56 protein-coding genes (1 of these 56 only partly in view) are annotated in these 55,546 nt (G+C 73.3%); 32 read left to right on the plus strand and 24 right to left on the minus strand.

The window, feature by feature from the left end:
* Positions 1 to 115 precede the first annotated feature (115 nt).
* Both ACFWIA_RS11495 and ACFWIA_RS11500 read right to left on the minus strand, forming a co-directional pair.
* The gene (locus ACFWIA_RS11495) at positions 116 to 352 is read right to left on the minus strand and encodes a hypothetical protein (RefSeq protein WP_387002756.1); all 237 of its coding nucleotides are present in this window, start codon (positions 350 to 352) and stop codon (positions 116 to 118) included.
* Positions 353 to 361: 9 nt separating this feature from the next.
* A complete protein-coding gene (locus ACFWIA_RS11500) occupies positions 362 to 1,618 on the minus strand; it encodes an anion permease (RefSeq protein ID WP_387002758.1) in 1,257 nt (418 codons plus the stop codon).
* A gap of 392 nt (positions 1,619 to 2,010) precedes the next feature.
* Between ACFWIA_RS11500 and ACFWIA_RS11505 the strand changes: the two genes are divergently transcribed.
* A complete protein-coding gene (locus ACFWIA_RS11505; protein ID WP_387002760.1) occupies positions 2,011 to 3,141 on the plus strand; it encodes an alpha/beta hydrolase family protein in 1,131 nt (376 codons plus the stop codon).
* Between the two features lie 306 nt (positions 3,142 to 3,447).
* Entirely contained in the window at positions 3,448 to 4,938 is a 1,491-nt protein-coding gene (locus ACFWIA_RS11510; RefSeq protein ID WP_387002762.1) for a hypothetical protein, read from the plus strand.
* Positions 4,939 to 4,957: 19 nt separating this feature from the next.
* Here ACFWIA_RS11510 and ACFWIA_RS11515 read toward each other — a convergent pair whose 3' ends face one another.
* A complete protein-coding gene (locus ACFWIA_RS11515; RefSeq protein WP_387002764.1) occupies positions 4,958 to 5,371 on the minus strand; it encodes a VOC family protein in 414 nt (137 codons plus the stop codon).
* 325 nt (positions 5,372 to 5,696) lie between these two features.
* Here ACFWIA_RS11515 and abc-f point away from each other — a divergent pair, with 325 nt between their 5' ends.
* From abc-f to ACFWIA_RS11530, 3 genes are all read left to right on the plus strand, one after another.
* Positions 5,697 to 7,295: a ribosomal protection-like ABC-F family protein gene (gene abc-f / locus ACFWIA_RS11520; protein ID WP_387002766.1), complete on the plus strand. Its 1,599-nt coding sequence runs from the start codon at positions 5,697 to 5,699 to the stop codon at positions 7,293 to 7,295.
* Between the two features lie 441 nt (positions 7,296 to 7,736).
* Positions 7,737 to 7,958, plus strand: a complete 222-nt coding sequence (locus ACFWIA_RS11525; RefSeq protein ID WP_018533414.1) for a helix-turn-helix domain-containing protein — start codon at positions 7,737 to 7,739, stop codon at positions 7,956 to 7,958.
* A 194-nt stretch (positions 7,959 to 8,152) separates the two neighbouring features.
* A complete protein-coding gene (locus ACFWIA_RS11530; protein WP_387002769.1) occupies positions 8,153 to 8,962 on the plus strand; it encodes an enoyl-CoA hydratase/isomerase family protein in 810 nt (269 codons plus the stop codon).
* 39 nt (positions 8,963 to 9,001) lie between these two features.
* On the opposite strand, the gene ACFWIA_RS11535 is transcribed toward ACFWIA_RS11530, so the two are convergent.
* Entirely contained in the window at positions 9,002 to 9,820 is an 819-nt protein-coding gene (locus ACFWIA_RS11535; protein WP_387002770.1) for a nucleopolyhedrovirus P10 family protein, read from the minus strand.
* Between the two features lie 91 nt (positions 9,821 to 9,911).
* Between ACFWIA_RS11535 and ACFWIA_RS11540 the strand changes: the two genes are divergently transcribed.
* From ACFWIA_RS11540 to amaP, 5 genes are all read left to right on the plus strand, one after another.
* Complete coding sequence (locus ACFWIA_RS11540; RefSeq protein WP_387002772.1) at positions 9,912 to 10,406, plus strand: Asp23/Gls24 family envelope stress response protein; 495 nt, start codon at positions 9,912 to 9,914, stop codon at positions 10,404 to 10,406.
* A 74-nt stretch (positions 10,407 to 10,480) separates the two neighbouring features.
* Positions 10,481 to 10,666, plus strand: a complete 186-nt coding sequence (locus tag ACFWIA_RS11545) for a hypothetical protein (protein WP_387002774.1) — start codon at positions 10,481 to 10,483, stop codon at positions 10,664 to 10,666.
* A 3-nt stretch (positions 10,667 to 10,669) separates the two neighbouring features.
* The gene (locus ACFWIA_RS11550; RefSeq protein ID WP_387002776.1) at positions 10,670 to 11,011 is read left to right on the plus strand and encodes an iron-sulfur cluster assembly protein; all 342 of its coding nucleotides are present in this window, start codon (positions 10,670 to 10,672) and stop codon (positions 11,009 to 11,011) included.
* Complete coding sequence (locus ACFWIA_RS11555; RefSeq protein ID WP_387002778.1) at positions 11,008 to 11,673, plus strand: DUF6286 domain-containing protein; 666 nt, start codon at positions 11,008 to 11,010, stop codon at positions 11,671 to 11,673. The genes ACFWIA_RS11550 and ACFWIA_RS11555 overlap by 4 nt, the downstream gene beginning before the upstream one ends.
* Positions 11,670 to 12,257: an alkaline shock response membrane anchor protein AmaP gene (gene amaP / locus ACFWIA_RS11560; RefSeq protein WP_387002780.1), complete on the plus strand. Its 588-nt coding sequence runs from the start codon at positions 11,670 to 11,672 to the stop codon at positions 12,255 to 12,257. Before ACFWIA_RS11555 ends, amaP begins: the two co-directional genes overlap by 4 nt.
* A gap of 24 nt (positions 12,258 to 12,281) precedes the next feature.
* On the opposite strand, the gene ACFWIA_RS11565 is transcribed toward amaP, so the two are convergent.
* From ACFWIA_RS11565 to ACFWIA_RS11585, 5 genes are all read right to left on the minus strand, one after another.
* Positions 12,282 to 13,034: an SDR family oxidoreductase gene (locus ACFWIA_RS11565; RefSeq protein ID WP_387002782.1), complete on the minus strand. Its 753-nt coding sequence runs from the start codon at positions 13,032 to 13,034 to the stop codon at positions 12,282 to 12,284.
* A 77-nt stretch (positions 13,035 to 13,111) separates the two neighbouring features.
* Complete coding sequence (locus tag ACFWIA_RS11570) at positions 13,112 to 13,915, minus strand: SURF1 family protein (protein WP_387002783.1); 804 nt, start codon at positions 13,913 to 13,915, stop codon at positions 13,112 to 13,114.
* A gap of 57 nt (positions 13,916 to 13,972) precedes the next feature.
* Complete coding sequence (locus tag ACFWIA_RS11575) at positions 13,973 to 14,206, minus strand: hypothetical protein (RefSeq protein WP_387002785.1); 234 nt, start codon at positions 14,204 to 14,206, stop codon at positions 13,973 to 13,975.
* A gap of 99 nt (positions 14,207 to 14,305) precedes the next feature.
* A complete protein-coding gene (locus tag ACFWIA_RS11580; protein ID WP_387002787.1) occupies positions 14,306 to 15,370 on the minus strand; it encodes a DEDDh family exonuclease in 1,065 nt (354 codons plus the stop codon).
* A gap of 154 nt (positions 15,371 to 15,524) precedes the next feature.
* Complete coding sequence (locus tag ACFWIA_RS11585; protein ID WP_387002789.1) at positions 15,525 to 18,113, minus strand: MXAN_6230/SCO0854 family RING domain-containing protein; 2,589 nt, start codon at positions 18,111 to 18,113, stop codon at positions 15,525 to 15,527.
* A gap of 343 nt (positions 18,114 to 18,456) precedes the next feature.
* On the opposite strand from ACFWIA_RS11585, the gene ACFWIA_RS11590 reads away from it, so the two are divergent.
* The 5 genes from ACFWIA_RS11590 (at position 18,457) to ACFWIA_RS11610 (ending at position 22,058) form a co-directional block, all read left to right on the plus strand.
* Entirely contained in the window at positions 18,457 to 18,801 is a 345-nt protein-coding gene (locus ACFWIA_RS11590) for a hypothetical protein (protein ID WP_387002791.1), read from the plus strand.
* A gap of 80 nt (positions 18,802 to 18,881) precedes the next feature.
* A complete protein-coding gene (locus tag ACFWIA_RS11595) occupies positions 18,882 to 19,208 on the plus strand; it encodes an antibiotic biosynthesis monooxygenase family protein (RefSeq protein ID WP_387002792.1) in 327 nt (108 codons plus the stop codon).
* 63 nt (positions 19,209 to 19,271) lie between these two features.
* Positions 19,272 to 20,006, plus strand: a complete 735-nt coding sequence (locus ACFWIA_RS11600) for a VIT family protein (RefSeq protein WP_387002794.1) — start codon at positions 19,272 to 19,274, stop codon at positions 20,004 to 20,006.
* A 234-nt stretch (positions 20,007 to 20,240) separates the two neighbouring features.
* Positions 20,241 to 20,963 (plus strand): lysoplasmalogenase, encoded by a 723-nt coding sequence (locus ACFWIA_RS11605; RefSeq protein WP_387002796.1) that lies wholly within the window; start codon positions 20,241 to 20,243, stop codon positions 20,961 to 20,963.
* A 51-nt stretch (positions 20,964 to 21,014) separates the two neighbouring features.
* Positions 21,015 to 22,058: a zinc-binding dehydrogenase gene (locus tag ACFWIA_RS11610; protein ID WP_387002798.1), complete on the plus strand. Its 1,044-nt coding sequence runs from the start codon at positions 21,015 to 21,017 to the stop codon at positions 22,056 to 22,058.
* 18 nt (positions 22,059 to 22,076) lie between these two features.
* Here the strand turns inward: ACFWIA_RS11610 and ACFWIA_RS11615 are convergent, their stop codons facing one another.
* From ACFWIA_RS11615 to ACFWIA_RS11630, 4 genes are all read right to left on the minus strand, one after another.
* Entirely contained in the window at positions 22,077 to 23,171 is a 1,095-nt protein-coding gene (locus ACFWIA_RS11615; protein ID WP_387002800.1) for a CopD family protein, read from the minus strand.
* 36 nt (positions 23,172 to 23,207) lie between these two features.
* On the minus strand, positions 23,208 to 24,680 hold the full coding sequence (locus ACFWIA_RS11620; protein ID WP_387002802.1) for a CoA transferase: 1,473 nt from the start codon (positions 24,678 to 24,680) through the stop codon (positions 23,208 to 23,210).
* 78 nt (positions 24,681 to 24,758) lie between these two features.
* Entirely contained in the window at positions 24,759 to 26,297 is a 1,539-nt protein-coding gene (locus ACFWIA_RS11625) for a S8 family serine peptidase (protein ID WP_387002804.1), read from the minus strand.
* A gap of 408 nt (positions 26,298 to 26,705) precedes the next feature.
* The gene (locus tag ACFWIA_RS11630; RefSeq protein WP_387002806.1) at positions 26,706 to 28,271 is read right to left on the minus strand and encodes a S8 family serine peptidase; all 1,566 of its coding nucleotides are present in this window, start codon (positions 28,269 to 28,271) and stop codon (positions 26,706 to 26,708) included.
* 553 nt (positions 28,272 to 28,824) lie between these two features.
* Between ACFWIA_RS11630 and ACFWIA_RS11635 the strand changes: the two genes are divergently transcribed.
* From ACFWIA_RS11635 to moaA, 3 genes are all read left to right on the plus strand, one after another.
* The gene (locus ACFWIA_RS11635; protein ID WP_387002808.1) at positions 28,825 to 29,193 is read left to right on the plus strand and encodes a DUF485 domain-containing protein; all 369 of its coding nucleotides are present in this window, start codon (positions 28,825 to 28,827) and stop codon (positions 29,191 to 29,193) included.
* On the plus strand, positions 29,190 to 30,827 hold the full coding sequence (locus ACFWIA_RS11640) for a cation acetate symporter (RefSeq protein ID WP_387002810.1): 1,638 nt from the start codon (positions 29,190 to 29,192) through the stop codon (positions 30,825 to 30,827). Before ACFWIA_RS11635 ends, ACFWIA_RS11640 begins: the two co-directional genes overlap by 4 nt.
* A 171-nt stretch (positions 30,828 to 30,998) precedes the next feature.
* A complete protein-coding gene (moaA, locus tag ACFWIA_RS11645; RefSeq protein ID WP_387002812.1) occupies positions 30,999 to 32,000 on the plus strand; it encodes a GTP 3',8-cyclase MoaA in 1,002 nt (333 codons plus the stop codon).
* An 11-nt stretch (positions 32,001 to 32,011) separates the two neighbouring features.
* Here the strand turns inward: moaA and ACFWIA_RS11650 are convergent, their stop codons facing one another.
* Positions 32,012 to 32,230, minus strand: a complete 219-nt coding sequence (locus ACFWIA_RS11650; protein ID WP_387002814.1) for a hypothetical protein — start codon at positions 32,228 to 32,230, stop codon at positions 32,012 to 32,014.
* 326 nt (positions 32,231 to 32,556) lie between these two features.
* Positions 32,557 to 32,943 carry a DUF3099 domain-containing protein gene (locus ACFWIA_RS11655; RefSeq protein ID WP_387002816.1) on the minus strand — a complete coding sequence of 129 codons (387 nt, stop codon included), beginning with the start codon at positions 32,941 to 32,943 and terminating at the stop codon, positions 32,557 to 32,559.
* 246 nt (positions 32,944 to 33,189) lie between these two features.
* Here ACFWIA_RS11655 and ACFWIA_RS11660 point away from each other — a divergent pair, with 246 nt between their 5' ends.
* Positions 33,190 to 33,471: a GlsB/YeaQ/YmgE family stress response membrane protein gene (locus tag ACFWIA_RS11660; protein ID WP_387002818.1), complete on the plus strand. Its 282-nt coding sequence runs from the start codon at positions 33,190 to 33,192 to the stop codon at positions 33,469 to 33,471.
* A gap of 102 nt (positions 33,472 to 33,573) precedes the next feature.
* On the opposite strand, the gene tyrS is transcribed toward ACFWIA_RS11660, so the two are convergent.
* The 3 genes from tyrS to ACFWIA_RS11675 all read right to left on the minus strand — a co-directional run bounded on the left by tyrS (position 33,574) and on the right by ACFWIA_RS11675 (position 37,925).
* On the minus strand, positions 33,574 to 34,863 hold the full coding sequence (gene tyrS / locus ACFWIA_RS11665) for a tyrosine--tRNA ligase (RefSeq protein ID WP_387002820.1): 1,290 nt from the start codon (positions 34,861 to 34,863) through the stop codon (positions 33,574 to 33,576).
* 117 nt (positions 34,864 to 34,980) lie between these two features.
* A complete protein-coding gene (locus tag ACFWIA_RS11670) occupies positions 34,981 to 36,375 on the minus strand; it encodes a metallopeptidase TldD-related protein (protein ID WP_387002822.1) in 1,395 nt (464 codons plus the stop codon).
* Positions 36,372 to 37,925, minus strand: coding sequence for a TldD/PmbA family protein (locus ACFWIA_RS11675; protein WP_387002824.1), 1,554 nt, complete (start codon positions 37,923 to 37,925; stop codon positions 36,372 to 36,374). Before ACFWIA_RS11675 ends, ACFWIA_RS11670 begins: the two co-directional genes overlap by 4 nt.
* 320 nt (positions 37,926 to 38,245) lie before the next feature.
* On the opposite strand from ACFWIA_RS11675, the gene fabG reads away from it, so the two are divergent.
* The 3 genes from fabG (at position 38,246) to ACFWIA_RS11690 (ending at position 40,312) form a co-directional block, all read left to right on the plus strand.
* Positions 38,246 to 38,962: a 3-oxoacyl-[acyl-carrier-protein] reductase gene (gene fabG, locus ACFWIA_RS11680; RefSeq protein WP_385496265.1), complete on the plus strand. Its 717-nt coding sequence runs from the start codon at positions 38,246 to 38,248 to the stop codon at positions 38,960 to 38,962.
* Between the two features lie 5 nt (positions 38,963 to 38,967).
* Positions 38,968 to 39,735, plus strand: coding sequence for an enoyl-ACP reductase FabI (gene fabI, locus ACFWIA_RS11685; RefSeq protein WP_385496264.1), 768 nt, complete (start codon positions 38,968 to 38,970; stop codon positions 39,733 to 39,735).
* 208 nt (positions 39,736 to 39,943) lie between these two features.
* The gene (locus ACFWIA_RS11690; RefSeq protein WP_387002827.1) at positions 39,944 to 40,312 is read left to right on the plus strand and encodes a hypothetical protein; all 369 of its coding nucleotides are present in this window, start codon (positions 39,944 to 39,946) and stop codon (positions 40,310 to 40,312) included.
* A gap of 164 nt (positions 40,313 to 40,476) precedes the next feature.
* Here the strand turns inward: ACFWIA_RS11690 and ACFWIA_RS11695 are convergent, their stop codons facing one another.
* Positions 40,477 to 41,196 carry a FadR/GntR family transcriptional regulator gene (locus ACFWIA_RS11695; RefSeq protein ID WP_387002829.1) on the minus strand — a complete coding sequence of 240 codons (720 nt, stop codon included), beginning with the start codon at positions 41,194 to 41,196 and terminating at the stop codon, positions 40,477 to 40,479.
* A gap of 164 nt (positions 41,197 to 41,360) precedes the next feature.
* On the opposite strand from ACFWIA_RS11695, the gene ACFWIA_RS11700 reads away from it, so the two are divergent.
* The 4 genes from ACFWIA_RS11700 to ACFWIA_RS11715 all read left to right on the plus strand — a co-directional run bounded on the left by ACFWIA_RS11700 (position 41,361) and on the right by ACFWIA_RS11715 (position 43,934).
* A complete protein-coding gene (locus tag ACFWIA_RS11700; RefSeq protein ID WP_387002831.1) occupies positions 41,361 to 42,728 on the plus strand; it encodes a CynX/NimT family MFS transporter in 1,368 nt (455 codons plus the stop codon).
* 43 nt (positions 42,729 to 42,771) lie between these two features.
* Positions 42,772 to 42,888: an SGM_5486 family transporter-associated protein gene (locus ACFWIA_RS11705; protein ID WP_387002833.1), complete on the plus strand. Its 117-nt coding sequence runs from the start codon at positions 42,772 to 42,774 to the stop codon at positions 42,886 to 42,888.
* A gap of 221 nt (positions 42,889 to 43,109) precedes the next feature.
* Positions 43,110 to 43,319 (plus strand): hypothetical protein, encoded by a 210-nt coding sequence (locus ACFWIA_RS11710; RefSeq protein WP_387002835.1) that lies wholly within the window; start codon positions 43,110 to 43,112, stop codon positions 43,317 to 43,319.
* Positions 43,320 to 43,409: 90 nt separating this feature from the next.
* Positions 43,410 to 43,934, plus strand: a complete 525-nt coding sequence (locus ACFWIA_RS11715) for a SixA phosphatase family protein (protein WP_387002837.1) — start codon at positions 43,410 to 43,412, stop codon at positions 43,932 to 43,934.
* 93 nt (positions 43,935 to 44,027) lie between these two features.
* Here ACFWIA_RS11715 and ACFWIA_RS11720 read toward each other — a convergent pair whose 3' ends face one another.
* A complete protein-coding gene (locus ACFWIA_RS11720; protein ID WP_387002839.1) occupies positions 44,028 to 44,585 on the minus strand; it encodes a TetR/AcrR family transcriptional regulator in 558 nt (185 codons plus the stop codon).
* A 92-nt stretch (positions 44,586 to 44,677) separates the two neighbouring features.
* Here ACFWIA_RS11720 and ACFWIA_RS11725 point away from each other — a divergent pair, with 92 nt between their 5' ends.
* A complete protein-coding gene (locus ACFWIA_RS11725) occupies positions 44,678 to 45,550 on the plus strand; it encodes an alpha/beta fold hydrolase (protein WP_387002841.1) in 873 nt (290 codons plus the stop codon).
* A 130-nt stretch (positions 45,551 to 45,680) separates the two neighbouring features.
* Here the strand turns inward: ACFWIA_RS11725 and serB are convergent, their stop codons facing one another.
* The gene (serB, locus tag ACFWIA_RS11730; RefSeq protein WP_387002843.1) at positions 45,681 to 46,889 is read right to left on the minus strand and encodes a phosphoserine phosphatase SerB; all 1,209 of its coding nucleotides are present in this window, start codon (positions 46,887 to 46,889) and stop codon (positions 45,681 to 45,683) included.
* A gap of 356 nt (positions 46,890 to 47,245) precedes the next feature.
* Between serB and ACFWIA_RS11735 the strand changes: the two genes are divergently transcribed.
* Positions 47,246 to 49,777 carry an FHA domain-containing protein gene (locus tag ACFWIA_RS11735; RefSeq protein ID WP_387002844.1) on the plus strand — a complete coding sequence of 844 codons (2,532 nt, stop codon included), beginning with the start codon at positions 47,246 to 47,248 and terminating at the stop codon, positions 49,775 to 49,777.
* A gap of 108 nt (positions 49,778 to 49,885) precedes the next feature.
* Here the strand turns inward: ACFWIA_RS11735 and ACFWIA_RS11740 are convergent, their stop codons facing one another.
* A complete protein-coding gene (locus tag ACFWIA_RS11740; RefSeq protein WP_387002846.1) occupies positions 49,886 to 50,644 on the minus strand; it encodes a transglycosylase SLT domain-containing protein in 759 nt (252 codons plus the stop codon).
* 497 nt (positions 50,645 to 51,141) lie between these two features.
* Entirely contained in the window at positions 51,142 to 51,840 is a 699-nt protein-coding gene (locus ACFWIA_RS11745; RefSeq protein ID WP_387002848.1) for an SDR family NAD(P)-dependent oxidoreductase, read from the minus strand.
* 209 nt (positions 51,841 to 52,049) lie between these two features.
* Here ACFWIA_RS11745 and ACFWIA_RS11750 point away from each other — a divergent pair, with 209 nt between their 5' ends.
* From ACFWIA_RS11750 to ACFWIA_RS11765, 4 genes are all read left to right on the plus strand, one after another.
* Positions 52,050 to 53,195, plus strand: coding sequence for a GAF domain-containing sensor histidine kinase (locus tag ACFWIA_RS11750; RefSeq protein WP_387002850.1), 1,146 nt, complete (start codon positions 52,050 to 52,052; stop codon positions 53,193 to 53,195).
* The gene (locus ACFWIA_RS11755) at positions 53,188 to 53,829 is read left to right on the plus strand and encodes a response regulator (RefSeq protein WP_387002852.1); all 642 of its coding nucleotides are present in this window, start codon (positions 53,188 to 53,190) and stop codon (positions 53,827 to 53,829) included. Before ACFWIA_RS11750 ends, ACFWIA_RS11755 begins: the two co-directional genes overlap by 8 nt.
* Before the next feature lie 229 nt (positions 53,830 to 54,058).
* Positions 54,059 to 54,304: a chaplin gene (locus ACFWIA_RS11760; protein WP_385496249.1), complete on the plus strand. Its 246-nt coding sequence runs from the start codon at positions 54,059 to 54,061 to the stop codon at positions 54,302 to 54,304.
* Between the two features lie 234 nt (positions 54,305 to 54,538).
* The gene (locus ACFWIA_RS11765; protein ID WP_385496248.1) at positions 54,539 to 54,778 is read left to right on the plus strand and encodes a chaplin; all 240 of its coding nucleotides are present in this window, start codon (positions 54,539 to 54,541) and stop codon (positions 54,776 to 54,778) included.
* Positions 54,779 to 54,890: 112 nt separating this feature from the next.
* Here the strand turns inward: ACFWIA_RS11765 and ACFWIA_RS11770 are convergent, their stop codons facing one another.
* A protein-coding gene (locus ACFWIA_RS11770; protein ID WP_385496246.1) for a hypothetical protein crosses the window boundary here: on the minus strand, positions 54,891 to 55,546 show its 3' portion. It continues 139 nt past the right edge of the window; 656 of the gene's 795 nt are visible here — the last part of the coding sequence; the start codon falls outside the window, past its right edge; the stop codon is at positions 54,891 to 54,893.

Raw genomic sequence — 55,546 nt, forward strand, 5'->3', positions numbered from 1 at the left:
GCGGCGGGCACGTGGTGTAAGCCCCACCGGCGCAGGGCCCGGCGCGCCACCGCCCCGGCCCCGGCCCCCGGCCGGACCGTCAGGACCCGTGCGGGTCCGGTGGATCAGGGGGTGATCAGGCGACGATCAGATAGATGCCGTACGTGACGGCGGCCACGCACAGGGCGAAGCAGGCGTAGGCGCCGGTGGCGGCCATTGCTGCCGATCCGCCCTTGGGCCCGCCCTCCGCGGCGAGCGCCGCCTCCCGCTTGGAGAGTCCGACGATGCCGAGGGTGAAGAGACCCACGAGAGCCACCGTGACCACGAGGCTGACGCCGAACACGGAGGCGAGTGCTGCCCAGTCGATTTTCATGGAGGTTCCTTACACCTTGGCGGTCCGCGGCGCGGACTCCGTCGAGGGGTCCTGCTTCGCCGGGAGGGTGGCCGTGAGGTCGCCCAGGGCGGTGGCGTCGGCGACCGGACCGGCCGGCGGCGGGGTCACCGCGGCGATGGCGGTGGTGACGACGCCCGCGGGCTCGTCGACGTCGTTGACGTTGGTGTGGTCGACGACCTCCCGGCGGGAGATGAACCAGATGGCGGCCGACCCGGCGACGAGCAGCGCACCCGTGACGGCGATGCCCCAGGGGCCCTGCTTGGTGAGCAGCTCGGCGAGCGCACCGACCACACCGGCGGCCGGCAGGGTCAGACCCCAGGCGACGAACATCCGGGTGGCGGTCGACCAGCGGACGACCCCGCCCTTGCGGCCGAGGCCCGCGCCCATCACGGCACCGGAGCAGGACTGCGTGGTGGAGAGCGAGAAGCCCAGGTGCGAGGAGGCCAGGATGACCGTCGCGGCACTGGTCTGGGCGGCGAAGCCCTGCGGGGGCTGGAGGTCGGTGAGACCGCGGCCCATCGTGCGGATGATGCGCCAGCCGCCGAGGTAGGTGCCGAGCGCGATGGCGATGCCGGCGGAGGCGATGACCCAGACCGGCGGGTTCGACCCGGGGGCCAGGGCGCCACCGGTGACCAGCGCCAGGGTGATGATGCCCATGGTCTTCTGCGCGTCGTTGGTGCCGTGCGCGAGGGAGACGAGTCCGGCCGAGGAGATCTGCCCGATGCGGTAGCCCTTGGAGGTCGACTTGTCGTCGGCCTTCTTGCCGATCTTGTAGGTCAGGCGGGTCGCGAGCATCGCGGCCACGCCGGCTACCAGCGGAGCGGCGACGGCGGGGATCAGGACCTTGGTGACGACGGTCGAGCCGTTCACCGAGTCCCAGCCGGCCGACATGACGGCGGCACCGATGAGGCCACCGAACAGGGCGTGCGAAGAGCTGGACGGCAGGCCCAGGAGCCACGTGAACAGGTTCCAGAGGATGGCGCCGACGAGCGCCGCGAAGATCACCTCTGGCTGTATGCCGTCTTCGTTGATCATGCCGCCCGAGATCGTCTTGGCGACCTCGACCGAAAGGAAGGCTCCGACCAGATTGAGCACGGCGGACATGGCCACCGCCGTCTTGGGCTTCATTGCGCCAGTCGAGATGGTCGTCGCCATCGCGTTGGCCGTGTCGTGGAAACCGTTCGTGAAATCGAACACGAGAGCGGTGACGATCACGATTCCGAGGAGGAGCGTGATGTTTTCCATTTACCCAGGCTTCTGTTGGACGACAGTGGCGGTTGGAACGTAGGCAACCTGAGTGAACGGAAGATGAACTGAGGCGGGCATCGCGGTGTCTCAATCTGGAGCAAGGCTATTCCGCATGGGAGGACCGGGTGATCGGGCGATGCCGCGAGGCCGGAACGGTGGGCTCCGGGGCTTCCGGCGCAAGCGGTTGCCGCACTCTGCCGGGGGGTCGGTTCACCACCTCATCCGACTGTACGACCCTCGCTCCGCCATGCGACCCGACGATCCGCTTTGCCCCAAATAAGTAAGGAACGTCACCCCGCCGTCCCGCCCGACGACCACATCGGGCCCGCACCCCCGACACGGCGCGTCCCCACTGGCCGCGGGACCCGCCCACCCCGACACTGGGAGGCGTGCGTACAGCCCGAGCGACGGCCGCGGCCGTCACCGCCACCACAGCGACCACCGCCCTGCTGGCCCTGGCGGCGGGCCGCTTCGCCAGCAACGCCGCCCTCAGGCCCCGTCCCGGCCACCCGCTCCCCACCGACCCCCGGCTCACCGTCCACGCGGTCACCGCCGACCGGGTCACCCTCACCCGGGACCTCTCCAGCCTGCGCCCCGGCACCTACGGCCTCACCGGCCACGGCGTCCACGCGGTGGTGGGCCCGGTCCTCCCGGACGCCCCCCACACCGCCGACACGGTCGTCCGCCGCCTGGAACGCGTCACCCACGGCACCCTGGACGCGGGCGCCGAGGTCCGGCTCACCCCCCAGGTCCACATCGGTGACCCCCGCACCGCCCTCGGCCTGGACCACGAGGACGTCGAGGTCCTCGGCGAGACGGGCCCGCTGCCCGCCTGGCTGGTGCCCTCCGCCCGCGACACCTGGGTCATCGCGGTGCACGGCCTGGGCACCACCCGGGAACACCCGATGGTCGTCATGGACTTCCTGCACCGTCGCCGCTTCCCCGTGCTGTCCCTCGCCTACCGGGGAGACCGCGGCGCCCCCCGCTCCCCGGACGGCCTCAGCCACCTGGGCGAGACCGAATGGCGCGACCTGGACGCCGCGATGCGCCACGCCGTCCGCCACGGGGCGCAGCGCCTCGTCCTGCACGGCTGGTCCACCGGCGCCACCATGGCGCTGCGCGCCGCCACCCACTCCGCGCTGCGCGACCGCGTCGCCGGACTGGTCCTCGACTCGCCCGTGCTCGACTGGGAGGCCACCGTCCGGGCCCTCGCCACCGCGCGACACGTGCCGGACGCCCTGCTGCCGCTGGCCGTCCGCGCCGCCCAGGGCCGCACCGGACTGCGTCCGCACCGGGTGCGGGAACGGGCCGACATCCGTGACCTCCGGGTGCCCGCGCTGGTGGTGCACGGCCCGGACGACGCGGTCGCGCCCTGGGCGCTGTCCCGGGCCTTCGCCCGCAGCCGCCCCGAACTGGTCACCCTGCACGCCGTCCCCGGTGCCCCGCACGGCGCCATGTGGAACGCGGACCCCGCGGGGTACGAGGAGGCGCTGCGCCGTTTCCTCACCCCGCTGGGCTGACCCCGGGCACCGGCCCGTCCGCTCCCGCACCCGCCGGCCCCTCGACCCGTCGCCGTCCACCCGTTCCCGTCCGCCGGTTCCCGTCCACCCGTCCCCGACGTCCTCCGCCGGGGCGACCGGGCCCCCATACCCCCCTGTGGTAGACGCCTCGTCCACACCAGCCCCCTCAGCCCCACCCGCCCCACCTCCCGGGCGGCTCCGCTTCGGCTCTCTCGAACAGGACACGGACCACCGCACAGGGGTTCACCCGCTCCTCGCAGGGCATTCCGTTTGGGTTTTCGGACCGTCAACCGGAAGACTGCCCCTGTGACGTCCCGTACCCCGCGCGACTCCAGGCTCCGACTCGTCCGTCCGCGTTCCCTGACCGCCGCCACCCCGGCGGTCGGGGAAAGGCGTTCCCGCCGCCCCGCACCGAGGCCGCCCGAGGGCACCCCTGCGCCCTGGGAGTTGGCGCGAACCGCCCGGGCGGGCCTCGCCGGGGCCGTACGGGTGGCCCGCTGGGCGGACGCCGCGCTACGCCCCTCCGCCCACCGGGACCCGGGGGCCGGCGCCCCGCGCAGCGTCCCCGCCCAGCCCACCGGACCGGCCCCGGACGTCCCCTCCCCGGCCCTGGCCACCCTCCCCGACGGCGGCGGCAACCTCTCGGCGGCGACCGCCGAACGCGCCGCCGCCGACTTGGGGCTGTCCCCGCGTCAGGTCCGCGCCGACTGGGACACCGCCCGCCTGTCCGGGCTCGTCGAGGTGCACGGCGACTACGCCCGCGCCGGCTGGCGGCTACGGGCCTGGGACCGGGACGACGCGGCGGTGCTCCGCGGCTGGGTGGCCCTGTTCGACGCCTGGTCGCTCGCCCACCCCGCCCCCGGCGAGCCCGAGGCGGCGGCCGTCGCCGAGGTGGTGGAGGCCATGCCGCAGGTGCTGTCGTTCCTCCAGCTGTCCGCGGGCCCCGTCCCGGTGCCGCAACTGCTCGACCTGCTGGAACAGCGGGTCACCGAACTGCGCACCGAACGCTGCGAGATCCCCTACGGACCGGGACCCGAACCCGTGGGCGCGGCACCGGACCCGGTCGCCCCGCCCCGGGTGTCGGCACTGCTCGACTGGGCCCTGCACGCGCTCACCGCCGTCGGCGCCCTCACCTGCTCCGCCGGCCAGGCCACCCTCACCCCGCTCGGCAGCTGGGCCGTGTGGGTCAAGCTGGAACAGATCTGCGTCGCGGCCCAGAGCACCGCCGGGGGCAACATCGAGCACTCCGCCGAGGCGATGCTCCGCGGCTGTGCCCGCCTGCGGCCCAGCGAGGCCCGCGCCGAGTACCGCGCCTGGCTCGCCGCCCGGACGGTCTCCAGCGCCGTCACCGAGCTGATCGCCGCCGCCCGCGGCGAGGACGCCCTGCTGCGCGGACTGGCCTTCGACGCCCTGCGGGTCGTCGGCGCACCCGCCGAAGCGGAGGTCCGCCAGGTCCGGGAGGAGCCCTCGCTCCGGCCGTACGCCCTGCTCTGGCTCGCCGAGATAGAGGGGGTGGACCCCGAGGACGCGCACGCCGTGCTGACCCACGACGAGGAGGTCTGGCTCTGGGTCGACACCGCGGCGGCCGTCGCCGACCACGGCGAGGCCCAACTGCTCGTGCGCCACCTGGAGTCCGCGCCCCACCCCACCGTCCCGGCGCTGCTGGAGGACATCCGGGGCGTGGGGCATCCGCGCACCGTGCAGGTGCTCGTCGCGCTCGCCGCCGCCCACCCCGACCCCGCGCTCGCCAAGGCCGTGCGCCGGGCGGCCTTCCAGGTGCACACCGGCGGCGGCTGACCGGCCGGCGGCGGTGCGCTCAGCCGCCGATCGAGGGCGCGTACGTGCCGAAGCTCCACACGTTGCCCTCGTGGTCGCGGGCCAGGTAGTCCCGCGACCCGTAGTCCTGGTCGGTGGGCGGCAGCACGATCTGCACGCCGTGCTCCACCGCCCGCCGGTGGTGGGCGTCGACGTCGTCCACCACCACGTACGTCCCCCACGGGCCGGCACCCGACAACGCCTGGTCGAACGGGCCGCCGCGCCCCACGGAGCCGAGCATCACCGCGCCGTTGCCGTACGACAGCTCGGCGTGCAGCACCCGGCCGTCCTCCCCCTCGAAGACGCTCACCACGGTGAAGCCGAACGCCTCTGTGAGCAGCTTGATCGCCGCGTGCGCATCCGCGTACAGCAGCGACGGGTAGACGGTCGGGGGGCCGTCGTTCGTGCGCGCCATGGGAAGTCCCTCCTCGGCCGGACCGACCCGGCTCCCGGGCCGGTCTCGTCGTCGAAAACGTGACTGCTGCCCAGTCTGGCACCGGGGTCCGACAACGCCCTGTCGAGCCGCCGCCGGCCGCCCCCCGACCCTCCCGGTCGGCCCCCGCCGCCCCCGGGCCGCCCCCGGCCCGCGCACCCCCGCGCACCTCGGGAGCCCGCCCCGCAGCGGGGAATCCGCTTGCGTACGCCCGTTAGACTTCTCCCATGGCTGTTCTCCTCGTGCATTAGACGGCGTCACCGCCCTCGCCGCCCATCTCGCCGTCCATCCGCCCAGGAGTCCGTCCGTGATCACCGCTTCCGGTATCGAGCTGCGCGCCGGCGCCCGCGTCCTCATCGAGTCCGCCACCTTCCGCATCGCCAAGGGCGACCGCATCGGCCTGGTCGGCCGCAACGGTGCCGGCAAGACCACCCTCACCAAGGTGCTCGCCGGGGAGGGCATCCCCGCCGCCGGCACGGTCGCCCGCTCCGGCGAGGTCGGCTACCTCCCGCAGGACCCCCGCACCGGCGACCTCGACATGCTCGCCCGCGACCGCATCCTGTCCGCCCGCGGTCTGGACACCCTGATCCGCAAGATGCGCGAGAACGAGGAGCGCATCGCCAGCGGCCAGGGTTCCACCCGGGAGAAGGCCCTGCGGCAGTACGAGCGGCAGGAGACGGAGTTCCTCACCAAGGGCGGGTACGCCGCCGAGGCCGAGGCCGCCACCATCGCCGCCGCGCTCAACCTGCCCGACCGGGTCCTCGGCCAGCCGCTGCACACCCTCTCCGGCGGTCAGCGCCGCCGGATCGAGCTGGCCCGCATCCTCTTCTCGGACGCCGACACCCTGCTCCTCGACGAGCCGACCAACCACCTCGACGCGGACTCCATCGTCTGGCTGCGCGACTACCTCAAGACGTACCGCGGCGGCTTCATCGTGATCTCCCACGACGTCGACCTGGTCGAAACGGTCGTCAACAAGGTCTTCTACCTGGACGCCAACCGCTCCGCCATCGACGTCTACAACATGGGCTGGAAGCTCTACCAGCAGCAGCGCGAGGCCGACGAGAAGCGCCGCAAGCGCGAGCGCCAGAACGCCGAGAAGAAGGCCGCCGCCCTCAACGCGCAGGCCGACAAGATGCGTGCCAAGGCCACCAAGACGGTCGCCGCGCAGAACATGGCCCGCCGTGCCGAGCGGCTGCTGTCCGGACTCGAAGACGTCCGACAGTCCGACAAGGTCGCCAAGCTGCGGTTCCCCGACCCCGCGCCCTGCGGCCGGACCCCCCTCACCGCCGAGGGCCTGTCCAAGTGGTACGGCTCGCTGGAGATCTTCACCGATGTCGACCTGGCCATCGACAAGGGCTCCCGGGTCGTCATCCTGGGCCTGAACGGCGCCGGCAAGACCACCCTGCTGCGGCTGCTCGCCGGGGTGGAGAAGCCCGACACCGGCGAGGTCGTCGAGGGCCACGGCCTCAAGCTCGGCTACTACGCCCAGGAGCACGAGACGCTGGACCCGGAGCGCACGGTCCTGGAGAACATGCGCTCGGCCGCCCCCGACCTGGACCTGGTCCAGGTGCGCAAGACGCTCGGCTCGTTCCTCTTCTCCGGCGACGACGTCGACAAGCCGGCGAGCGTGCTGTCCGGCGGGGAGAAGACCCGCCTCGCCCTCGCCACCCTGGTCGTCTCCGCGGCGAACGTGCTGCTCCTGGACGAGCCCACCAACAACCTCGACCCGGCGAGCCGCGAGGAGATCCTCGGCGCGCTGCGCACCTACCAGGGCGCCGTCGTCCTCGTCACCCACGACGAGGGCGCCGTCGAGGCGCTCCAGCCCGAGCGGATCATCCTGCTGCCGGACGGCGTCGAGGACCTGTGGGGCGCCGACTACGCGGACCTGGTCAGCCTCGCCTGACCCCGTCCGCAGGGCACCCGCCGATCGGGGTGGGTGCCCGATCGCACGTTTCCCTCCGCCGGCGGGCACCCGAACCCCGGACGAGTGAGGGGCGGAACGTGCTTGATCGAAAGGGTGATCCACTGCGTATGGATCATTCGGCCTAGTGGTGATCCATCAATGGTGTGAGATCACCTAGTGCAGCGGTGCGTCCTACACGGATTTTTGTGGACGGAGGAAAAGGTTCCGCTTCCCGTGTGGGGGACCCTCCTGACCTGCTGATTCGTCGACGGCTTCCCGCGCGGTCCCGCTCGCGATGAAGCGGAGGCAAAGGTTCCCCCCGTGCGGATCGCTTCCCAAACGGCTCCCGGTGTCGTACCGACCTTGCCGAATGGGTGGCCAGGAAGCGCGGGAGGGGTGATCATGAGAAGTCCAGAGCGCACTTCCCATGAGGAGGCACGGGTGGCCGAGACTCTGAAGAAGGGCAGCCGGGTGACCGGCGCCGCGCGCGACAAGCTCGCGGCAGACCTGAAGAAGAAGTACGACTCCGGTGCGAGCATTCGAGCGCTGGCCGAGGAAACCGGCCGCTCGTACGGCTTCGTCCACCGGATGCTCAGTGAGTCCGGCGTCACGCTGCGGGGACGCGGCGGGGCGACACGAGGAAAGAAGGCAGCCGCCAGCTGACGTCCGGGCGGCTCCACCGGCTCTACCTCGGCTCCGGTGTGGCCACCCGGTCGGTCGTCCGACCGACCGGGTGGTTACTGTGCAGTCACTTACGGGTGCCCGCGTCCACCGGTCACACGGCGCGCGTCGGGTGCCGAGTGCCGAGTACTGCGTGCGATGTGTGGCACCACCGGACCGCACCTCGGAGGCGCCACGTGTCGTCACAGCCACTGCCCCGGTCACCGCAACCCCTACTCGACCGGGACGGCGTTCGGCTGACCGTGGAAGGTGAAGTCGCCACGGTCACGCTGACCAACGCGGCCAAGCGCAACGCCCAGAGCCCCGCCCTGTGGCGCGCCCTGACCGAGGTCGGCCGCGCATTGCCCGGCACCGTCCGGGTCGTGGTGCTGCGCAGCGAGGGCACGTCCTTCTCCGCCGGGCTCGACCGGCAGGCGTTCACCCCGGAGGGCTTTCCGGGCGAACCGTCCTTCACCGATCTGGCCCACCGCACCGACGCGGCGCTCGACGCCGCCATCGCCGGGTACCAGGAGGCGTTCACCTGGTGGCGGCGACGGGACCTGGTGTCCGTCGCGGCCGTCCAGGGGCACGCCATCGGCGCCGGCTTCCAACTCGCCCTCGCCTGCGACCTGCGGATCGTCGCCGAGGACGTGCAGTTCGCCATGCGCGAGACGAGCCTCGGACTGGTGCCCGACCTCACCGGTACCCACCCCCTGGTCGCACTCGTCGGCTACGCCCGGGCCCTGGAACTGTGCGTGACCGGCCGCTTCGTCAAGGCCGCCGAAGCCGAACGGGTCGGCCTCGCCAACCTCGTCGTCCCGACCGGCCAGCTGCCCGCCGCGACCGCCGACCTCACCGCCGCGCTGCTCGCCGCCCCCCGGGACGCCGTCATCGAGACCAAGGCCCTCCTCCAGGGCGCCGCCGCGCGCGGCTACGAGGAGCAGCGGGCCGCGGAGCGCGCGGCGCAGGCCCGGCGGCTGCGCGATCTCACCGGCCTCGGCGACTGACCGGCCGCGGCGACCGGGCGATGCGTCGGCGCGGGGCCGTCAGTCCCACGCCGTCACCAGCACCGCCACCGACGGGTGATCCGGGAAGGCGTCCGTGACGGCCCGGCGCACCGCCCGCCCCACCTCCAACGGACCCGTGTCCGCCGCCACCGCCAGCTCGACCCGGACGTGGCGGCGGGGCAGCGCCGGCGCGCCGCCCGGTTCCGCAGCGCTGGGCTCGGTGATCCGCACCGGGGCGGCCAGCCCGCCCAGGGCCCCGGTCAGCCGTGCGACCCCCGGCACCCGGGCCGCCACGGCAGCAACCCGCGCCACGTCGCCACCGGCGCCACCCGGGTCGCCGGGAGCGTCGGAGGTGTCGGAGGCATCGGGGCGTCCGGCGCGGTCCGGGGCGGTCGAAGCGGCCCCGGCGGCGCGGGCCGCCCCCTCGGACGGCCCCGGGGCCCCGCCGGGGCCCGCATCCGCATCCAGCACCTCCGTCACCCGGAGGTCCACCTCCACCACTCCGAGCCCGACCACCCGGGCCGCCCCCGCCAACGCCGCCCTCGCCCGGGCCACCGTCACCGGCAGCGGCGCGTCGAGCGCCGCCGCCAGCTCCCCGGTGATCCGCAACGGACCCGGCGGCAACGCGGTCGGCGGCGCCGGCACCCCGGCCTCCGCGCCCGCCACCGCCCGGTCCTCGACGGCGGAGAAACCGAGCGCACCGAGCCGTGCCCCGGGCAGTGCCCCCACCTCCCGGCGCACCCCCGCACGGGCCGCCGACTCGGCGATCCAGACACCGTCACCCGGCCCGCCCAAGGGCAGTAGCGCGCCCAGTCCCAGTTGCTCCCGTACCACCTGCGTCCACCCGTCAGCGGTCATTGCTCCAGCCTGCCCCATCCCGGACGCGCGAGCCGGCAACCGCGCTTAGTGTGGGCTCCAGGACCACGACCCCGGTGGAGAGGGAACGGCGATGACCGACACCACGCAGCGGAAGGGCCCGGACAATCCGGCGCAGTCCTCGAACGAGCAGCGCGAGTCGCTGCGCAAGTCCCAGACGACGAGGCGGGGCGGCGGCGATCCGGCGACCCGCGGTCGCACCACCATCGCGGACGGCGTCGTCGAGAAGATCGCCGGGCTGGCCGCCCGTGACGTCGTCGGCGTCCATGCGATGGGCAGCGGACTCTCCCGCACCTTCGGCGCGGTCCGCGACCGGGTGCCCGGCGGTTCCAAGTCCGTGTCCCGCGGGGTCAAGGCCGAGGTCGGCGAGGTGCAGACGGCCCTCGACCTGGAGATCGTCGTCGAGTACGGCGTGTCGATCGCGGAGGTGGCACGTGCCGTGCGGGAGAACGTCGTCACGGCGGTGGAGCGGATGACCGAACTGGAGGTCGTCGAGGTCAACATCGCCGTGAGCGACGTCAAGCTGCCCGACGAAGAGGACGAGGAACCCGAGTCACGGCTCCAGTGAGCCCACCGGGCCACGGAGCGGGGCGGGGGAGTCCGTACGTCGGCAGCACCGCAACTCGCGCAGAGGAGCGCACGATGAGCATGGCCGTGGTCGGCATGATCGCCGGAATGGCACTGGGCTTCGCCGGGTACTTCGGCGGCTTCGGGGCCTTCCTGCTGGTGGCGGCGCTCGGCGCCGTCGGCTTCGTGGCGGGCCGGTTCCTGGACGGCGACCTGGAACCCGGCGAGTTCTTCCGCTCCCGCGGCGACCGGCGGGGGTGACGGGTGGCCGCTCAGGTCGTCGAGGCCGCCGAGCGCGGGGCCACCCTGATCGCCGACCGCGTCATCGCGAAGATCGCCGCGCGGGCGGCCCGCGAGGCGCTGGAGACCGTCCCCGCGGGGGCCGCCCCGCACGCCACGGTCGAGGTCCACCAGAACAGTGCCCGGGTCCGCGTCACCCTCGAACTCGACTACCCCGGCGACCTCGGAGCCCAGTGCGCCGCGGTGCGCCGTCGGGTTACCGAACGGGTGCGGACACTGGCCGGGATGGAGGTCCCCGAGGTCACGGTGCACGTGGAACGCCTGCACCCGGCCTCGGCGGGCGGAGCGCGGGAGAGGATTCGATGAGCGAGCCCGAGCCGCCCCCGAAGGCGACCGGCGACACCCGCCGGACCCCCGTACTCGACCCGCCCCGCGACCCCGCCGACCCCCCGGCCCCGCACGCCGCGGAGTCCGCCGACCGTGTCGGGCCCCGCCGCTTCTGGTCGGCCCGCCGGGTGCCCGCCGGGATCGTCGCCCTGCTCCTGGTCGCCGGCACCGGCCTGCTGCTCTACGACGTCGCCGCCGTGCGCGCGGGCCGCCCCGCGATGGGCTGGCGCCGCACCCTCGCCGACGGACTCGCCACCCGCCCCCTGGACGACCCGTGGGTCCTGACCGGCGCGGGCGTCGCCGCCGCACTCGGCCTCCTGCTCCTCGTCCTCGCGCTCACCCCCGGCCAACGCGCCCTGCTCCCCATGCGCGGCACCGGCCCGGACCTACGGGCCGCACTGCACCGCAAGGCCGCCGCGACCGCGCTGCGGGACCGCGCCGCCGAGGTGTCCGGGGTGCAGTCGGTACGGGTACGGGTGCGGCGCCGCAAGGCCGAGGTCCGCGCCGTCTCCCACTTCCGCGAACTGGACGACGTCCGCGCCGACCTGGAATCCGCCCTCGCCGAGGGCGTCGACGAACTCGGCCTCGGCCGTCCCCCCTCGCTCCGGCTACGGGTGCGACGACCCGGCAAGAAGAGGTGAGGCCCGTGCTCAGGACCGTCAACCGGGTGCTCCTCGGCGCGCTGGGACTCGTCCTGCTGGTCGGCGGGGGCTCCGTCCTCGCCGTCGGACTCGGAGTGCGGCCACCCTCCTGGTGGGTGTACGACGACCGGCACGACGTCCTGCTCACGACCGCCCGGCGAACCCGCTGGCGGGACGAGGGCTGGTGGTGGCCCACGGTGATCGCGGTACTGGCGGTCCTCGTCCTGCTCGCCCTGTGGTGGCTGTCGTCGGTGCTGCGTCGCCGCCGTCTCGCCGACGTCCTCGTCGACAGCGGAGACGGCGACGACGCGACGCTGCGGGGCCGCGCCCTGGAAGCCGCCCTCGCCGCCGAGGCGGAGGGCCTCGACGGGGTGGAGCGCGCCGAGGTCACCCTCACCGGCCGCCGCAGCGCCCCGGCGGCCCGGGTGCGACTCACCCTGGAGCCGCACGCCGCGCCCCGCGGGACCCTGCGGCGGCTCGACGACGAGGTCCTCGCGGGCGCCCGGACCTCCACCGGCCTGGCCCGGTTGCCCGCCACGGTCCGACTGCGCACGGTCCGGCACCACGCGGAACGCGTGAGCTGACCCGCGCGCCCGACCGACCGGCGCTCAGAAGCCGTGGCGGGCGCCCCCGTCGACGGGCAGCATGATCCCCGTCAGGTACGAGGCCGCGGGCGACAGGGTGAACGCCGCCACCCGGCCGAACTCCTCGGGCGTGCCGTAGCGGCGCAGCGGGATCTTCGACTCGTGGCCGGCCCGGGTCGCCTCCGGGTCGGCCGACAGCGCGTCCAGCTGTCGCACCCGGTCGGTGTCGATCCGCGAGGGGAGCAGGCCCACCACCCGGATGCCCCGCGGCCCGAGTTCATCGGCGAGCGACTTGGCGAAGCCCGCGAGGCCGGGGCGCAGCCCGTTGGAGACGGTGAGACCGGGGATCGGCTCGTGCACGGACGCCGAAAGGACGAAGCCGATCACCCCGCCCTCGCCGAGTTCGGCAGCGGCCGTCCGGGCGAGCCGGACCGCGCCGAGGAAGACCGACTCGAAGGAGGCCCGCCACTCGTCGTCGGTGTTGTCCGCCAGGTACCCGGGTGCGGGTCCGCCCACGCTGATGAGGATGCCGTCGAAGCCGCCGAACTCCCGGGCCGTCGCGACCAGGCGGTCCGCGGCTGCGGGGTCGGCGTTGTCCGCGGCGACCCCCACCGCGTTCGGGCCCAGCGCGGTCGCGGCTTCGACGGCGGCGGACTCGTCGCGCCCGGTGATCACCACCTTGGCGCCGTCGGCGACGAGTGCGCGGGCGGTGGCGTTGCCCAGTCCCCGGGTGGCGCCGGTGACGACGTAGACACGGTCCTTCAGTCCAAGATCCATGGCCCCATCCTGCCCCGGGGTGCGGGAGGACGGGGACCCGCCCCGGCAGCCGGGGCGGGTCCCCGTCCTCCCGCCCGTCAGACCGTCGCGGTCGCGGGCGGCCCGGTCGGGGTGGTGTCGGACTCCTTCGCCGCCGCCGCGGCCCGGTCCCGCAGCTCCCGACGGACCAGGATCACCCATCCCACCGGCACCGCGGCGGTGAACAGCCACCACTGCACGGCGTAGGCCATGTGGGCGCCGATGCTGCCGTGGTCGGGGGCGGACAGCAGCTGCGGGGTGCCGCCGTCCGGGTCGGGGGCGGACAGCTCGACGAAGCCGCCGAGCACCGGCCGGTCCAGGACCTCGGCCATCGCGGCGCTGCCGATCAGCATGATCATTCCGTCGGGCAGGCCCTTGAGGTCCTTGATGCCGCTCTTCGCCGTGGTCTCGTCGGGCATCAACCGCCCGGTGACGGTGACCTCGCCGCCCGGCGGCGCGGGGATGCGCGGCAGCTCGGTCTGTGGTCCGTCGGCGGCGATCCAGCCCCGGTTGACCAGCAGCACCTTGCCGCCGTCGAGGACGAGCGGAGTCAGGACGTGCACCCCGACCTGGTCGTCGCTGTTGGTGCGGCGGCGCACCACGAACTGGTTCTCGTCGTCGTAGGTGCCGGTCGCCGTGATCCGGCGGTACCGTTCGGCGTCGGTCACCGCGTGCCCCGGTGAGGTCAGTTCCCCGACCGCCACGGGAGTCGCCGTGATCGCCGCTTCGATCCGCTTGTTGTGGGCGACGCGGTTCTCGTGCCGGTGGAACTGCCAGAAGCCCAGCTCGATCATCACGGGGATGAGGACGAGGGCGAGGAGGGTGAGGATCACCCACTGCCGGGACAACAGGAAGCGGTACACCCCACGACCGTACAACTCGCCCCCGCGCCGTTCCGCGTCAGGGTCCCGGCGGCGGCGTCAGACCCGGTCCACGATGCCCGCGTGGCCGTCCGCCCGGGAGCAGTGGGCGCCGCAGTACCAGTGCCCCTCGACCTCGACGCCCTGCCCGATGACCTGGACGCGGCAGTGCTCGCACAGGGGAGCCATCCGGTGGATGGCACAGGCGAAGCAGTCGAAGACGTGCACCGCGCCCTGCGCGTGCACCTCGAAGGACATGCCGTAGTCGTTTCCGCAGACCTCACAACGTGCCATGCGCCACAGGGTGCGCGCAGCGCCCCGGAACGGCGGGTGGGCAGGCGGACCCGCCCGCCGATTTCACCCGATCATCCGACTCGTCCGCTCGTCCGCTCGTCAGTCGTTCGTGGCCGTGGGCCCGGTGGTCCGCCCCGACCCGGCGCGCGCGGTCTTGGCGGGCACCGGATCGGCGGGTTCCACGTCCCGCAGCAACTGCCCGAAGGCCGCCTCGTCGATCACGGGGGTGCCGAACTGCGCGGCCTTCACCGTCTTGGAGGTGCCCGAATCGGGGTCGTTGGTCACGAGCAGGCTGGTCAGCCGGGACAGGCTGGTCGCGATGTGCAGCCCCGCCTCGATCGCCCGGTCCTCCAACAGCTCCCGATCGACCGAGGTGTCACCGGAGAAGGCGACCCGCATGCCCTGCTTCAACGCCCCGCCCACCTCGTACCGGCCCGGATTGGGGTGCGGGCACGGGGGCCGCTTGCGGGACTGCCGCCAGCTCCCGGTGTACCCGGACGAACCGCCGTACGACGCCTGGCGGCCGATCGCCGGGGCCGCCGGTGCCGCTGAGCCCGGAGACCACTCGGTCAGCGGACGGCACTCCAACAGCGGCAGCCGCAGACCGCCCCGCGCCGCCGCCCGCAGGCTCGGGCGGAACGCCTCCGCGAGCACCCGCGCGTCGTCCAACGCGTGGTGGGCCCGCTGCTGGACGACCCCGAAGTGCGCCGCCAGCGACTCCAGCTTGTGGTTGGGCAACGGCAGGCCCAGTTCCTTGGACAGGGCGATGGTGCACAGCCGCTGGCGCACCGGCGGAATCCGGCTGGCGCGCGCGTACTCCCGGGCGATCATCGACCAGTCGAACACCGCGTTGTGCGCGACGAGCACCCGGCCGTCGAGCCGGGCGGCGAACTCCTCGGAGACGTCCGCGAACAGCGGCGCGTCGGCCAGTGCCTCGCTCGTCAGACCGTGGATCCACACCGGTCCCGGGTCACGCTCGGGGTTCACCGTCGTGTACCAGTGGTCCTCGACGTCCCCGCGCGCGTCCAGTCGGTACACCGCGGCGGACACGATCCGGTCGTCACGGGCGAGACCGGTCGTCTCGACGTCGACCACCGCGTACCCCTCGGGGTACGCGGTCGGCCACTCGGGCGGGTGCGCTGCGGTCGTACGGTCGTCGAGCATGGTCATTGAGGATACGTCCCGCGGCTGACACCGCGTCCGGCGCCACCCGACCGCGCCCCGGAACACGGCGCCCCGTCCGGTCGACGCACAACTGACGCGGCGCGGCACGAGGTTGACGGCCCGCCCGGTACCGCGTGCCCGTCCCGACGTCGGGTCAACCCAGTGCGGCCACCAGGTCCTGGGCCGTGAGCTGGTCGAGACCGCACCCGTCGACGGGCCCCGGCAGCAGCCGGTACACCTCCCCGCTGACCTCGTCGGGTGCGACGTCCCCCTCCACCAGGGCGAGCAGCACCCGCTTGCCCCGGGCCGCCGCGGCGGCCAGCGCGTCCACCGCACCGGGGCGGCGTTCCTCGGGCGGGTCGCCGTCGCGGACCCGGGCCGCGAACCGGGCACGCCCCTCCCCGTCCGCCCTCCGGTACACCCACAGCTCGTCCGGCTCGTCGGGCCCCGGCGCCCGGCGGACCACGGCGACCTCCTCGGCGCGCGCGGCACCGTGCCACACCGCCAGGTCCCACAGCGTGGTGCGGCCGGTCCCGAGGTGGGCGTGGAGGTCACGTCCCACGCGGCCCAGCCGGAAGCGGTGGCGGGCGACGTGGTGGTACCCCTCGGACGCCGGCACCTGCACGTCCGTCCACACGCTCACCCGCCGCTCCAGGTCCACCAGCATCGGCAGCTGGACGCGGCCGGGACCCGCGAGGTCGAAGCGCTGCCGCACCGTCCCCGGCTCGAAGCGCGCGCTCCGGCCCTCGTACGGCAGGGCCATGAACCCGGCGAACCCGTCCGCCAACGCGTCGAAGGAGGTGTTGTCGAAGCTGAAGACGACCGGGACGAGGTACCGCGCCCCCGTCCGGGCGAGGGCCACCGGGTCCAGGTCCACGTACTCGGTGGCGCCGTGCGGCGCGGGCGCGGAGGTCAGGTCACCGGAGTGCACGGCCGCGCGTTCGCCGAACGTCAGCTCCGTGTAGTCGCACAGACCGGTGAACGACCAGTCCGCGTCGTACAGCGCCACCGACAGGTCCAGGTCGACGGGTTCCTGCCCGCGCTGCCGCCAGTGCAGGAACAGCCGGACGATCGGCCCCTGCGGCAGCGGGCGGACACTGCCGCGCGGCAGGGACACCAGGCTCTTCGCCGCGGTGTGTTCGGCCGTCGGCACGGGGAGGTCCACGAGGGAGGCGTCCAGCACGGCGAGGTCCACGCCCGGTGCCTGCGACAGCCTCCGCAGCACCTCCTCCTCCAACAGCGCACCCACCCGGGCGGTGAGCTCCGCCGGCAGCGGCGCCCTGGTGTCGGGGACCGTGAAGGCGTGCGTCGCCCGGCCCCGGGGCAGGAACACCCGCCGTCCGCCGGGCAGGTGCCGCACCCGCACCTGCCCGTACGCGGCGAGCAGCGGTCCCGCGCCCGCCCGGGGCAGCGCCTGACGCAGGAGGTCGGCCGTCGCCCCGGGCAGCTCCGGGTCGCCCGACAGCCGCAGCAGGTGGTCGAGCCGGCGCAGCAGCTCGCCGGGCCGCCGGGCGAGCAGGGCGAACGCCTCCCCGGTGTCCCGTGCGGCGAGCGCCCGTTCCACCCCTGCGCGGAACCGCACGGGCCGCAGCCGCCGCCCGTCGCGCCGCACCGCGTCCGGGTGCGCGTCCGCCGCCGCGCGCAGCGCACGACCGAGCGCGTCGTCCCGGAGCCGGGTGCCGCGCACGACGGCGAACGCCAGGGTCGCCCGCGGATGCCGCTGGTGCCCTTCGAAGGGGTGCAGCACCTGTCCCGCGGCCTTCCACAGTCCCGGGTGCCGGGCCATGTCCTCGATCGACGAGGACACCTCAAGACCGTCCAGGACCGCCAACAGGCCGCGGCGCAGCGGACGGGGCAGGGACCGCAGCGGATGCCCGCCGACCAGGTCGCCTCCGCCGCCCGACCAGACCCGCAGCAGCCGCAGTACGTCGGTGGCGGTGGTCAGCCGCTCGGCGAGCAGCGGGCGCACCGCCTCGCGGGTGGCGGGCTCGCGCAGCAGGGTGCCGAGGACCAGTGCCTTGGTCTCCCGGACGGGGATGTCGAGGGGCAGCCACCGCGAGGGGCACGGTGCGTGCGCGAGCAGCACCGTCAGGTCGTCCCGGTCCTGCGGCGACAACGGGGTGCGGCGGGCCAGCAGCAGGGCCAGGGCCCGCCCGCTGTCGGCGGCCCGGTCACCTCCCAGCACCAGCGGGCTCAGCGGTCCGACGGGAACGGCGAACCGCTGCGGGTCCGGGGGAGCGGCAGGCAGCAGGAAGGGGTCGTCCGGGTCGATGCGGCGGTTGCACAACGGGCAGCCCGTGTAGTCGGCGCCGTCCCAGCAGGACCGGCACACCAGATGGGCGCACGGCGACACCGGGTGCACCGAGCCGGCCCTCGCGCACCGCACGCACGGCTGCTCGGGGTGTTGCAGGAGCAGCGCGAACACCCGCTGCACGTACAGCTCGTGCGTGTCGTCCGGCGGGGACAGCGGGAAGCGACGGAACAGCGGGAAGTGCGGACGGTCGGCGCCCACCAGCGAGTCGAGCTGCTTCACCAGCGTGTTGAGCGCCATCCGCTGCCGGAGCCGGCCGAGCCCCGCCAGCGCGTCGCGCAGCGGCTTGCTGAGGGTGTGGCCCCGTTCCAGCAACAGCGACTCGCCGGCCACGATCGTCGACGAGTGCGCCACCGGCTCGTGGCCCGGCGCGGGCGCGTCGACGTACACGGTGCGCATCCGGCGGAGCAGCACGAGAGCGAGTTCGGTCATCTGGGCCCCCCGGGACGTGACGAGCGGGGGCGGAGAGTGGGCGCACTACGGATCTCGTGCAGAGGAGGAGAAGGAAGCACGCCGCGGAGCCGCCCCCGCGAAGGGGGAGTCTATGTGGCGGCGCGCACGCCCCGCCACGGGGTTGCCGCCCGCTCCCGGGCGTACGGGCGCCCGTGCGTGAGGCCCCGCACCGGGCCGCCCGGGGGATCGCGAGGGCCGGCGGACCGGGGGCCGCACGAGTGGCAGGGGGGACGGCCGCGGCACACACTGGAAGGGACGGGACCGGCCCTGTGACGGCCCCACGTCCCCGACCGACCGCACCTAACCCCACCTGGTGAGCACCATGAGCACCACGGAAGACCAAGGCTCCCCGCTCCGCTGCGAGTTGACGACCGATGACTTCACGGCGCTGGCCACCCTGCACAGCGGTGGCAGACGCCGGGTCACCGTCACCGGGCACCTCTCCTGCCCGAGCACCGGCTTCACGCTGAGGCTGGAGCCTGGCAACCCGGGGACCCCTCCGCAGCCGAACGAACTCGTGCTCCGGATCGTCGAGGAGGAGCCGGACGGTTCGGTGCTTCCCGTCCTCACCGAGACGGAAGCGTCCGGCTACTTCGAGGTCACACCGGAGGTGGACACCGTCGTCATCCGGAACCTCGACCTCAGGGTGCCGGTCAAGGACGCCTAGCGCGCAGCCCGCGCGCTGGTCGCACCCGCCGTGGAGGGCCCCTGCGTCGCCCCCGGATCGGGGCACGGCAGGATGGGCGCATGAGTATCGTGAAGATCAACGTCCTGACCGTCCCCGCGGAACAGCGCGAGGTGCTGGAGCAGCGCTTCGCGTCCCGCGCGGGATCGGTGGAGGGCTCCGACGGCTTCGAGTGGTTCGAGCTGCTGCGCCCGGTCGAGGGCACCGACCAGTACCTCGTGTACACCCGCTGGCGCAGCGAGGAGGACTTCCAGAAGTGGATGGACGGGCCCATGCAGGCGGCCCACCGGGGCGGCGCCGCCCAGGGTGAGCGGCCCAAGCCCGCCGCGTCCGGTTCGACGGTGTGGTCCTTCGAGGTCGTCCAGCAGGCCGCGCCCAAGCAGGGCTGACGCCCCGGGGCGCCCCGGAGCGTCCTCCCCGTGGCACCGCCCGGCGGGTGAGACGCTCCAGCGGTGAGCGAACCGACACCTCCGGGCGGTCAGCCGCCGTCGCACGACGAGGCCCACGGCGGTGCGCTGGGCGGGCGCCTCAACTGGTTGCGGGCGGCCGTCCTGGGCGCCAACGACGGCGTGGTGTCGACGGCGGGCCTGGTGGTCGGCGTCGCGGGCGCCACCGGTGACCGCTCGGCCCTGTTCACCGCGGGCCTCGCGGGGCTGCTCGCGGGGTCGATGTCGATGGCCGCGGGCGAGTACGTCTCGGTGTCCACCCAGCGGGACTCCGAGCAGGCGGCGCTCGCCCAGGAACGTCGGGAGCTGCGGGACGAGCCGGAGGCCGAACTCGCAGAGCTGACGGGCCTGTTGACCGACCGTGGGATGAGTGCCGCCGTCGCCAGGGAAGCGGCCGAGCAGCTCACCGCGCGCGACGCGCTGCGGGCCCACGCACGGGTGGAGCTGGGCATCGACCCGGACCAGCTGACCAATCCCTGGCACGCGGCCTGGGCGAGTTTCCTGGCGTTCACCGCCGGGGCCCTGCTGCCGCTGCTCGCGATGGTGCTGCCGCCCGCGGACTGGCGCCTCGCGGTGACCGTCCTGTCGGTGCTGGCGGCGCTCGTCGCCACCGGTTGGACCAGTGCCCGCCTCGGCGCCGCCGATCCGCGGCGCGCGGTGCTGCGCAATGTGGTCGGCGGCGCGCTCGCGATGGGCGTGACCTACGCGGTGGGTTCCCTGCTCGGCGCGGCGGGCATCTGACCCGGCCCGCCTTGCCCGGGGGCCTGCCCGGCCCGACCCGGCCTGCCCGGGCAGGCCCCAGCGCCCTCCTGACAAGGGGCGAAGTGCACAGAAGTGACGACCTACTCAACGGTAATACTTGTGGGTAATCACGTCTGGTGGTGGCCCGGAACGCCCCCTACGGTGCATCCATGCCCCCGCTGACGGGCGCCGCCCGCCCCCCACGGCACCCGTCCCGTCCCCCGGAGACCCCGAGTGATCCCGCGCCTCCTCCCCGCCGAGCCGACCGCCCGGCGCTCCACCCTGCTCCGCGGACTGCTCGCCGCCTACGCCGTGGCCGCCACCGCCGATCTCACGGCCCTGCTCGCCGGCTCCTCCGCCGGCCACACCGCCGTCAAACCCGTGCTGCTGCTCCTGCTCGCCGCCTACGCCGCCCTCAGCGGCGGCCCGCGCCTGCTCACCGGGGCGCTGCTGTGCGGGTGGGGCGGCGACGTCCTGCTGCTCGTCGACCACGACCTGGCGTTCCTCGCCGGCATGGCCTCCTTCGCCGTCGGCCACCTCTGCTACCTGGCGCTCTTCGCCCGCTACGGCCGCCCGGGCCGTGACCCCCGGACCCGGAACGGGCGGACCGCCCTCGGCGCCGGGTACGCCCTCGCCCTGGTCGGCACCGTCGCCCTGCTGTGGCCGGACCTCCCGGCCGGGCTGCGCGTCCCGGTGGCGCTCTACAGCGTGCTCCTGACGGTGACGGCGTTCCGCGCCGGGCTCCTGGGGCCGGTCACCGGACTCGGGGGCGCGCTCTTCCTGCTGTCCGACACCCTCATCGCCACCGGCATCGCCGACTGGCCCCAGCTGCCGCGCCCCGACTTCTGGGTCATGCTCACCTACCTCACCGCCCAGTTCCTGTTGACCACCGGCGTGCTCGCCGCCGCCACCGCGCACCGCGGCGGCACCCCGGCGTACCGTGAGGAACGGATCTGAACGGCGGTTCCCGGACCCGGTCCGGGGACCCGCACGGCACAGGACTCGCCCATGCGCGCCACCACCATCCACGGCACCCGTGACATCCGGGTGGAGGACGTCCCGGCGCCCCGCGTCCAGTACGCCACGGACGCCGTGGTCCGCGTCGTGCGGGCGGGCGTGTGCGGCAGCGACCTGTGGGCCTACCGCGGCGCCGCCCGGCGCCGGCCGGGGCAGCGCATGGGGCACGAGTTCCTGGGCCTCGTCGAGGACGCCGGCGCCGAGGTGACCCGGGTGCGCCCCGGGGACCTGGTGGTGGCGCCGTTCCTGTGGTCCGACGGAGTGTGCGCCTACTGCCGGGACGGGCTGACGTCCTCCTGCGTGCACGGGGGTGCCTGGGGCGGCCCCGGGTACGACGGGGGTCAGGGCGAGGCGGTGCGCGTCCCGTACGCCGAAGGCACCCTCGTCACCCTGCCCGCGGACGCGCTCGGCGACGACCGGCTGCTGGCGGCGCTCGTCACCCTGTCCGACGTCCTCGGCACCGGACACCACGCGGCCGTCGGCGCGGGCGCGGGCCCCGGTGTGACGGTCGCCGTCGTCGGGGACGGCGCGGTCGGCCTCTGCGCGGTGCTGGCCGCCCGCCGGCTCGGGGCCGAACGGATCATCGCCCTGGGACGACACGGCCGACGCACCGCGCTGGCGGGTCGCTTCGGTGCCACCGACGTCATCGCCGAGCGGGGCGAGGCCGCCGTCGACGCGGTCCGGGAACTCACCCGCGGCGAGGGCGCCCCCGCGGTGGTCGAAGCGGTCGGTACCGAACCGTCCATGCGCACCGCCCTCGGCATCGTCCGGGACGGCGGGGCGGTCGGCTTCGTCGGCGTGCCGCACGGCAGCGCCTCCGGGGTGGACCTCGGCGTCACGTTCGCCCGGAACATCACCCTGCGCGGCGGTGTCGCCCCGGTCCGCGCGTATCTGCCGGACCTGCTGCCCGACGTCCTCGACGGCACCCTCGACCCGTCACCGGTCTTCGACCTGACGATCGGTCTGGAGCAGATCGCCGACGGCTACCGGGCGATGGACGAGCGCACCGCCCTCAAGGTCCTCGTCACCCCGTGAACCCCGCGCCGCGCCGCCTCACCACCACAGCGCACCCCATCGGATCGGCACCGGCAGGGCCGTCAGCAGGGCCGACACCGCCACCACCAGGCCCAGGACGACGACCTCGACGCGCGCGGGTGCGAACGCGGCCAGCGGATCGGCGGGCCGGGCCCGTCTGCGGCGCGGCCGGGTCGCCCGGAGCAACCGGCCGCGGGCCACCAGCGCCAGCACCACGACCACCACCATGAGCAGTGCCTTGGCCAGCAGCACCCGCCCGTAGGCGGTGGTCCGCAACTGTTCGAAGAGGGTGTCCGGCGGCATCCGGCGCACCGTGCTGACCAGCCCCGTCGCCGTCACCGCGGCGAGCAGGACCACCGCCACCCGCGCGTAGAGCGCCAGCAGTACGGTGCCCGCACGGGGGTCGGCGGCCCGCCACCACCAGCCGACCCGCACCGCGTACACCAGACCGCCCACCCACAGGGAAGCGCTCGTCAGGTGCACCAGGGTCAGCCCCGCCCCGACCAGCGGCCGCAACTCGGTCACCGGGTGCGCCCGCAGGGCCTCGGCGACCACGATCGCGACGAGCGGCAGCGCCCGCAGCGCGGTCCGCCGCGACCGGGACGACAACCCCGCCACCAGGAACGCGTTCACCTCCACCAGGGCCAGCGCCCCGTCCCGGGTCTGGTAGAGCCCGCCGACGTCCATGTCCGACAACTGGCCGGGCACCAGGTTCCCGGTGGCCACGATCGAGGCGAGGCCCAGTGCGGCCACCGTCCCGGCGAACGCCGCGTACCCCGACCACGGGGGCGGGGGACCCACGTCCGGAACCTCCGGCACCCGGCGCGCCAGCAGCCCGCCGAAGAGTTCCCCGCACTGGATCGCCAGGGCCGCGAACAGGACCGTCCGCAACAGGCCGATGCCGGCGGTTCCGGGTGCCGGGTCCTCCCCGGTGCCGCTGAGGGCCAACGACGGTCCCAGCAGCGGGATCAGACCGGCGCACAGCAACAGGAGGAGCACGGTGACCGTACGGGCGAGGGGGGCGCGCCACGTCGGCCGGGGGACGGCGGACAACGGGGACGGGCGGGCCGCCGCCGTGTCGTCCGCCCCGGGTATCGGGGGTAGGGAGTCCACACCGAATCTTCACCACCGGGGACGGACGGGGGCAAGTCAGACGGGATCGTCCCGCCAGCGGGCCGGGTCCGTTCCCCACGGGCCGGGCGGGGTCGCCCAGTCGGTGGGGCCGCCCGCGAAGCGCACGGGTGGCAGCGCGTACCGCAGTCGCCCTCCCGGCCCGTCCCGTTCGGTCAGCCACCGGTCCGTTCCGCCCGGCGCCCCGGGCCGGTACGGCGCGCCGACCGTACCGGACGGGCCCTGGGCCGGCTCCGCCACGGCATCGACGCCGGTGCCGGTGAGCCAGGCCGCGGTGCGGGCCAGGCACACCTCGACGGACCGTCCGGCGCCGTCCCGCTGGCGCAGGGTCAGGGCGCGGAGCACCCCGGCCGCCAGCAGGTGGCCGCTGCCGTGGTCGAGCGCCTGGGCCGGCAGCGCGCCGGGCCGTTCGGGTGACCCGGTGGTGGCCGCGATGCCGGAGGCGGCCTGCACCAGACTGTCGAAGCCGCGTCGCTGCGCCCACGGCCCGGTCGGACCCCAGGCCGACAACCGGGCCACGACCAGCCCTTGCCGTCGGGCGGCCAGGGCGGCGGGGTCGAGCCCGAAGCGGTCGAGACAGCCGGGCCGGTACCCCGTCACGACGACGTCGGCCCGTTCCACCAGGGCGTCGAACGCCCGGCGACCGGAAGGGGAGGCGAGGTCCAGGGCCGTGGACCGCTTCCCGAACCCCGTGTCCACGTACTGGTCGGGCAGTTCCGGCAGCTCCGGGGAGTCGACGCGCAGCACGTCCGCACCGAGCAGGGCGAGGGTGCGGGTGGCGACCGGCCCGGCGATCACCCGGGTGAGGTCCAGGACCCGCACCCCGGCCGCGGGCAGCAGCAGCGCACCGTCCGGCGGCGGCAGCCGGCGCGCCCCGCCCCGCCGGCCGGGGAGCACCGCGCGGTCCACCAGGGGCAGTCGGGCCACCGCGGCGCCCTGCGGGTGCGCGGCCCACGCGGCGGGCGTGCGCAGGGCCACGGCCAGACCGCCGGCCGCGTGCACGACGTCCTCCGCGCGGGAGCCGTCGCACCGGGCCAGCACCCGCGCGACCCGCTCCACCGCGTCCTCGTCACCGGTGTCGGCGGGCAGTCCCAGCGAGGTCAGCAAGCGCGCCCGGTGGTGCGGGTAGTTGGCGTGGGTGCGCAGCCAGCCGTCGGCCGTCCGCCACCACCGGGACAGCGGGGCGAACGCCACCGGCGCCCGACCGTCGACCCGTAGGTGCCGTTCGCTGACGAACGAGGTGGCCACCGCCCCGTCGTCCACCTCGACGGCGGGCACCCGGCCGGGCGCGCCCCGCTCCGCGGCGAGTTCGGCCGCCGCCAGCGAGGCGGCCCCGACACAGGCGCGGGCGAGTTCCCGTACCGGCAGCGGCGAGGGCAGGACGTCGGCCCGGTCGACGGTGGTGACCCGGGACGGCAGTGCGGGGTCGCCGCCCAGCGCGGTCCAGGCGGACCGGAGGTCCGGGGCGGTCGGACGGGCTTCGTGGGTCATGGTCGCGAAGGTAGGGCACCGGTGGTGCGACCGGGGACCGGGGGCGCGCCGGCGGCGGCCGGCGCGCCCGTGCCGCGCCTACTTGCTGACGGCGTCCAGGGCGTCCGCGACGCCCACTCCGTAGAAGCCGTTGCGGTTGGTGCCGCCCTCGCAGACGGCGTCGACCTTCCCGTCGCCGTTGATGTCGTACGGGTCGGTGCACGGCGTGGCGTCGGCGCCGCGGTACAGCAGGGCCTTGACCTGTGCGGGGGTGGCGCGCGGGTGCGTGGACTTGATGAGTGCGGCGACGCCGGCCGCGTGCGGGGAGGCCATCGAGGTGCCCGCCATGTAGCCCCAGCCGCCGCCGGGCAGGGTGCCGAGGATCAGCCCGCTGGTGGCGGGGGCCTGCGGCGGCTGGTACCGCGTCGAGTCCCCGCCGGGAGCGGCGATGTCGACGACGCCCTTGCCGTAGTTGGAGAACGACGACTTGACGCCCTTGGCGCCGGTCGACGCGGTGGTCACGATCCCGGGGAGCTGGGTCGGGATGTCGAGACACTCGGAGGGGTCCACGACCCGGGTGCCGGGGGTGCTGTCATTGGGGCTCGACGGGTCGGTCAGCTCGTCGGCGGCGAGGTCGAAGTTCTCGTTGCCCGCCGCCGCGACGTTCACGGCGCCCTTGCGCTCCGCGTGGCGGGCGGCCCGGGAGACGGCTTCGATCAGCGCCTTCTGGTCCGGGTCGTCGTCGCAGTTGAAGTACCAGGGGTCGGTGTAGTAGCTGTTGTTGGTGATGTCCACGTCGTTCTCGGCGGCCCACATGAAGCCGCACACGACGGCCTCGGTGTAGAAGAAGCCGGCCGGGGTGGACACCTTGATGCCGGAGACCTTCACGCCGGGGGCCACTCCGGTCATGCCCGTGCCGTTCTTGGCCGCGGCTATCTCCCCGGCGACGTGCGTGCCGTGGGCGCTCTCGCCGGGGCCGGGACGCCAGGCGCCGTCCCGGGTGTCGGGGGCACCGGACACGCAGTTGACGGACGCCGCGCGGTCGAAGTTCGGGGCGATGTCCGGGTGGGTGTCGTCGACGCCCGTGTCGATGACGGCGACGGTGACGTCCTTGCTGCCGAGGGTCCGCTCGTGGGCCCGGTCGGCCTTGATCGCGGGCAGGCTCCACTGGAGGGGCTGCAACGGGTCCTGGGACGCGCTCGCGGTCTCGGTCGCCGACGCGACCTCCGCGGCGGACAGTTCCTTGGGCGCCTCCAAGACGCCGGTGGCCTGCGCGGGCAGCGGCGCGGTGCGGGTGGCGCCCGCCGACTCCACGCCGCGCACCGTGCGCAGCGTCTTCGCGAACTCCGGGTCGGTGGAGTGGGCGACGATCACGCCTATCTTCCGGTAGGTGGCGACGACGGTGCCGCCGGCCTTGCGGATGGCCCGCTCGACGGAGGCGGCGGCGTGCGGGTGGCGCAGGTTGACGACGTAGCTGAGGTTCGTCCCCACGGGTGCGGCGCTCGGGGCGGACGGCGTGCTCTCCGTGTCGGCGGCGGTGGCCGGGGTGGCGTGCGGCAGGAACGCCAGGGTGGAGGCGAGGGCCATGCCGAGCGGGACGGTGACGACGCGTCGGGTGCGGGGGAGGGGGGTGCTCATGTGATCTCCGGTTCGTCTGACCGGCGCGGGTGGCGCGCCGGGTGGGAGTAACGATCTGGGGGAGCCGGGGTGGGGCGGTGGGTGGCGCCGCGGGGGCCGCGCGGGGTGGTGGGCGGTACGGGGACGCGCGGTACGGGGGCGAGCCGGTCGGTCGTCGCCGCCGGCCGGGGAGCGTCGCGCGGGAAGGTGCGCCGGGCGGGGACGGCCCGACGGGCGCAGGGGGGGGCAGCCGGGCGCCGGGGGGGGCTGACGCGGGGGGCGGGCTCGCCGTCCCCCGCGCACCAACTCGCGCCCCCCGCGCCCGGGCGTGCACCCGGATGCGGGACCGGACGTGCGCCCGGACAGGGCCGGACGCGGGACCGGGCGCGCCGGTCCCACGTCACCGGGGGAACGGGTGGGCCCGACCGGTCAGTCGACGGCGGCGAGGGCGTTGACCACGCCGTAGCCGTAGAAGCCGTTCGCGTGCTTGTTGCCCTCGCACACCGAGTCCACGACGCCGTCACCGTCCGGGTCGTAGGGCTCGGCCGGGCAGCCCGGGTTGTCGGCCTGCGCCTTGAGCAGTGCCTGGAGCACGGCGGGGGAGGCCCACGGGTGCTCGGACTTCAGCAGCGCGGCGACACCCGCCGCGTGCGGGGCGGCCATCGAGGTGCCCTGGAGGAAGCCGTACTCGCCACCGGGCATGGTGGAGAGGATGCGTCCGTTCTTCGAGGGGGTGTCGGGGATCTGGTAACGGCGGTCGCCACCCGGTGCCGCGACGTCCACGACGCCCTCGCCGTACGAGGAGTAGTACGACTTGAGGCCCTTCGAACCCGTGGCGCTGACCGTCACCACGCCCGGGAGCTGGGTGGGCAGGTCGAAGCACTCGCTGGGGTCGATGGTCCGCGGGACCGGGACCGAGTCGTCGGGGCTGGAGTCGTCCAGGATCTCGTCGGCGGCGAGGTCGTGGTTGGAGTTGCCCGCCGAGGCGAGGTGCAGGGTGCCCTTGCGCTGGGCGTACAGCTGGGCCCGGTTGACCGCGTGCACGATGGCCCGCTGGTCCGGGTCCGCCATGCAGTTGTACAGCCACGGGTCCACGTAGTAGCTGTTGTTGGTGATCTCGACGCCGTGGTCGGCCGCGAACACGAAGGCGCACACCACGCTCTCCGGGTAGAACAGCTCGCTGACCGGGTCGGCGACCTTGATGCCGGCGACCTTCACCCCGGGAGCCACGCCCGCCACGCCGATGCCGTTGCGGGCCGCGGCGATCTCACCGGCGACGTGCGTGCCGTGGTAGTGCTCCGGCTTCTCGGGTCGCCAGGCGCCCGGCGAGGTGTCGGGCTTGCCGCCCACGCAGTTCGCCGACTGGGCGGCCGAGAAGTTCGGCGCCAGGTCCGGGTGGGTGTCGTCGACGCCCGTGTCGATGACGGCGACGGTCACCTTCGAACTGCCCGGGTTGATCTTCGCGGCCTTGTCCGCGCCGATCACCCGCAGGTCCCACTGTTCCGCCTCCAGCGGCTCCGTGTCGGGCACGGACTCCCGACCCGCCGCGGTCGACGGGGTGGCGGCGGCGGTCGCGGCCTTCGACAGGTACTCCGGCGGACCCTCCTGCGTGGTCGCGGCGGCCCGCAGCGGCGCCGTGCGGGTCGCGCCCGCGGACTGGACGCCGCGCACCGTGCGCAGCGTCTTCGCGAAGTCCGGGTTGGCGGAGTGGGCGACGATCACGCCGATCTTGTCGTACGCGATGACCACCTCACCGCCGGCCCGGGCGATCGCCTTGCGCACCGCGGCGACCGTTCCCCGGTCGACCTTGGTGTTGACCACGTACGCCAGCTTCGGACCGTCGGCGGGGACCGAAGCCGAGGCGGTCGCGGCGGCGGGGGGCGAGCCGCCCGACGTGGCGGTCGCGGTGCCCGGCAGGAAGCCGAGCGACGCGGTGAGCGCCAGACCGAGCGGCACCGCCAGGAGGGACCGACGTCTGGAGCGCAGCGGGACCATGGGATCTCCACATCATCCGGAAACGGGGCAGCCCGACCACGGGGATGGTGAGTGATCGGGCAGGTACATGACGTATGGCTCAGGGCGAAGTTATCCCTAGGCGTCCCCGGCCTTCAATGATTTCCGTAAGAAATGCCGAACGCGCCGTTCTATGCGCGTCCAGTTGCGGGGAGCACCCCCCGTGCCGTCGCCGGTCAAGCCCCGGTTCCGGTCGGCCGGCTGAATCCCCGTTCAGTCCCCGTTCGGTCCCCGGGGAGCCGCTTCCTCCCCCCGCGCCGTGCCGTTGGACAGACGGCCAGGCCGTCAAGCCCCCTGTCGGATCACGCTCAAGGGGCCTAGCATCCATCCGACTCGCGTGATCCACGTCACCGTGAGGTCAGAAAACGACATGTCCGTACCGAATCCGACGTCAGCAACGGCTCCTTCCCCACCGTCACGCACGTCCGCACCGCCCGCCCCCGCGGCCGAACCGGTCGCGCCGGGCACCCCCGCATCGAGCCCCAGAACAGAGTCGCACCCCCCATCCGTCGCATCCGCACCGCGAGGAGACTCCGTGGCCACCGACGCACCACCCCCACCGAACGGCGAACCCGACCGCCGGGCCGACCTGCCGTCCACCGAGGAGTTCATCGAGGTCCAAGGCAGTGCGGAGTTCGCCGAACTACGCCGCTCGTACCGGTCGTTCGCCTTCCCCCTGACCGTCGCCTTCATCACCTGGTACCTGCTGTACGTCCTGCTGTCCAACTACGCCGGCGACTTCATGGGCACCCGACTCTTCGGCAACATCAACGTCGCCCTCGTGCTGGGCCTCGCCCAGTTCCTCACCACGTTCCTGATCGCCTGGTGGTACTCGCGGCACGCCGCGGCGAAGCTCGACCCCAAGGCCGAGGCCATCAAGGACCGCATGGAGGGACGCGCATGACCACCGCGACCGACCACCTCGCCCCGGCCGTCCTCGCAGCCTCCGAAGCGAGCGAACACCGACCGCTGATCATCTCCCTGTTCGCGGCGTTCGTCGTCGCCACCCTGTTCATCACCGTCTGGGCCGGCCGCCAGACCAAGGACGCCGCCGACTTCTACGCGGGCGGCCGACAGTTCACCGGCTTCCAGAACGGGCTCGCCGTCTCCGGCGACTACATGTCCGCCGCGTCCTTCCTCGGCATCGCCGGCGCCATCGCCCTCTTCGGCTACGACGGCTTCCTCTACTCCATCGGCTTCCTCGTCGCCTGGCTCGTGGCCCTGCTGCTGGTCGCCGAACCCCTGCGCAACTCCGGCCGCTACACCATGGGCGACGTCCTCGCCTACCGGATGCGCCAGCGCCCGGTCCGCACCGCCGCCGGCACCTCCACCATCGTGGTCTCCATCTTCTACCTGCTCGCGCAGATGGCCGGGGCGGGCGTCCTCGTCTCCCTGCTGCTCGGCATCACCAGCGACGGCGGGAAGGTCCTCATCGTCGCCCTGGTCGGCGTCCTGATGATCCTCTACGTCACCATCGGCGGAATGAAGGGCACCACCTGGGTCCAGATGGTCAAGGCGGTCCTCCTCATCGGCGGCACCCTGCTGATCACCTTCCTGGTCCTGTGGAAGTTCCAGTTCAACGTCTCCGACCTGCTCGGCAAGGCCGCCGAGAACAGCGGCAAGGGCGCCGCCTTCCTGGAGCCCGGCCTCAAGTACGGCGCCACCGCCACCTCGAAGATCGACTTCATCTCGCTGGGCATCGCCCTGGTCCTCGGCACCGCCGGACTCCCGCACATCCTCATCCGCTTCTACACGGTGCCCACCGCCAAGGCCGCCCGGAAGTCCGTGAACTGGGCCATCGGCATCATCGGCGCGTTCTACCTGATGACCATCGCCCTCGGATTCGGCGCGGCGGCCCTCATCGCACCCGAGGAGATCACCTCCTCCAACAAGGCCGGCAACACCGCCGCCCCGCTCCTGGCCCTGCACATCGGCGGCGTGGACTCCACCTGGGGCGCCGTCCTGCTGGCGACGATCTCCGCCGTCGCCTTCGCCACCATCCTCGCCGTGGTCGCCGGACTCACCCTCGCCTCGTCCTCGTCGTTCGCCCACGACATCTACGCGAACGTCATCAAGAAGGGCCGGGCCAGCGAGAAGCAGGAGGTGCGGGCCGCCCGCTGGGCCACCGTCGCCATCGGCATCGTCTCCATCGGCCTCGGCGCGCTCGCCCGGGACCTCAACGTCGCCGGCCTGGTGGCGCTCGCCTTCGCCGTCGCCGCCTCCGCGAACCTCCCGACGATCCTGTACAGCCTCTTCTGGAAGCGGTTCACCACCAGCGGCGCCCTCTGGTCCATCTACGGCGGCCTCAGCGGCGCCGTCCTGCTGGTGCTGTTCTCCCCGGTGGTCTCCGGCAAGCCGACCTCCATGTTCCCGGACGTCGACTTCCACTGGTTCCCGCTGGAGAACCCCGGGATCATCTCCATCCCGCTCGGTTTCCTGCTCGGCTGGCTCGGCACCCTCCTGTCCAAGGAGCCCGCCGACCGCGCCAAGTACGCCGAACTGGAGGTCCGTTCGCTCACCGGCACCGGGGCCCACTGACCGGACCCCTCGCCGTCCCGCCCCGCACGGCGGGACGGCGACGGGAATCGGCCCGCCCCCCGCCCGCACCCTCACGTAGGCTCACCGGTAACCCTGGGGACCGCACCGCACCGGACACCCGGTCGGCGCGCTCGCCCAGCACGCCTAGCCACCACCGGGGAGGGGACCCACGTGCTCATCGACACCCACGGCCGCGTCGCCACCGACCTGCGGGTCTCCCTGACCGACCGGTGCAACCTCCGGTGTACGTACTGCATGCCCGAAGAGGGCCTGGCCTGGCTCGCCAAGTCCGAGCTGCTCACCGACGACGAGATCGTCCGCCTCATCCGGATCGCCGTCACCCGGCTCGGGGTCACCGAGGTCCGCTTCACCGGCGGCGAGCCGCTGCTGCGCCCCGGCCTCGTGGGCATCGTGGACCGGGTCGCCCGGCTCGCCCCCCGCCCCCGGATCTCGCTCACCACCAACGGCATCGGCCTGGCCCGCACGGCGGACGCGCTACGGGAGGCGGGCCTCGACCGGGTCAACGTCTCCCTCGACACCCTGCGCCCGGAGGTCTTCAAGGCCCTCACCCGCCGGGACCGGCTGGCCGACGTCACGGCCGGCCTGGCGGCGGCCAGCCGCGCCGGCCTCGCCCCCGTCAAGGTCAACACCGTCCTGATGCCCGGCCTCAACGACGACGAGGCACCCGACCTGCTGGCCTGGGCGCTCGACCACGGCTACGAACTGCGGTTCATCGAACAGATGCCCCTCGATGCCCAGCACGGCTGGCAACGCACCGGCATGATCACCGCGGGGGACGTCCTCGCCTCCCTGCGCACCCGCTTCGCCCTGGAGCCGGAGCAGTCGCAGGAGCGGGGCTCGGCCCCGGCGGAGCGCTGGATCGTGGACGGCGGCCCCGGGCGGGTCGGAGTGATCGGTTCCGTCACCCGCCCGTTCTGCGCGGCCTGCGACCGCACCCGACTGACCGCGGACGGCCAGGTCCGCAACTGCCTCTTCGCCCGCGAGGAGACGGACCTCCGGGCCGCCCTGCGGACCGGCGGGGACCCGACGCACGTCGACGAGGAGGTCGTCCGCCTGTGGCGCGCGGCCATGTGGGCCAAGAAGCCCGGTTCCGGCCTCGACGACCCGTCCTTCCTCCAGCCCGACCGCCCGATGTCGGCGATCGGCGGCTGACGCCCCCGGGGTCAACCCTGCGCGGGCCCTTCCTCGTCGGCGGGCTCCCGCCAGTCCGCGAGGGCGACGACGTCCTTGAGGAACCCGCGCACCCCCAGGAACTGGGACAGGTGCTCCCGGTGTTCCTCGCAGGCCAGCCACGTCTTGCGCCGCTCCGGCGCGTGGATCTTCGGGTTGTTCCAGGCGAGCACCCACACGGCGTCGGCCCGGCACCCCTTGGCGGAGCACACCGGCGGACCCGGCACGGGCTCGGGAAGGGACCCGGGGAAGCCTGGGAAGCCCGGGAAAACCGAAGACCCCGAGAATGCGGACGGGTCGGGGCGCGGGGGGAGCGAGTTCACGTCACCACAGTAAGCGCGTCCCGATCGCGGGCTCCGCGCACCCCGTCCGAAAACAACGACGCCGGGCAGCCACGGGGGGAGCTGCCCGGCGTCGGTCAGTCGCTCCGACGGGGGATGCGGAGCGCGTACGCAGTATGTCACGCGTCACCCGCCGCCCGGCACTGGATCCGCATGATTGATCTGAGCAGTTCTTGAGCTTGGCGCAATGGCTCCGCTCAGCCGGAGGCGCCTCCCGTGGAGCCCGCAGCACCGGCCCCACCCCTCGCCGAGGGCCCCCGACCGGATTCCGCACCGGATTCCGGTGCAGGTCCCGACAGCGCGGACGGCAGGGGCGTCCTGATGAACGTCGAGGGCAGCGAAGGCGCGTTCTCACGCCCCGCGTTGGCGATCACCACGGCGATGTACGGCAGCACCATGCCGAGCACGAGCGCCACAACGGCCACATACCGTTCCACGTTCCACAGCGCCACGGCGGCCACGAACGAGACCGTCCGGACGGACATCGAGATCATGTACCGGAGCTGTCTGCGCCGCACGTCCTCGGAGAGCCCTTGTCGTGCCCCGGTGATCCGGAAGACCCCGGGGTCGTCCTGCTTCCGCATCACGTTCCACCACCGCCCGCTCCTGAGGACCCACACCGGTCCGAACCGCTCTCACGGTACGCCCCGGCCGCACGGCCCACGAGACCGGGGGAGGCCGGACAGTGGCTGGAACGAGCCGCCCGGAACGGCATCTCCCCCAGGCGTCCGGCCGCGTCCGGACGCTGCCGACGTGCGGCGCACCGTCGTCGGTCGGACACTGGGTGCACGCACGACGAACCACGCGTCGAGCAGAACCAGGAGGCACCCATGGGCTGGTTGTGGGCGATCATCGTCGGATTCGTGCTGGGGCTCATCGCCAAGGCGATCCTGCCGGGCAAGCAGCACAGCCCGCTGTGGCTGACGACGATCTTCGGCATCATCGGCGCCGTCATCGGCAACTCCCTGGCGGCGGCCTTCGGCATCGCGGAGACCAGCGGCATCGACTGGGGCAGGCACGCCCTCCAGATCGTCGCGGCCGTCATCGTCGTCGGACTCGGCGACATGGCGTACGTGGCGCTGTGGGGCAACAAGAAGAAACAGCGCGCCTGAGCCCGCGCACCACCGGCGGGGAAACGCCCCCGCCGCCAGCGCCGAGGGGACGGTTCCGCGGTAGTCGCTACCGCGGAACCGTCCCCTCGAACGCGTGGTCGCTCAGTCGGTGGTCTCCCCGGGCTCCTGGCCCGTGACCTCGATCGCGGCCAGGTTCCGCTTGCCGCGCCGCAGCACCAGCCAGCGACCGTGCAGCAGCTCCGCCGCCGCGGGCACCGCGTCCTCGGCGGTCACCTTGACGTTGTTCACGTAGGCGCCGCCCTCCTTCACCGTGCGTCGGGCCGCGGACTTGCTGGCCACCAGCCCGACCTGCGCGAACAGGTCGACCACCGGACCCAGCTCGGCGACCTCGGCGTGCGGCACCTCCGACAGGGCCGCCGTCAGCGTCGCCGGGTCGAGGTCCGCCAGCTCGCCCTGACCGAACAGCGCCCGGGACGCCGCGGTCACCGCGGCGCACTGGTCGGCGCCGTGCACCAAGGTGGTCAGCTCCTCGGCGAGGGCGCGCTGGGCGGCCCGGGCCTGCGGGCGTTCCTCGGTGGCCCGCTCCAGCTCCTCGATCTCCTCCCGGGACCGGAAGCTGAAGATCCGCAGGAACTTGGAGGCGTCCCGGTCGTCCGCGTTCAGCCAGAACTGGTAGAAGGCGTACGGCGTGGTCATCTCCGGGTCCAGCCACACCGTGCCGGACTCGGTCTTGCCGAACTTGGTGCCGTCCGCCTTGGTGATCAGCGGGGTGCCCAACGCGTGCACCTCGGCACCCGGCTCGACCCGGTGGATCAGGTCGGTGCCGGAGGTGAGGTTGCCCCACTGGTCACTGCCACCGGTCTGGAGCGTGCAGCCGTAGCGCCGGTACAGCTCCAGGTAGTCCATGCCCTGGAGGAGCTGGTAGCTGAACTCCGTGTAGCTGATGCCCGCATCGGAGTTGAGCCGTCGGGAGACGGCCTCCTTGGCGATCATCTTGTTGACCCGGAAGTGCTTGCCCACGTCCCGCAGGAACTCGATGGCCGACATGCCCTGGGTCCAGTCCAGGTTGTTGACCATGACCGCCGCGTTCGGACCCTCGAAGTCCAGCAACGGCTGGATCTGCCCGCGCAGCCGCTCCACCCAGGACGCCACGACCTCGGGCGCGTTCAGGGTGCGCTCCGAGTTCGGCTTGGGGTCACCGATCAGACCGGTGGCCCCGCCGACCAGGCCCAGCGGCCGGTTGCCCGCCTGCTGGATGCGCCGCATGGTCAGGATCTGTACGAGGTTGCCGAGGTGCAGGCTGGGCGCGGTCGGGTCGAAGCCGCAATAGAACGTGACGGGACCGTCCGCGAACGCTTTGCGCAAGGCGTCCTCGTCAGTGGACAGGGCCAGCAGCCCGCGCCACTTCAGTTCGTCGACGATGTCCGTCACGGTCTCGTGTCTCCTTGTCGTACGGGGTCGTGCTCGTCCTGCTCGTCGTGCGGGCCGTACCCGTCAGTCACCACGGGGGCCGGCCACGACGTGCCGGTACCGGCCAGTCTAGGCGCGTCAGACCCCCTGGCTCACCGAACTCATGTTGAAGTCCGGCACCCGCAGCGGCGGCATGGCAGCCCGAGTGAACCAATCGCTCCACTCGCGCGGCAAGGTCTTTTCGGTCCGTCCGGCCTCCACCGCCCGGCCCAGCAGGTCCACCGGCGACTCGTTGAACCGGAAGTTGTTGACCTCCCCGACCACCTCGCCCCCCTCGACCAGGTACACGCCGTCCCGGGTCAGCCCGGTCAGCAGCAGCGTCGCCGGGTCCACCTCCCGGATGTACCAGAGACACGTCAGCAGCAGTCCGCGCTCGGTCGACGCGACCATCTCGTCCAGGGACCGGTCGTCACCGCCGTCCAGGATCAGGTTCCCGATCGCCGGGGACACCGGCAGCCCCGTCAGCCCGGCACTGTGCCGAGTGGTCACCAGCCGGGACAGCGCGCCCTCGCTGATCCATTCGGTCGCCGTCAGCGGCAGCCCGTTGTCGAACACCGAGGAGTCCCCGCCGGAGGCGTGCGCCAGCACGAACGGCGCGGTCTCCACCCCGGGCTCCCTGGGGTCGCTGCGCAGCGACAGCGGCAGCCCGGCCAGCTTCTCGCCGACCCGGGTGCCCCCGCCCGGCGTCGAGAACACCGTGCGCCCCTCGGCCGCGTCCCGGCCGGCCGCCGACCAGTACTGGTAGATCAGCAGATCGGCCACGGCGGTCGGCGGCAGCAGCGTCTCGTACCGCCCGGCGGGCAGTGCGATCCGGCGCCGCGCCCAGGCCAGCCGCCGGGCCAGCTCGGCGTCCAGCTCACCGGGGTCCACATCGCTGAAGTCCCTGGTGGCCCGGCCCGCCCACGCCGACCGGGTGCGGTCCGGGGACTTGGCGTTCAACTCCAGCGTGCCCTTGGGCTGGTCGTGCCGCAGCCGCACCCCGGTCGAGGTGCCGAGATAGCTCGACACCAGCTCGTGATTGGCGAAACCGTACAGCTCCCGTCCGCCCGCCCGGGCCCGCGCGAACGCCTCGCCGAGCGCCGGGGCGAAGTCCGCGAACACCGCCGACGAGGTCTCGGCCGGGGCGCCCGTGAAGTCGGCGGAGTGCGGCACCCCGGACACCAGCGGCTGGGCGTCCTCCGCCGGACCCGCCGCCCGCGCGGCCTCCTCGGCGGCCCGCACCAGCGGCTCCAGGTCGTCGGCGGTGACCGCCGACCGCGAGACCACGCCGGACGCCGTCCCGCGGGCGCCGTCCACCGTCGCGACGACGGTGAGGGTACGGCCCCGGGTGACCCCGTTGGTGGTCAGCGCGTTGCCCGCCCAGCGCAGGTTCGCCGTCGACTCCTCGTCCGCGATGACCACGCAGCCGTCCGCCCGCGACAGTTCCAGCGCACGCTCGACCAGCTCGTGCGGCTTGTTCACCCGTGGGCTCATCGCCCGGCCTCCTGCGTGGTGTTGAGGATGTTGACGCCCCGGAACAGGGCACTGGGGCAGCCGTGGGAGACCGCCGCGACCTGGCCCGGTTGGGCCTTGCCGCAGTTGAATGCGCCACCGAGCACGTACGTCTGGGGGCCGCCGACCGCCGTCATCGAGCCCCAGAAGTCGGTGGTCGTCGCCTGGTAGGCCACGTCGCGCAACTGCCCGACGATCCGGCCGTTCTCGATGCGGAAGAAGCGTTGCCCGGTGAACTGGAAGTTGTACCGCTGCATGTCGATCGACCAGGACCGGTCCCCGACCACGTAGATGCCCCGCTCGACCCCGCCGATCAGGTCCTCGGTCGACATCCCCGCCGGGTCCGGGCGCAGCGACACGTTCGCCATCCGCTGCACCGGGACGTGCCCGGGGGAGTCGGCGTACGCGCAGCCGTTCGACCGATCGAAGCCGCTCAGCCTGGCGATCCGCCGGTCCAGCTGGTACCCGACCAGGGTGCCCTTCTTCACCAGGTCCCAGGACTGCGCGGCGACGCCCTCGTCGTCGTACCCGATGGTCGCCAGCCCGTGCTCGGCGGTGCGGTCACCCGTCACGTTCATGATCTCCGAGCCGTACCGCAGCTTGCCCAGCCGGTCGAAGGTCGCGAAGGACGTGCCCGCGTACGCCGCCTCGTAGCCGAGCGCCCGGTCGAGCTCGGTGGCGTGACCGATCGACTCGTGGATGGTCAGCCACAGGTTCGACGGGTCGACCACCAGGTCGTACAGCCCGGCCTCCACGCTCGGCGCGAGCATCTTCTCGGCGAGCAGTTCGGGGATGGACTCCAGCTCGCCGGCCCAGTCCCAGTGCATTCCGGTCAGGTACTCCCAGCCCCGACCGACCGGCGGTGCGAGGGTGCGCATCGAATCGAACTCGCCGGTCGACTCGTCCACCGCGACGGCCGTGAACTCCGGATGCAGCCGGACCCGCTGCTGGGTGGTGACGGTGCCCGCGGTGTCCGCGTAGAACTTGTTCTCGTGGACGGTGGTCAGCGCCGCGTCCACATGGGTCACGCCCTTGGCCGCCAGCAGCCCCGCGCTCCACTCGGCCAACAGTGCGGCCTTCTCCTCGTCCGCGACGGTGAACGGGTCCACCTCGTAGCTGGACACCCACGTCCGGTCGGCGTGCACCGGCTCGTCGGCCAACTCCACCCGCTCGTCGGCCCCGGCCGCCCGGATGACCTGCGCCGACAGCTTCGCCATCGCCACCGCCTGGGACGCGACCCGGGCCGCCGCGTCCATCGTCAGGTCGACGCCCGAGGCGAAGCCCCAGGTGCCGCCGTGCACGACCCGCACCGCGTACCCCAGGTCCGTGGTGTCCGACGAACCCGACGGCTTGGCGTCGCGCAGCCGCCAGGACGCGCTGCGGACCCGTTCCAGCCGGAAGTCCGCGTGCTCCGCGCCCAGTGCGCGGGCCCGCGCGAGCGCCGCGTCGGCGAGTGCCCGCAGGGGCAGCGCCGTGAAGGCTTCGTCGATCGAATGTGGCACGGGGGGTCTCCCTGCGGGCGTGACGGGCATGGTTCGGGTACGACGCGGGGGCGTCGGCCGACCGGGGCGCCGGGGCGTCCGGGACCGACTCGGGAGCCGGACGCCGCCGCGCCGCCCGGCCCGCACCGATCATGTCCGACGCGCGCCGCGATGGCCACATCCTGACGGGCGCCACGGCCTCCGCGGTTCTGTAGGGATCCAACAGCGAGCCCCGTCCGTCACTGTCGGTGGCCGATTCTCTTCGTGCCGGACGGTACCGATAGGTTTCCGGGGAGGGGCGGCGCAGACGCCTGCCGCCGTGTGCGGTGGTCGCCGCCGCGACAGCAGACCGCTAACGAAAGGGTGATCCGTTGAGCCGCTCGGTTCTCGTCACCGGAGGTAACCGGGGCATCGGCCTCGCCATCGCCCGCGCGTTCGTCGAGGCGGGCGACAAGGTCGCGATCACGTACCGCTCGGGCGACCCCGAGGCACTCAAGGCGCAGGGGCTCCTCGCCGTCCGGTGCGACATCAACGACGGCGAGCAGGTGGAGCAGGCATACAAGGAGATCGAGGCCGCGCACGGCCCGGTCGAGGTCCTCGTCGCCAACGCCGGGATCACCAAGGACCAGCTCCTGCTGCGGATGTCCGAGGAGGACTTCACCTCGGTCGTCGACACCAACCTCACCGGCACCTTCCGGGTCGTCAAGCGGGCCAACCGGGGCATGCTGCGTGCCAAGAAGGGCCGCGTCGTCCTCATCTCCTCCGTCGTCGGCCTCCTCGGCTCCGCCGGCCAGGCCAACTACGCCGCCTCCAAGGCCGGTCTGGTGGGCTTCGCCCGCTCTCTCGCCCGGGAACTCGGCTCCCGCAACATCACCTTCAACGTCGTCGCGCCCGGCTTCGTCAACACGGACATGACGCAGGTCCTCACCGAGGAGCAGCGCGCGAACATCGTCCGACAGGTGCCGCTGGGCCGCTACGCGGAAGCCGACGAGGTGGCCGCCGCCGTGCGCTTCCTCGCCTCGGACGACGCCTCGTACATCACTGGAGCCGTCATCCCGGTTGACGGCGGACTGGGAATGGGTCACTGATCACCATGAGCGGAATCCTCGAAGGCAAGCGCGTCCTGATCACCGGTGTGCTGATGGAGTCGTCCATCGCGTTCCACACCGCGAGGATCGCCCAGGAGCAGGGCGCCGAGATCATCCTCACCGCCTTCCCGCGGCCCACGCTCACCGAGCGCATCGCCCGCCGGCTGCCCAAGCCGACCAAGGTCGTCGAACTGGACGTCACCAACGACGACCACCTGGGCCGGCTGGCCGACGTGGTCGGCGAGGAGCTGGGCGGCCTCGACGGAGTGGTGCACTCCATCGGCTTCGCCCCGCAGGACGCCCTCGGCGGCAACTTCCTGAACACCCCCTTCGAGTCCGTCGCCACGGCCATGCACGTGTCGGCGTTCTCGCTGAAGTCGCTCACCATGGCGTGCCTGCCGCTGATGCAGAACGGCGGCTCGGTCGTCGGCCTCACCTTCGACGCCCAGTACGCCTGGCCGCAGTACGACTGGATGGGCCCCGCCAAGGCCGCCCTGGAGGCCACCAGCCGCTACATGGCCCGTGACCTGGGCAAGCAGAACGTCCGCTGCAACCTCATCTCCGCGGGACCGATCGGCTCCATGGCCGCCAAGTCCATCCCCGGCTTCGAGGAACTGGCCTCGGTGTGGGACGACCGCGCCCCGCTGGAGTGGGACCTCAAGGACCCGGAGCCGGCGGGCAAGGGCGTCGTCGCCCTGCTGTCGGACTGGTTCCCGAAGACGACTGGCGAGATCATCCACGTCGACGGCGGACTGCACGCCATCGGCGCCTGAGCTCCCGCCCGGCGCGCCCACCGCGGCCCGTCCGGCCGTGCGACGCCCCGTCCCCGCACCGTGCGGGAGGCGGGGCGTCGCCCGTTCGGGCCACCAGATCGGGCGGGCCGGGGGCCGAACGGGTCACGCTGGACAACGAGTTTCCCCCTTGTGGTGCAGCCGCGACGGCCCCCGATGACCGCCGCGGTACGGCCGAGGAGGTTCCCTTGTGCGGTTGTCATCCGGATTCGTCCCGTTGCTCGCCCTGCTCGTCTTCCTGACCGCCCTGCCCGCCGGCGCCGACCCGCACGGCGGTGAAACCGACCCGGAGCCCGACCGGCCCACCCGGGCGGAAGGCGACTTCGGTCGCAGCGGCGCCGAGTGCCGCACCGCGGTCGAGGGCTCGGAAGTGATCGCGTACTGCCACAACCCGTACCCGACGGTCTACCGGGTCACCCTGCACGTCGAGTGCGTCGACTGGTGGGACATCGACACCGACGGCGCTCCCGTCGACGCCGACCCCGCGCGGACGGTACGCCTCTCCGCCCGCTGCTGGAAGAACGTCAGCACCACCTGGATCACCCAACACCCCCGATAGCGTCGCCGGGGAACTGCGCGAATCCCCCAGCGCACCCGCACAGAACAGTGCACCCGCAGTCAATCGCCCCGGATAAGGGGCGCGGGGAACTGCGCAAAATCAACAGCGCACCCGCACGGAACACCGCACCCGCAGGGAATCGCCCCCGACAGGGACGCCCCACCTCAAGGGGAGCCGGACGGCACCCCCGCCGACGAGGGAACCCCGTCCCGCACCCGCCCCCGCCGACACATGGACGCGTACGCCGCCGCCTCCACCGCAGCCACCTCCGCGTCCCCGACGCGAATCGCCTCCACCAACCGCGCATGATCCATGTAATGGTCGGGCGTCAACGTCGCGCCGACGTCCGAGCGCAGCCAGTCCCGCAGCACCTCGCCGAGGTCCGCGTACACCGCGGACAGCACGTCGTTGTGCGAGGCGGACACCACCGCCAGGTGAAAGCTCGCGTCCGCGGTCACGAACGCCTCCGCCTCCCCCGACTCCCAGGCCCGCTCACGGCGCAGCAGCAGCGCGTCCAACTGGGCGAGATCCCGTTCGGTGCGCCGCTGCGCAGCCAGCCGCGCCGCACTGGACTCCAGCGCGGAGCGCAGCTCGGCGACGTGCCGGGGCTCCGCGCCCGCGAACCTGCGCTGCATCACCCCGGCCAGCTCACTGGTCGCCGCGACGTACGTTCCGGAGCCCTGCCGGATGTCCAACAGGCCGTTGTGCGCGAGCGCGCGCACCGCCTCCCGGACCGTGTTCCTGGCCACGCCCAGCTGCTCGACGAGTTCGGGCTCGGTGGGGATGCGGGAGCCCACCGGCCACTCACCGGAGGTGATCTGTGCCCGTAGCGCCGCGATCACCTGCTCGGACAACGCCGATCGGGTGGGGTGGTTCAGCGGCATGGGCGTCGGTCCTTCGCGGAGGCGGACGGGCGGGTGTTCCGGCGTGCGCGGGCGCATGGCGGCCCGCCCGGTGCCGGCCACCGGCCGGGACAGGCTACGCGGAGCCGCCCCCTGCCACCCTTCCCGCTCCGATGGTGGTCAGTCAATCATCCCATGATTCTATGATGGGGGGCATGCACAGCGAGGACACCTCCACGATCACCCCGATCGACCGGGACACCCGGCCCGGCGACCGGCCGGGGGACCAGCCCGACGACCGGTCCGGAAACCGGCTCGGCGACCGGTCCGCGGACCGCCCCGCCACCACAGCTGCCGGCCCGCGCCGCCGCCCCGTCGGCCCGGCGCTCCTCGTCCTCGCGATCGTCCTCGCCGCGGTCAACCTGCGCCCCGCGATCACCAGCCTCGGCGCCCTCCTCGAAGAGGTGCGCACCGGCCTCGGCATGAGCGGCACCCTCGCCGGGCTCCTCACCTCCGTCCCCACGCTCTGCTTCGCCGTCTTCGGGATCACCGCACCGCGCCTCGCCCAGCGCTTCGGCCCCGGTGCGGTGGTCTGCGCGGGCATGGCCGCCGTCGCCACCGGACTGGCGCTCCGCCCCTTCGCCGGCGGCACCGCCGGACTCCTCGCGGGCAGCGCCCTCGCCCTGATGGGGATCGCCGTCAGCAACGTCCTCATGCCGGTGATCGTCAAGCGCTGGTTCCCCGACCGGGTCGGCACCATGACCGGTCTGTACTCCATGGCCCTCGCACTCGGCACCGCCAGCGCCGCTGCCTTCACCGTTCCCCTCGCCGACGCGCTCGGCGGGAACTGGCGCGGCGGCCTCGCCGTCTGGGCGGCCCTCGCCGCCGTCGCCGTGGTGCCGTGGCTGTTCCTCGTCCGCGACCGCGGACGCGCTCCCGGTGCGCCCGCCGCCCCGACCGCAACGGCGCCGACCGCCGACGGGCTGCGGATCACCCGTAGTCGCACCGCCTGGGCGCTGGCGGCGTTCTTCGGCCTCCAGTCCACCGCCGCCTACATCACCATGGGCTGGATGCCGCAGATCTTCCGGGACGCCGGCGTCTCCGCCGACACCGCCGGACTGCTGCTCGCCGTCACCATGGTCATGGGCGTGCCGCTCGCGTTCGTCATCCCCCGGGTCGCCACCCGGCTGCCCCACCAGGGTCCGATGGTCGTCGTCCTGGGCCTGTGCGGGCTCGTGGGCTACGCGGGCCTCTACTTCGCGCCCGCCGCGGGCGCCTGGGCGTGGGCGCTGCTGCTCGGCATCGCCAACTGCGCGTTCCCCCTGGCCCTCACCATGGTCGGCATGCGCGCGGGCTCCGCCGCCGGGGTCGTCAAGCTGTCCGCCTTCGCGCAGAGCACCGGATACCTGCTGTCGATACCGGGACCGATCCTGGTCGGCGTGCTCTACCAGCACAGCGGCGGCTGGGGCCTCCCGATCGCCCTCATGGCCGCGCTGCTCGTCCCGCAGATGGCGGCCGGCGTGCTCGCCGGCCGCAACCGCACCGTCGAGGCCGAGTGGGCGGCGCGCCGCTGACCCCGCTCGACCGTCCGGGCCCGGTCGGTGCAAGACTGGCCCCATGCCTGTGCTCGATCCGAATCCCCAGAACGGCCAGAAGAAGCTCCTCATCGTCTTCGGCGCGATGATCGGCATCACCGTCATCATCGGTGTGATCGCCAGCATCGCCTCGCCCTGACCCGCACCCCGCACCGACCCGCACGCCCCCGCGAAGGGGGCGGCACCACCCCGGGGCGGGCAGCCGACCCCGGGGGTGGGGTTACCCCCACCATCCCCTAGGGGGCCAGGGTCAGGGTCAAGTGGGTGGCCTTCCCGATGGGTTGACGATGCCGGTCGGCGTAACTTCGAACCGTGCCCCGCGCCCGCGGCGCACGAGTGGCGAAGACCCGTGGAGGCGTCATGCCGGCCCGTACGCACACCCGGCCGTCCAGCCCGGCGCCCACCGGCGGCGTCGAGGTCCGGCTGCCCTGGTGGGCCGTGGCGCTGCCGGCCGTCGCCTTCGGCGTCCTGTTCGTGCTGCTCCTCAATCCGGCCGAGGCCCACGCGGCGCCCGCCTACCCGGAGATCGGCCTGTTCCTGGAGCGTGCCCGCCAGGTCCTGGCGTTCTGAGTGGCGTCCCCGGGGTGTGCCGGCCAGCCTCGAAAAGCGCCCCGTCAACTCCCTGCGCCACGTGGCGGGTTTCGTGCGAAGCTTGACCGCATGAGCGTCGCAGAACCCCGCAGGATCGTCGTTTTCCGGCACGCCAAGGCCGACTGGCCCGACCTCGCCGACCACGAGCGTCCGCTCGCCGAGCGCGGCCGGAAGGACGCCCCCGTCGCCGGGCGCAAGCTCGCCGACTCGGGCATTCCGCTGGACCTGGCACTCTGTTCCACCGCGGCCCGGACCCGCGAGACGTGGAAGCTGGCCGTCCACGAGCTCGGGCACCGGCCCCGGACGGTGTACGAGGAGCGGATCTACGAGGCGTCCCCCGGCGAGCTGATCGCCCTGTTCAACGAGCTTCCGGACGACGCGCGCAACGTCATCGTGATCGGGCACAACCCGGGCGCCCAGGGAGTGACCGAGGTCCTCGCCGGGTCGGCCGAGGGTGACGCCGCCGAACGGCTGGGCCGCCGCGGCTTCCCGACCGCGGCGTTCGCCGTCCTCACCTTCGAGGGCGCCTGGAAGGCCCTCGAACCCGGAACGGCCACGCTCGCCGACTACTGGGCCCCGGGCGAGCCCCGCTAGCCCCCGCGCTCCGGGCCGCCGTCCCCCGGTACGACCCCATGACCCCGCCGACCCCGGTCGTCGGGGCGTGCGGACTGCCCGGGCGCGGCCCCGTCAGCGGGCCGCATCGAGGAGCACCCGTGCCGCACCCTTGGCTTGCGCCGCCGGTTCCGGGGAGCCGTCGATGCCCGCGACCACCATGGCGCCGTTGGCGAGCAGGGCCAACTGGTCGGCGAGCTCCGGGGGAGCCCCGAGGGCGTCGGTCTGCTCGGCGAAGTACTGCCGGAGCGCCTGCTTGTGGCCGCGTGCGATCTCGGCGACGTCCGGTGAGATGCCGCCCATCTCGCCGAAGGTGTTGATGAAGGCGCAGCCGCGGAAGCCCGGGTCGGCGAACCAGTCGCCCAGGTAGTCGAAGACCGCCAGCGCCCGTTCGTACGGGGTGTCGGCGCGGGCGGCCCCGTGGGCGGCGATGGCCTCCCGCACGGCCGCGTCGCGACGGTTCAGGACGGCCCAGACCAGATGGTCCTTGGAGGGGAACAGCTGGTAGAGCCGTTTGAGGGAGACGCCCGACGCGGTGCGGATGGCGTCCATGCCGACGGCCTGCACCCCGCGCTCGTCGAAGAGTTCCTCGGCCGCCTCCAGGAGCCTCAGCTCAGCGGTGTCCGCATCCATCGTTCGCTCACCCCTTGCCGGAAAACCATCGTTCTCCTACTCTAACGAGAGAGAGGGAGAACGATCGTTCTCCATCCTGACGGGGAGGTCCCATGCCCAGCTTCGCCCTGCGCGCCCGCACCGAGACCGTGGACGGCCTGGAGGTCTTCTACCGGGAGGCCGGCGACCCCGCCCACCCCACGCTCGTCCTGTTGCACGGCTTCCCGTCCAGCTCGCACATGTACCGCCAACTGATGGCCGAACTGGCCGACTCCTTCCATCTGATCGCCCCCGACCACATCGGCTTCGGCGCCTCCGCCGCGCCCGCCGTCGACGCCTTCCCGTACGGCTTCGAGGAACTCACCGGGATCACGCTCGCGCTGCTCGACCGACTCGGGATCGACCGCTTCGCCCTCTACGTCCAGGACTACGGCGCGCCCATCGGACTGCGGATCGCCTCCCGCCACCCCGAGCGGGTCACCGCGCTCGTCACCCAGAGCGGAAACGCCTACCTGGAGGGCTTCACGCCCTTCTGGGACGTGCTCTTCGCGCACGCCCGGGACCGCGCGGCCCACGAAGGGGCGGTGCGCGAACTGCTGACCGCCGCGGCCACCCGCTGGCAGTACACCCACGGCGTCCCCGCCGACCGCCTCGACCGGGTGGGCCCGGAGACCTGGACCCTGGACCAGGCCGGCCTGGACCGGCCGGGCAACAAGGAGGTCCAGCTCCAGCTCTTCTGGGACTACCAGTTCAACCTGGACCGGTACCCGGACTTCCAGGAGTACTTCCGTACCCACCGGCCCCCGCTGCTCGCCGTGTGGGGGCGCGGCGACGAGATCTTCGGACCCGCCGGCGCCGAGGCGTTCGCACGGGACCTCCCGGACGCCGAGATCCACCTGTTGGACGCCGGCCACTTCGCGTTGGAGACGCACGGCCCGGAGATCGCCGCCCTGGTGCGCGACTTCCTGGAGCGCCGGGCGAAGTGAGCCGGTCGCTGCTCCCCGGCTGCGACCCGCCCGCGCTCCACCCCGGACCGGCCGGCGCGCCCACCGGACGCACCGGCCGGTCCACCGGGGACGTCGGACGATCCCGGCCGGTGACGTCCGTCGGCGAACCTCAGCCCGCGGTCGCGGAGTCCGCCGACTCGACCTCTTCGCGGGACACCCCGAGCAGGTAGAGCACGGTGTCGAGGAACGGCACGTTGACCGCCGTGTGCGCGGCCTCCCGGACCACGGGCTTCGCATTGAACGCGACCCCGAGTCCCGCCGCGTTCAGCATGTCCAGATCGTTCGCACCGTCGCCGATCGCCACGGTCTGCGCCAGCGGCACCCCGGCCTCCGCGGCGAACCGCCGCAGCAGCCGCGCCTTGCCCGCCCGGTCCACGATCTCGCCCGTGACCTGTCCGGTCAGCTTGCCGTCGACTATCTCCAGGGTGTTGGCCTGCGCGAAGTCCAGCCCGAGCCGCTCCTTCAGGTCATCGGTGACCTGGGTGAACCCGCCCGACACCACGCCCACCTGGTACCCCAGCCGCTTCAGCGTCCGGATCAGGGTCCGCGCGCCGGGCGTCAGCCGCACCTCGGCCCGGACCTTCTCCACCACCGACGCGTCGAGCCCCGCCAACAGGGCGACCCGGGCGTGCAGCGACTGTTCGAAGTCGAGCTCCCCGCGCATCGCGGCGGCCGTGACCTCGGCGACCTCCGCCTCGCACCCGGCGTGCGCGGCGAACAGCTCGATGACCTCGTCCTGGATCAACGTGGAGTCCACGTCCATCACGACCAGGCGCTGCGCCCGGCGGTGCAGCCCCGCGGCCACCACGGCCACATCGACGTCGAGCGCCGCGGACGCCGTCGCCAACTCGGTCCGCAGCGCCTCCGTCGCCACCCCCGACACCGCGAACTCCACCGCGGTCACCGGGTACTTGGCCAGCCGGAAGATACGGTCGATGTTGCCGCCGGTGGCGGTGATCCGGGCAGCTATGCCCGCGGTCGACCGGGCGGTCAGCGGGTGCCCGAGGACGGTCACGTGCGAACGTCCGAGGCCGCGCGGCCGGTTGTCCCCGCGGCCGGAGATGATCTCGGCCTGCATCTTCATCGACTCGGCCCAGCCGTGGACGGTGGCCCGCAGATCGCCGGCGCGGCCGTGCGAGGGCTCGGTGACGAGCGCGCACAGCGTGATGCGGCCACGGGTGACGACCTGCTCGATGTCGACCACGTCGACGGAGTAGGCGGCGAGGGTGTCGAACAGTCCGGCAGTGAGACCGGGCCGGTCCTTGCCGAAGATCTTGACCAGGAGGGTGGGATCGTCTGAGGTGTGCGAGTCGCTCATGGTCCTTCCACGGTAGCCGGCCGGGAAGCCGGGCGCGCGGGTGGTCCGGGGAGCGGACAGTTCCCGCGTCCGCGCCCGGCTCACGAGCCCCGCGCCCCTCCCCACCAGCAGCTCGACCCGCCGCCGCGACACCACGCCGCGCCCGCCCGAGTCGATGCCGCGGACGCCGGGGGAGCACCGCCGCACGACCCGGCCCGCATCCGCCAACGGGCCCGGCACCGTGGCCCGTCCGCACCCTTCGCCCGGCCCGACTTTCGATTCCGGGGCCCGGCCTGGAATAGTTCCCCACATTGTTCGACATCCCTAGGACTCCCCACGACGGGGGAACATCGGGGGACACATCAGTGGGGCATGGAGTGCCGGAACTCGTACTGGAAGTGAACGGACGGACCTGGACGCTCGACCCGTCCAGACCGTGGACCCTCGGACGCGATCCGCAGGGGGACATCGTGCTCGATGACGCCAGGGTCTCCTGGCGGCACGCCACGATCAGCTGGAACGGTCGGACCTGGGTCGTCGAGGACCACGGCAGCACCAACGGCACCTTCGTGCAGGGACACCGCGTCCACCAGATGGAGATCGGCCCCGGCTCGGCCGTGCACCTCGGCAACGGGACCGACGGTCCCCGGGTCGACCTGAGGGACGCCGCCGCCGTGCCGCGGCAGGCCCAGGGCGCCGCGCCCGCGCACCAGGGGTGGGCCGACCCGCAGCAACCGCCCGCCCAACAGCCCCAGGGCGGACCCGAGCACGGTTGGCAGCAGCAGCCGGCCCCCCAACAGCCGGCCCAGCAGCCGCCCGTGCACGGGGTGCCGCAGCAGCAGGGACCTGGCGCGGGCGGGGCCGCGGGAGCCCCACCGGCCCACGGCGACCGCAGCCCCACCTCGTTCCACCAGTTCGCCCTCGGCCGGGTCATGCGCATCGGTCGTGCACTGGAGAACGAACTGGTCGTCTCCGACCTCCAGGTCTCGCGGCACCACGCGGAGTTCCACGCGACGCCCGACGGCCGGTTCGAGATCCGTGACCTCGGCTCGCACAACGGCACCTACCTCAACGGCATGCCGATAGCCAAGGGCGGACGCGCCCTGCTCGGCCCCACCGACATCATCGGCGTCGGCCACTCCACGTTCCGGCTGGTCGGGGACCGACTGGAGGAGTTCGTCGACACCGGCGAGGTGTCCTTCTCGGCCCGCCATCTGACGGTCACCGTCGACGGCGGCAAGCAGATCCTCAAGGACGTGTCCTTCGGGGTTCCGGAGAAGTCGCTGATCGCCGTCATCGGACCGTCCGGCTCCGGCAAGTCGACCCTGCTCAAGGCGCTCACCGGCTACCGGCCCGCCGACCGGGGCGACGTCCTCTACGACAACCGGAACCTCTACAAGCAGTTCGCCGAGCTGCGCCAGCGCATCGGTCTGGTCCCGCAGGACGACATCCTGCACAAGGAACTGACCGTCCGGAAGGCGCTCCGCTACGCGGCGAAGCTGCGGTTCCCCGCCGACACCAGCGAACAGGAACGCGAACAGCGCATCGGCGAGGTGCTGCGCGAGCTGAAGCTCGACCTCCACAAGAACAAGAAGATCACCTCCCTCTCCGGCGGTCAGCGCAAGCGGGTCTCGGTGGCCCTGGAACTGTTGACCAAGCCCTCGCTGATCTTCCTGGACGAGCCGACCTCCGGGCTCGACCCCGGTATGGACCGCGACGTCATGCAGTTGCTGCGCGCGCTCGCCGACGACGGCCGGACCGTGCTCGTGGTGACCCACTCGGTGGCGGAGCTCGCCCTCTGCGACAAGCTGCTCGTGATGGCACCCGGCGGTTCCGTCGCCTACTTCGGCCCGCCCGAGGAGGCCCTCAACTTCTTCGGCTACGACACCTGGGCCGATGTGTTCTCCGCCTTCGAGAACTACCGCGACTACGACTGGGCGGGCCGCTGGAAGGGCTCCCAGCACTACCAGATGTACGCAGCGGACATCGACGCCGTCGCACCCCAGTCGGCGCAGCCCCCGTCCCGCCAGGCGGTGCGCCCGCCGAAGCCGCAGAGCTGGGGCTCACAGCTGCTCACCCTGGTCCGCAGGTACCTGTCGGTGATCGCCTCCGACAAGGGCTTCATGGCCCTGATGCTGGTCCTCCCAGCCGTCCTCGGCGCGGTGAGCCTGCTCATCAACGCCGACCAGGACCTGTTGCCGAACCCGCCCGCCGCGGACGGCCGGCCGGTGCCCAACGGCACCGCGGCGACGGTCCTGCTGATCCTCGCCGTCGGCGCCTGCCTGGCGGGCGCCGCGAACTCGGTCCGCGAGCTGATCAAGGAACGCGTCATCTACGAACGGGAGCGCGCGACCGGCCTGTCACGCTCCGCGTACCTGATGTCCAAGGTCATCGTGCTCGGCCTGATCACCGTGCTCCAGGGTGCGATCGTCGGCGGCATCGGCTTCACCCTGCGCGACGTCCCGGAGGAGGGCGTCGTCCTGGGCGGACTCGTCCTGCTCGAACTCTCGCTACCGATCATGGCGCTCGGCTTCGCCTCGATGATGTTCGGCCTGATCATCTCCGCGCTCGTCAAGACCGCCGAGAAGACCATGCCCCTGCTCGTGATGTTCGCGATCATCCAGATCGTCTTCACGGGCTGCCTGTTCACCCTGCACGGCACCGTGGGAGTCAACGAACTCTCCTACCTGATGCCCTCGCGTTGGGCGGTCGCCGCGGCCGGGGCCAGCCTCGACTTCAACCGGGTCAACCCGAACACCGACGACCCCGGCAGCACCGACCCCCTGTGGGACCACGACGGGGGCACCTGGCTGCTCGACATGGGCGCCCTGCTCGCCCTCGGCGCCCTCTGCGGCGTCCTCGTGGCCCGCTTCCTGCGGCGCCACGAGCCGGAGGTCATGCGCAAGTGACCCGGTGCCCCTGAGGGGCACCGGACACGACGACGCCGAGGGCGGCACCAGTGCGGGTGCCGCCCTCGGCGTGGTCACGGCCGGGGGCCGTGGGGTCCCCGGGGGAGGTCAGTAGGCGCCGAAGACGTTGTCGATCGAGCCGTACCGGTCGGCCGCGTAGTTGGCGGCGGCCGTGATGTTCGAGACCGGGTGGTAGATGTCGTACGGCGTGCCCGACACGTGGTACGCGTTGAAGGTCGGCGGGATGACCTGGAGCAGGCCCTTCGACGGGATGCCGTTGCGGGCGTTGATGTCCCACAGGTTGATGGCGCGCGGGTTGCCGCTCGACTCCCGGATGATGTTGCGGTACAGGCCGTTGTACGTGCCCGGGATGCTGTTCTTCTTCATGACGTCGAGCGACTCGCGGATCCACCCGTCGAGGTTGTTCGCGTAGAGCACGGTCCGGGCGGAGGTGCGGCTCGCGGCCGTCGACTGCTCGCGCGACTGCTCGGCCGCGGCCTTGGACTCGGCGGCCCGGTCGGCCTTCGCCGCGTCGACGGCCTTCTTCGCCTCGGCATCGCGCTGGGCACCGGCGGCCTTCTTGGCCTCGGCGTCCCGGTGGGCCTTCAGACGGTCGGCGGCGGCCTTGGCCTTCTGGTCGGCCGCGGCCCGCTGGTCGGTGACGTCGGCCCGGACGTCCTCGATCTTCTGCTTGTTCTGGAAGGCCGCGGGGGCGGCCTCGGTCACGGGGGCCTCCGAGGCGTCGGCCGGGACCAGGGTGAGAGCGAGGGCCGCAGCACCGAGGGTCGCGACACCGGCGATGGAGAACTTGTGGATCCGGGTCAGCGTCGTACGCCGTTCACCGGAGGCAGAGCTGTTCTTCGGCATGGTGGGACCTCTTCGAGTAGCGGAGGTCGCTCGTGGTCCGGCAGGGGACAGGTGTTTCTGACACAAACGCCGCGGGCAAACTCCCGCGGCGCCGAGCGACGGCAGCCATTCTTAGCTCCCGCAAAATTCGCTGGCAATCATGTGACGTACGAAGCCGGATAGTGGATCAGGGGGGTGGACGAGTCGCCCGAATCGGGAGTCATCCCCGTTCAAGAGCCTGAGAGCGAACCACTAGGCACCTTCGTACGTGATGTGCGTCCTATGCCGGGGCTCACACCCCGCCCCCCGCCATCTCACTGATTGTTGCGAGAGCAATCCTCATCGTGAGGTACCTAGTCCTCCAGGAGGAGCCGGCCGCCCCCGCCCTCGTTCCCCGGGCCGATCCCCTGCTCCGCCCACTCCTCCGCCAGGCCCGTTCGCTCCTCTTACCCCTCGCGCACGCGCGATGCCCCGGTCCCGCCGGTCCCGCAACCCGGGCCGTCACCCTCCGCAGGACGTCACCGCTGCTCCAGCAGCGCCGGGGCGCCGTACCGCCCACTGGGCGCCCGGCCGTCCAACAGACGCAGGAAGGCCGGCACCACCTGCTCCGGCAGCGGGCGTCCCTCCTCGTCCTCCTCGGGAGCCGCCGAGCGGTACAGGTCGGTCCGCATGTCCCCCGGATCCACGGCCCACACCCGCAGCCCCGGCTCCTCCACCGCCAGCACGGCCGCCAGCTGGTCCAGCGCCGCCTTGGACGCCCCGTACCCGCCCCACGTCGCGAACGGCTCGGCCGCCGCCTCGGAACTCAGGGCGATCACCGTGCCCGCCGGCGCCTGACGCAACAGCGGCAGCGCCTCCTGCACCAGCCCCAGCGCGGCCACCACGTTCACCTCCAGCGCCTGCCGCAGCCCCGCCAGCGGGTGGGCGTCCAGCCGCACCAGCGGCTCGGCCCCCAGCACGCTCGCGTTGTTCACCAGCAGGTCCAGTCCGCCCAGCGCCCCGGCCGCAGCCACCAGGTCCCTCCGGTGGGCCGCGTCCGTCACGTCCCCGGGCAGCGCCGTCACCCGCGTGCCGTGCGTGCGCACGTCCCGGGCGGTCCGTTCCAGCACCCCCGGCGTCCGGGCGTTCAGCACCAGGTCCCAGCCCCGCCGGGCCAGCGCCAACGCCAAGGCCCGCCCCAGGCCCTTCGACGCCCCCGTGATGATCGCCACTGCCATGCCGGTCGGCTCCCCGCTCTGGTCCGCTGTCGTCTGCCGGTGCGCCCCACTTGCTCGCGCACGCGCGGTCCACCGTAGGAAGCCCACCGCCCGGTCCGCCTCGGACGTCGGGCGCATGCCCCGGGTCCCTTGGGCCTAGGCCCCCGGCCCTACCCCGCAGCCACCGGCCGTCGGATACCGTCCACGCCCCCCGCCGGTACGGTGAACACATGAGTCACGGCCCACGATCAGGCCTCTACGCGGTCAGCTCCGCGCTGCTGGCCATGAGCAGGCATCTTGAGGTGCGCGACGTCCTCAAGACCATCGTGGCCTCCGCCCGCGAACTGCTGGACGCCCAGTACGCCGCCCTGGGCGTTCCCGACGACCACGGCGGGTTCGCCCAGTTCGTGGTCGACGGCGTCAGCGACGAGCAGTGGCGCGCCATCGGCCCGCTGCCCCGCCAGCACGGCATCCTCGCGGCCATGCTCAGGGACGCCGGCACCGAGCGCCTCGCCGACGTCCGCAAGGACCCCCGCTTCGAGGGCTGGCCCGTCACCCACCCCGACATGTCCGACTTCCTGGGCATGCCGATCCGGGACGGCGACGAGATCATGGGCGCGCTGTTCCTCGCCAACAAGAACCATCCCGTGCCGGAGGGCAGCTGCGGCTTCACCCAGGACGACGAGGACCTCCTCACCATGCTCGCCCAGCACGCCGCGATCGCCCTCACCAACGCCCGCCTCTACGAACGCAGCCGGGAACTGACCATCGCCGAGGAACGCTCCCGCCTCGCGCACGAGCTGCACGACGCCGTCAGCCAGAAGCTGTTCTCGCTGCGGCTGACCGCCCAGGCCGCCACCGCCCTCGTCGACCGCGATCCCGTGCGCGCCAAGGACGAGCTGACGCAGGTCGCGGCCCTCGCCGCCGAGGCCGCCGACGAACTGCGGGCCGCCGTCGTCGAGCTGCGCCCGGCCGCGCTGGACGAGGACGGCCTGGTGGCCACCCTGCGCACCCACACCCAGGTGCTCGACCGTGCCCACTCCGCCCGCGTCACCTACCACGGCCACCTCCCGCGGGCCCTGCCCGCCTCCCAGGAGGAAGCGGTGCTGCGGGTCGCGCAGGAGGCCCTGCACAACGCCCTGCGCCACTCCGGCGCGCAGCGGGTGGACGTCCGGCTCGACCCGCATGAGCGGGGCGCCGTCCTCCTCGTCGTCGACGACGGCGCGGGCTTCGACCCGCGGGCCGTCCGCCGGGCCGGGCGCCACCTCGGGCTGGTGTCCATGCGGGACCGCACCGACGGCGTCGGTGGAACGCTGACCGTGGCATCGGAGCCCGGCAAGGGCACGACGATCAAGATGGAGGTCCCCGGTGGCTGACAAGAGCATCCGCGTGCTCCTCGTGGACGACCACCAGGTCGTCCGCCGGGGCCTGCGCACCTTCCTGGAGGTCCAGGGGGACATCGAGGTCGTCGGGGAGGCCGCCGACGGTGCCGAGGGCGTCGCCCGGGCCGAGGAGCTGGGGCCCGACGTCATCCTGATGGACGTCAAGATGCCCGGCATGGACGGGGTGGAGGCCCTGCGCCGGCTGCGCGAGCTGGCCAACCCCGCACGGGTGCTCGTCGTCACGAGCTTCACCGAGCAGCGCACGGTCGTGCCCGCCCTGAGGGCCGGTGCCGCCGGGTACGTCTACAAGGACGTCGACCCGGACGCCCTCGCCGGCGCCATCCGCTCGGTCCACGCCGGCCACGTCCTCCTCCAACCGGAGGTCGCCGACGCCCTGCTCACCCAGGAGGGCACCGGCGGCGGCCACGGCCGAGCTGGCTCCCTGACCGAACGGGAGCGGGAGGTGCTCTCCCTGATCGCCGACGGCCGCTCCAACCGCGAGATCGCCCGCGCCCTCGTCCTCTCCGAGAAGACGGTGAAGACCCATGTGTCGAACATCCTCATGAAGCTCGACCTCGCCGACCGCACCCAGGCCGCCCTCTGGGCCGTGCGGCACGAGGTGGCCTGAGGATCGGCCGGCCCCGCACCCCCTCCTGACCAGCGACGCCCCGCTTCACCCGACCAGGGGGCGCACCCCGGCGCTCGCCACGGGGCGCGCCCCGCACCGGTTCCCTTCCGGAATGAGATTCATACTGTCGGGTGGATGTCACTCGAACGGCGTATCCCCCGTGCTGTGCACACCGTTCATCCGGGTGTGTCGCGACGATCGGTCGCGGCGGACCAAGGAGGAGCGAGAAGTGAAGAACCTGAAGCGTGTCGCGGCCGTGACGATGGTGGCCGGTGGACTGGTCGCCGCCGGTACGGGCATCGCCTCCGCCACCGGTGGCGCGCACGCGAGCGGCCAGGCCGTGCACTCCCCGGGCGTCGGCTCCGGCAACGTCGTGCAGGCCCCGATCCACGTTCCGGTGAACGTCGTCGGCAACACCGTGAACGTCATCGGCCTGCTGAACCCCGCCTTCGGCAACACCGGCATCAACCACTGAGCCGGCCCGCCCCACGTGCGATCGGCCCCGGCGTGACGGGGCCGATCGCACGCCGGGCCACGGAATCCCGGTGACCGGTTCCGTCCCCGCCGACCCGCAGTCCGACGGTCCGTACATGTGCCTATTACTCCGATCGGGCCGAACGCCGTGGCACCCCGTGTCGTCGCCGGGGGGCGCACGTTCTCAGCGTGCGACCCGCGGCCGGGTCGCCACGCTCACCCAGGAGGAACATTCATGAAGATCGCGAAGAAGGCCGTCCTGGCCGTCGCCGCCGCCGGCATGGCCGCCGGCGCCTCGGCCGGCGCAGCCGTCGCCGACGCGGGTGCCGGAGCCGTCGCCGCCCACTCCCCGGGCGTCGCCTCGGGCAACGTCATCCAGGTGCCCGTCAACGTTCCCGTGAACGTCGTCGGCAACACCATCAACGTGATCGGCCTGCTGAACCCCGCGTTCGGCAACACCGGCGTGAACCAGTGACCTGAGGTCACGCACGGCTGACGGCGGCCTCCGAGACCCGTGGTGGTTTCGGAGGCCGCCGCCGTCGTCACCCGTACGGCCCCGCCGCCCCCGGTCGCCGGGGCGCGCGGCCTCAGCCGCTCTCCCGAGCCTCCACGTACGCGTTGTACGCCGCCACCTGCGCCCGCCGGGCCGTCCGCTCCACCGGGCGCAACACCGCGTCCCGCGCGGCCAGTTCGGACGCACTGACCGCGCCCCCCGTCCGGTGCTCGTGGGCGTGCTCCTCGGCCACGGACACCAGCAGACCCACCCGCTGAGCCAGCTCCAACACCCGCACCGCGCGCGGCGGGTACCCCGGCGCCAACAGCTCGCGCCCCCGTTCGGCCCGCGCCCGGTACGCGTCCACGGCCGCCTCCGCCACCGGACCCGCGCCGGCCACGTCGAGCCGGGACAGCGCCCCGGTGGCCTCGCGCAGGGCCTCCGCGAGCTCCCGCTCCGCCTCCCCCAGCGAGGGCACGTCCGCCGGCGGCGCCTCCCGGACCGGCCGGCACCGCCAGAGCACGTCGACCCGGACGTCACCCGCGGGCCCCGCCTCGAACACCTCCGGCACGAACCCCAGCGCCGCGCCCCGGCAGATCACCGCCTCCCCGGCGTCCAGCGCGGCCTCGTTGAACTCCGGCGGGCCACTGAGCCCCAAGGGGTGACCGGGCGCCGGGAGCGCCACCCGGAGCCCGGTCACCCCGAGCACCCGCAACCGACCCAGCGCCAAGGTCAGCCCGACGGGTCCGA

The sequence above is a fragment of the Streptomyces sp. NPDC127068 genome (assembly GCF_042724695.1).
Taxonomy (GTDB): Bacteria; Actinomycetota; Actinomycetes; order Streptomycetales; family Streptomycetaceae; genus Streptomyces.

Excerpts from the sequence above, each read along its gene's own strand:
- ACFWIA_RS11660 (WP_387002818.1), top strand. The coding sequence starts at position 33,190 with ATGGGCTGGTTGTGGGCGATCATCGTCGGATTCGTGCTGGGGCTCATC.
- ACFWIA_RS11700 (WP_387002831.1), top strand. The coding sequence starts at position 41,361 with ATGGGGGGCATGCACAGCGAGGACACCTCCACGATCACCCCGATCGAC.
- ACFWIA_RS11640 (WP_387002810.1), top strand. The coding sequence starts at position 29,190 with ATGACCACCGCGACCGACCACCTCGCCCCGGCCGTCCTCGCAGCCTCC.
- ACFWIA_RS11675 (WP_387002824.1), bottom strand. The coding sequence starts at position 37,925 with ATGCCCGTCACGCCCGCAGGGAGACCCCCCGTGCCACATTCGATCGAC.
- ACFWIA_RS11745 (WP_387002848.1), bottom strand. The coding sequence starts at position 51,840 with ATGGCAGTGGCGATCATCACGGGGGCGTCGAAGGGCCTGGGGCGGGCC.
- ACFWIA_RS11725 (WP_387002841.1), top strand. The coding sequence starts at position 44,678 with ATGCCCAGCTTCGCCCTGCGCGCCCGCACCGAGACCGTGGACGGCCTG.
- ACFWIA_RS11695 (WP_387002829.1), bottom strand. The coding sequence starts at position 41,196 with ATGCCGCTGAACCACCCCACCCGATCGGCGTTGTCCGAGCAGGTGATC.
- ACFWIA_RS11555 (WP_387002778.1), top strand. The coding sequence starts at position 11,008 with ATGAGCGAGCCCGAGCCGCCCCCGAAGGCGACCGGCGACACCCGCCGG.
- ACFWIA_RS11620 (WP_387002802.1), bottom strand. The coding sequence starts at position 24,680 with ATGACCCACGAAGCCCGTCCGACCGCCCCGGACCTCCGGTCCGCCTGG.
- ACFWIA_RS11575 (WP_387002785.1), bottom strand. The coding sequence starts at position 14,206 with ATGGCACGTTGTGAGGTCTGCGGAAACGACTACGGCATGTCCTTCGAG.
- serB (WP_387002843.1), bottom strand. The coding sequence starts at position 46,889 with ATGAGCGACTCGCACACCTCAGACGATCCCACCCTCCTGGTCAAGATC.
- ACFWIA_RS11720 (WP_387002839.1), bottom strand. The coding sequence starts at position 44,585 with ATGGATGCGGACACCGCTGAGCTGAGGCTCCTGGAGGCGGCCGAGGAA.
- ACFWIA_RS11585 (WP_387002789.1), bottom strand. The coding sequence starts at position 18,113 with ATGACCGAACTCGCTCTCGTGCTGCTCCGCCGGATGCGCACCGTGTAC.
- ACFWIA_RS11565 (WP_387002782.1), bottom strand. The coding sequence starts at position 13,034 with ATGGATCTTGGACTGAAGGACCGTGTCTACGTCGTCACCGGCGCCACC.
- ACFWIA_RS11610 (WP_387002798.1), top strand. The coding sequence starts at position 21,015 with ATGCGCGCCACCACCATCCACGGCACCCGTGACATCCGGGTGGAGGAC.
- fabI (WP_385496264.1), top strand. The coding sequence starts at position 38,968 with ATGAGCGGAATCCTCGAAGGCAAGCGCGTCCTGATCACCGGTGTGCTG.
- ACFWIA_RS11715 (WP_387002837.1), top strand. The coding sequence starts at position 43,410 with ATGAGCGTCGCAGAACCCCGCAGGATCGTCGTTTTCCGGCACGCCAAG.
- ACFWIA_RS11655 (WP_387002816.1), bottom strand. The coding sequence starts at position 32,943 with ATGCGGAAGCAGGACGACCCCGGGGTCTTCCGGATCACCGGGGCACGA.
- ACFWIA_RS11540 (WP_387002772.1), top strand. The coding sequence starts at position 9,912 with ATGACCGACACCACGCAGCGGAAGGGCCCGGACAATCCGGCGCAGTCC.
- ACFWIA_RS11580 (WP_387002787.1), bottom strand. The coding sequence starts at position 15,370 with ATGCTCGACGACCGTACGACCGCAGCGCACCCGCCCGAGTGGCCGACC.
- ACFWIA_RS11625 (WP_387002804.1), bottom strand. The coding sequence starts at position 26,297 with ATGAGCACCCCCCTCCCCCGCACCCGACGCGTCGTCACCGTCCCGCTC.
- ACFWIA_RS11670 (WP_387002822.1), bottom strand. The coding sequence starts at position 36,375 with ATGAGCCCACGGGTGAACAAGCCGCACGAGCTGGTCGAGCGTGCGCTG.
- ACFWIA_RS11750 (WP_387002850.1), top strand. The coding sequence starts at position 52,050 with ATGAGTCACGGCCCACGATCAGGCCTCTACGCGGTCAGCTCCGCGCTG.
- ACFWIA_RS11630 (WP_387002806.1), bottom strand. The coding sequence starts at position 28,271 with ATGGTCCCGCTGCGCTCCAGACGTCGGTCCCTCCTGGCGGTGCCGCTC.
- ACFWIA_RS11545 (WP_387002774.1), top strand. The coding sequence starts at position 10,481 with ATGAGCATGGCCGTGGTCGGCATGATCGCCGGAATGGCACTGGGCTTC.
- ACFWIA_RS11495 (WP_387002756.1), bottom strand. The coding sequence starts at position 352 with ATGAAAATCGACTGGGCAGCACTCGCCTCCGTGTTCGGCGTCAGCCTC.
- ACFWIA_RS11500 (WP_387002758.1), bottom strand. The coding sequence starts at position 1,618 with ATGGAAAACATCACGCTCCTCCTCGGAATCGTGATCGTCACCGCTCTC.
- ACFWIA_RS11765 (WP_385496248.1), top strand. The coding sequence starts at position 54,539 with ATGAAGATCGCGAAGAAGGCCGTCCTGGCCGTCGCCGCCGCCGGCATG.
- ACFWIA_RS11705 (WP_387002833.1), top strand. The coding sequence starts at position 42,772 with ATGCCTGTGCTCGATCCGAATCCCCAGAACGGCCAGAAGAAGCTCCTC.
- ACFWIA_RS11590 (WP_387002791.1), top strand. The coding sequence starts at position 18,457 with ATGAGCACCACGGAAGACCAAGGCTCCCCGCTCCGCTGCGAGTTGACG.
- ACFWIA_RS11710 (WP_387002835.1), top strand. The coding sequence starts at position 43,110 with ATGCCGGCCCGTACGCACACCCGGCCGTCCAGCCCGGCGCCCACCGGC.
- ACFWIA_RS11535 (WP_387002770.1), bottom strand. The coding sequence starts at position 9,820 with ATGACCGCTGACGGGTGGACGCAGGTGGTACGGGAGCAACTGGGACTG.
- ACFWIA_RS11740 (WP_387002846.1), bottom strand. The coding sequence starts at position 50,644 with ATGCCGAAGAACAGCTCTGCCTCCGGTGAACGGCGTACGACGCTGACC.
- ACFWIA_RS11515 (WP_387002764.1), bottom strand. The coding sequence starts at position 5,371 with ATGGCGCGCACGAACGACGGCCCCCCGACCGTCTACCCGTCGCTGCTG.
- ACFWIA_RS11595 (WP_387002792.1), top strand. The coding sequence starts at position 18,882 with ATGAGTATCGTGAAGATCAACGTCCTGACCGTCCCCGCGGAACAGCGC.